General features: G+C 45.0%; 53 protein-coding genes and 1 riboswitch (2 of these 54 cut by a window edge). Of the genes, 7 read left to right on the top strand and 46 right to left on the bottom strand.

Translation table 11 applies throughout. The annotated features are described in order from the left end of the window. Window positions 1-409, bottom strand: partial view of a glycogen synthase GlgA gene (gene glgA, locus FE296_RS25160; protein WP_124115246.1) — the beginning only. It extends 1,034 nt beyond the left edge of the window; 409 of the gene's 1,443 nt are visible here — the first part of the coding sequence; its start codon is at window positions 407-409; the stop codon falls past the left edge of the window. Beyond that, on the bottom strand, window positions 406-2,412 hold the full coding sequence (gene glgB / locus FE296_RS25155) for a 1,4-alpha-glucan branching protein GlgB (RefSeq protein WP_150366719.1): 2,007 nt from the start codon (window positions 2,410-2,412) through the stop codon (window positions 406-408). Before glgB ends, glgA begins: the two co-directional genes overlap by 4 nt. 193 nt (window positions 2,413-2,605) lie before the next feature. On the opposite strand from glgB, the gene FE296_RS25150 reads away from it, so the two are divergent. After that, complete coding sequence (locus FE296_RS25150; RefSeq protein WP_124115248.1) at window positions 2,606-3,832, top strand: glucose-1-phosphate adenylyltransferase; 1,227 nt, start codon at window positions 2,606-2,608, stop codon at window positions 3,830-3,832. A gap of 113 nt (window positions 3,833-3,945) precedes the next feature. Here FE296_RS25150 and FE296_RS25145 read toward each other — a convergent pair whose 3' ends face one another. The 5 genes from FE296_RS25145 to FE296_RS25125 form a co-directional block, all read right to left on the bottom strand. Next, complete coding sequence (locus FE296_RS25145) at window positions 3,946-5,445, bottom strand: sensor histidine kinase (protein ID WP_150366718.1); 1,500 nt, start codon at window positions 5,443-5,445, stop codon at window positions 3,946-3,948. Continuing rightward, entirely contained in the window at window positions 5,442-6,140 is a 699-nt protein-coding gene (locus FE296_RS25140) for a response regulator transcription factor (RefSeq protein ID WP_017688086.1), read from the bottom strand. Before FE296_RS25140 ends, FE296_RS25145 begins: the two co-directional genes overlap by 4 nt. Further along, window positions 6,133-7,452: a hypothetical protein gene (locus FE296_RS25135; protein ID WP_143781232.1), complete on the bottom strand. Its 1,320-nt coding sequence runs from the start codon at window positions 7,450-7,452 to the stop codon at window positions 6,133-6,135. The genes FE296_RS25140 and FE296_RS25135 overlap by 8 nt, the downstream gene beginning before the upstream one ends. A 22-nt stretch (window positions 7,453-7,474) precedes the next feature. Next, complete coding sequence (locus FE296_RS25130) at window positions 7,475-8,200, bottom strand: phosphonate ABC transporter ATP-binding protein (protein ID WP_091020744.1); 726 nt, start codon at window positions 8,198-8,200, stop codon at window positions 7,475-7,477. A gap of 83 nt (window positions 8,201-8,283) precedes the next feature. After that, window positions 8,284-9,474 carry an MFS transporter gene (locus tag FE296_RS25125; RefSeq protein WP_150366717.1) on the bottom strand — a complete coding sequence of 397 codons (1,191 nt, stop codon included), beginning with the start codon at window positions 9,472-9,474 and terminating at the stop codon, window positions 8,284-8,286. Between the two features lie 208 nt (window positions 9,475-9,682). On the opposite strand from FE296_RS25125, the gene FE296_RS25120 reads away from it, so the two are divergent. Then, window positions 9,683-10,603, top strand: coding sequence for an ArsR/SmtB family transcription factor (locus FE296_RS25120; protein ID WP_124115252.1), 921 nt, complete (start codon window positions 9,683-9,685; stop codon window positions 10,601-10,603). A gap of 49 nt (window positions 10,604-10,652) precedes the next feature. Then, entirely contained in the window at window positions 10,653-11,417 is a 765-nt protein-coding gene (locus FE296_RS25115; RefSeq protein WP_091029388.1) for an HAD family hydrolase, read from the top strand. Window positions 11,418-11,445: 28 nt separating this feature from the next. Here the strand turns inward: FE296_RS25115 and FE296_RS25110 are convergent, their stop codons facing one another. The 9 genes from FE296_RS25110 to pdhA form a co-directional block, all read right to left on the bottom strand. Beyond that, entirely contained in the window at window positions 11,446-13,785 is a 2,340-nt protein-coding gene (locus FE296_RS25110; RefSeq protein ID WP_124115253.1) for a type IA DNA topoisomerase, read from the bottom strand. A gap of 125 nt (window positions 13,786-13,910) precedes the next feature. Further along, window positions 13,911-14,402: a ferric iron uptake transcriptional regulator gene (gene fur, locus FE296_RS25105; protein ID WP_036613667.1), complete on the bottom strand. Its 492-nt coding sequence runs from the start codon at window positions 14,400-14,402 to the stop codon at window positions 13,911-13,913. A gap of 232 nt (window positions 14,403-14,634) precedes the next feature. Further along, window positions 14,635-16,122 (bottom strand): glutamate synthase subunit beta, encoded by a 1,488-nt coding sequence (locus FE296_RS25100; protein WP_150366716.1) that lies wholly within the window; start codon window positions 16,120-16,122, stop codon window positions 14,635-14,637. 614 nt (window positions 16,123-16,736) lie between these two features. Further along, window positions 16,737-17,225, bottom strand: a complete 489-nt coding sequence (locus FE296_RS25095) for a dihydrofolate reductase (protein WP_124115255.1) — start codon at window positions 17,223-17,225, stop codon at window positions 16,737-16,739. 50 nt (window positions 17,226-17,275) lie between these two features. Then, a complete protein-coding gene (gene thyA / locus FE296_RS25090; RefSeq protein ID WP_150366715.1) occupies window positions 17,276-18,070 on the bottom strand; it encodes a thymidylate synthase in 795 nt (264 codons plus the stop codon). A gap of 485 nt (window positions 18,071-18,555) precedes the next feature. Next, window positions 18,556-19,971 (bottom strand): dihydrolipoyl dehydrogenase, encoded by a 1,416-nt coding sequence (gene lpdA / locus FE296_RS25085; RefSeq protein ID WP_036613658.1) that lies wholly within the window; start codon window positions 19,969-19,971, stop codon window positions 18,556-18,558. A 3-nt stretch (window positions 19,972-19,974) separates the two neighbouring features. Next, complete coding sequence (locus tag FE296_RS25080; protein WP_150366714.1) at window positions 19,975-21,297, bottom strand: dihydrolipoamide acetyltransferase family protein; 1,323 nt, start codon at window positions 21,295-21,297, stop codon at window positions 19,975-19,977. A gap of 176 nt (window positions 21,298-21,473) precedes the next feature. After that, window positions 21,474-22,451 (bottom strand): alpha-ketoacid dehydrogenase subunit beta, encoded by a 978-nt coding sequence (locus FE296_RS25075; protein WP_076210115.1) that lies wholly within the window; start codon window positions 22,449-22,451, stop codon window positions 21,474-21,476. A 101-nt stretch (window positions 22,452-22,552) separates the two neighbouring features. Continuing rightward, window positions 22,553-23,620: a pyruvate dehydrogenase (acetyl-transferring) E1 component subunit alpha gene (gene pdhA, locus FE296_RS25070; protein ID WP_017688072.1), complete on the bottom strand. Its 1,068-nt coding sequence runs from the start codon at window positions 23,618-23,620 to the stop codon at window positions 22,553-22,555. A 256-nt stretch (window positions 23,621-23,876) separates the two neighbouring features. On the opposite strand from pdhA, the gene FE296_RS25065 reads away from it, so the two are divergent. Continuing rightward, window positions 23,877-24,611, top strand: a complete 735-nt coding sequence (locus FE296_RS25065) for an alpha/beta hydrolase (RefSeq protein ID WP_091020737.1) — start codon at window positions 23,877-23,879, stop codon at window positions 24,609-24,611. Between the two features lie 167 nt (window positions 24,612-24,778). Here FE296_RS25065 and FE296_RS25060 read toward each other — a convergent pair whose 3' ends face one another. Together FE296_RS25060 and FE296_RS25055 are read right to left on the bottom strand one after the other, a co-directional pair. Next, window positions 24,779-25,249: a low molecular weight protein-tyrosine-phosphatase gene (locus FE296_RS25060; protein WP_150366713.1), complete on the bottom strand. Its 471-nt coding sequence runs from the start codon at window positions 25,247-25,249 to the stop codon at window positions 24,779-24,781. Between the two features lies 1 nt (window position 25,250). Beyond that, window positions 25,251-25,952 (bottom strand): trimeric intracellular cation channel family protein, encoded by a 702-nt coding sequence (locus FE296_RS25055; RefSeq protein WP_124115261.1) that lies wholly within the window; start codon window positions 25,950-25,952, stop codon window positions 25,251-25,253. 182 nt (window positions 25,953-26,134) lie between these two features. Between FE296_RS25055 and FE296_RS25050 the strand changes: the two genes are divergently transcribed. Both FE296_RS25050 and FE296_RS25045 read left to right on the top strand, forming a co-directional pair. Next, a complete protein-coding gene (locus FE296_RS25050; RefSeq protein WP_091020734.1) occupies window positions 26,135-26,776 on the top strand; it encodes a thiamine diphosphokinase in 642 nt (213 codons plus the stop codon). A gap of 296 nt (window positions 26,777-27,072) precedes the next feature. Next, on the top strand, window positions 27,073-27,573 hold the full coding sequence (locus FE296_RS25045; RefSeq protein WP_124115263.1) for a C40 family peptidase: 501 nt from the start codon (window positions 27,073-27,075) through the stop codon (window positions 27,571-27,573). A 109-nt stretch (window positions 27,574-27,682) separates the two neighbouring features. Here the strand turns inward: FE296_RS25045 and FE296_RS25040 are convergent, their stop codons facing one another. From FE296_RS25040 to metH, 26 genes are all read right to left on the bottom strand, one after another. Further along, window positions 27,683-28,387, bottom strand: a complete 705-nt coding sequence (locus FE296_RS25040; RefSeq protein WP_150366712.1) for a response regulator transcription factor — start codon at window positions 28,385-28,387, stop codon at window positions 27,683-27,685. Window positions 28,388-28,506: 119 nt separating this feature from the next. Continuing rightward, complete coding sequence (locus FE296_RS25035; protein WP_150366711.1) at window positions 28,507-29,556, bottom strand: ThiF family adenylyltransferase; 1,050 nt, start codon at window positions 29,554-29,556, stop codon at window positions 28,507-28,509. Then, window positions 29,553-30,320 carry a thiazole synthase gene (locus tag FE296_RS25030; protein WP_124115586.1) on the bottom strand — a complete coding sequence of 256 codons (768 nt, stop codon included), beginning with the start codon at window positions 30,318-30,320 and terminating at the stop codon, window positions 29,553-29,555. Before FE296_RS25030 ends, FE296_RS25035 begins: the two co-directional genes overlap by 4 nt. Before the next feature lie 2 nt (window positions 30,321-30,322). Beyond that, complete coding sequence (gene thiS / locus FE296_RS25025; RefSeq protein WP_091020730.1) at window positions 30,323-30,526, bottom strand: sulfur carrier protein ThiS; 204 nt, start codon at window positions 30,524-30,526, stop codon at window positions 30,323-30,325. Continuing rightward, on the bottom strand, window positions 30,523-31,695 hold the full coding sequence (gene thiO, locus FE296_RS25020; RefSeq protein WP_124115266.1) for a glycine oxidase ThiO: 1,173 nt from the start codon (window positions 31,693-31,695) through the stop codon (window positions 30,523-30,525). Before thiO ends, thiS begins: the two co-directional genes overlap by 4 nt. Window positions 31,696-31,712: 17 nt before the next feature. Then, window positions 31,713-32,375 (bottom strand): thiamine phosphate synthase, encoded by a 663-nt coding sequence (locus tag FE296_RS25015; RefSeq protein ID WP_150366710.1) that lies wholly within the window; start codon window positions 32,373-32,375, stop codon window positions 31,713-31,715. A gap of 223 nt (window positions 32,376-32,598) precedes the next feature. Then, window positions 32,599-32,708: riboswitch (TPP riboswitch) on the bottom strand. Between the two features lie 74 nt (window positions 32,709-32,782). Continuing rightward, complete coding sequence (locus FE296_RS25010) at window positions 32,783-34,333, bottom strand: ABC-F family ATP-binding cassette domain-containing protein (protein ID WP_036613631.1); 1,551 nt, start codon at window positions 34,331-34,333, stop codon at window positions 32,783-32,785. A gap of 138 nt (window positions 34,334-34,471) precedes the next feature. After that, window positions 34,472-35,455 carry a hypothetical protein gene (locus tag FE296_RS25005; RefSeq protein ID WP_150366709.1) on the bottom strand — a complete coding sequence of 328 codons (984 nt, stop codon included), beginning with the start codon at window positions 35,453-35,455 and terminating at the stop codon, window positions 34,472-34,474. Then, a complete protein-coding gene (locus FE296_RS25000) occupies window positions 35,442-35,993 on the bottom strand; it encodes a hypothetical protein (RefSeq protein ID WP_150366708.1) in 552 nt (183 codons plus the stop codon). Before FE296_RS25000 ends, FE296_RS25005 begins: the two co-directional genes overlap by 14 nt. Next, window positions 35,990-36,388, bottom strand: a complete 399-nt coding sequence (locus FE296_RS24995; RefSeq protein WP_124115269.1) for a hypothetical protein — start codon at window positions 36,386-36,388, stop codon at window positions 35,990-35,992. Before FE296_RS24995 ends, FE296_RS25000 begins: the two co-directional genes overlap by 4 nt. Before the next feature lie 16 nt (window positions 36,389-36,404). After that, on the bottom strand, window positions 36,405-36,890 hold the full coding sequence (locus tag FE296_RS24990) for a hypothetical protein (RefSeq protein ID WP_062834890.1): 486 nt from the start codon (window positions 36,888-36,890) through the stop codon (window positions 36,405-36,407). A 62-nt stretch (window positions 36,891-36,952) separates the two neighbouring features. Then, window positions 36,953-39,019 carry a hypothetical protein gene (locus FE296_RS24985; RefSeq protein WP_150366707.1) on the bottom strand — a complete coding sequence of 689 codons (2,067 nt, stop codon included), beginning with the start codon at window positions 39,017-39,019 and terminating at the stop codon, window positions 36,953-36,955. Then, window positions 39,009-40,835, bottom strand: coding sequence for an ATPase, T2SS/T4P/T4SS family (locus FE296_RS24980; RefSeq protein ID WP_150366706.1), 1,827 nt, complete (start codon window positions 40,833-40,835; stop codon window positions 39,009-39,011). Before FE296_RS24980 ends, FE296_RS24985 begins: the two co-directional genes overlap by 11 nt. Before the next feature lie 7 nt (window positions 40,836-40,842). Next, a complete protein-coding gene (locus FE296_RS24975; RefSeq protein ID WP_150366705.1) occupies window positions 40,843-41,673 on the bottom strand; it encodes a CpaE/TadZ family protein in 831 nt (276 codons plus the stop codon). Beyond that, window positions 41,670-42,383: a hypothetical protein gene (locus FE296_RS24970; RefSeq protein WP_150366704.1), complete on the bottom strand. Its 714-nt coding sequence runs from the start codon at window positions 42,381-42,383 to the stop codon at window positions 41,670-41,672. The genes FE296_RS24975 and FE296_RS24970 overlap by 4 nt, the downstream gene beginning before the upstream one ends. A 75-nt stretch (window positions 42,384-42,458) precedes the next feature. Next, a complete protein-coding gene (locus FE296_RS24965; RefSeq protein WP_150366703.1) occupies window positions 42,459-43,478 on the bottom strand; it encodes an SAF domain-containing protein in 1,020 nt (339 codons plus the stop codon). A gap of 26 nt (window positions 43,479-43,504) precedes the next feature. After that, the gene (locus FE296_RS24960) at window positions 43,505-44,983 is read right to left on the bottom strand and encodes a serine/threonine protein kinase (RefSeq protein ID WP_150366702.1); all 1,479 of its coding nucleotides are present in this window, start codon (window positions 44,981-44,983) and stop codon (window positions 43,505-43,507) included. A gap of 181 nt (window positions 44,984-45,164) precedes the next feature. Further along, complete coding sequence (locus FE296_RS24955; protein WP_124115276.1) at window positions 45,165-46,214, bottom strand: SAM-dependent methyltransferase; 1,050 nt, start codon at window positions 46,212-46,214, stop codon at window positions 45,165-45,167. Window positions 46,215-46,220: 6 nt separating this feature from the next. Further along, window positions 46,221-47,000, bottom strand: a complete 780-nt coding sequence (locus FE296_RS24950; RefSeq protein ID WP_411860602.1) for an ABC transporter ATP-binding protein — start codon at window positions 46,998-47,000, stop codon at window positions 46,221-46,223. Continuing rightward, on the bottom strand, window positions 46,997-47,314 hold the full coding sequence (locus FE296_RS24945; RefSeq protein WP_062834898.1) for a thioredoxin family protein: 318 nt from the start codon (window positions 47,312-47,314) through the stop codon (window positions 46,997-46,999). The genes FE296_RS24950 and FE296_RS24945 overlap by 4 nt, the downstream gene beginning before the upstream one ends. Continuing rightward, window positions 47,311-47,652, bottom strand: coding sequence for a cyclic-phosphate processing receiver domain-containing protein (locus tag FE296_RS24940; RefSeq protein WP_150366701.1), 342 nt, complete (start codon window positions 47,650-47,652; stop codon window positions 47,311-47,313). The genes FE296_RS24945 and FE296_RS24940 overlap by 4 nt, the downstream gene beginning before the upstream one ends. 19 nt (window positions 47,653-47,671) lie before the next feature. Further along, entirely contained in the window at window positions 47,672-48,520 is an 849-nt protein-coding gene (locus FE296_RS24935; protein WP_150366700.1) for a deoxyribonuclease IV, read from the bottom strand. Next, window positions 48,510-49,331, bottom strand: coding sequence for an Fpg/Nei family DNA glycosylase (locus FE296_RS24930; protein WP_124115279.1), 822 nt, complete (start codon window positions 49,329-49,331; stop codon window positions 48,510-48,512). Before FE296_RS24930 ends, FE296_RS24935 begins: the two co-directional genes overlap by 11 nt. A gap of 6 nt (window positions 49,332-49,337) precedes the next feature. After that, window positions 49,338-50,147: a TIGR01457 family HAD-type hydrolase gene (locus FE296_RS24925; RefSeq protein WP_047843396.1), complete on the bottom strand. Its 810-nt coding sequence runs from the start codon at window positions 50,145-50,147 to the stop codon at window positions 49,338-49,340. Window positions 50,148-50,502: 355 nt separating this feature from the next. Next, a complete protein-coding gene (gene rnz / locus FE296_RS24920; RefSeq protein WP_124115280.1) occupies window positions 50,503-51,441 on the bottom strand; it encodes a ribonuclease Z in 939 nt (312 codons plus the stop codon). A 77-nt stretch (window positions 51,442-51,518) separates the two neighbouring features. Next, window positions 51,519-54,959, bottom strand: coding sequence for a methionine synthase (metH, locus tag FE296_RS24915; RefSeq protein ID WP_150366699.1), 3,441 nt, complete (start codon window positions 54,957-54,959; stop codon window positions 51,519-51,521). 179 nt (window positions 54,960-55,138) lie between these two features. Between metH and FE296_RS24910 the strand changes: the two genes are divergently transcribed. Beyond that, window positions 55,139-55,684: a cupin domain-containing protein gene (locus FE296_RS24910; protein ID WP_047843398.1), complete on the top strand. Its 546-nt coding sequence runs from the start codon at window positions 55,139-55,141 to the stop codon at window positions 55,682-55,684. Between the two features lie 96 nt (window positions 55,685-55,780). Here FE296_RS24910 and FE296_RS24905 read toward each other — a convergent pair whose 3' ends face one another. Together FE296_RS24905 and FE296_RS24900 are read right to left on the bottom strand one after the other, a co-directional pair. Further along, complete coding sequence (locus tag FE296_RS24905) at window positions 55,781-56,455, bottom strand: GntR family transcriptional regulator (protein WP_124115282.1); 675 nt, start codon at window positions 56,453-56,455, stop codon at window positions 55,781-55,783. A 102-nt stretch (window positions 56,456-56,557) separates the two neighbouring features. Then, window positions 56,558-57,671 carry the 3' portion of an ABC transporter substrate-binding protein gene (locus FE296_RS24900; RefSeq protein ID WP_150366698.1) on the bottom strand. 521 nt of this gene lie beyond the right edge of the window, so the window shows 1,114 of its 1,635 coding nt (coding positions 522-1,635); its start codon lies beyond the right edge, outside the window; its stop codon occupies window positions 56,558-56,560.

Below are 57,671 nucleotides of genomic sequence, written 5' to 3'. Positions count from 1 at the left end.
CTGCATGCCAGTCATGACTGTGCAGCACGTCAGGCTTGAACTCAATCTGTGGCAACACTTCCAGAACTGCACGGTTGAAGAAGGCGAAACGCTCGCCATCATCCATATAACCGTACACTCCATCACGCCCAAAATAATACTCATTATCCACAAAATATACTGGAATCCCATCATGAACCAGCATTTCTATACCACAATAGGGTCTGCGCCAGCCAAGAGGCACATCCGTTGTAATTACAGGCTGTAGTGCGTCTTTATATTCATCGGGAATTCCCTTGTACTTAGGCATAATCACCCGCACATCTGCCCCGTTCTTTTTCAATGCAAACGGGAGAGCACCAATTACGTCAGCAAGGCCTCCTGTTTTGATAAATGGATGTACTTCAGCAGCAGCAAATAGAATATTCATGCCTTTGTCCTCCTCTTCGGTTTGAGCGTGTTGCTTTCATTTTTATTCTTCGTTTTTGAACTGACGGAAGTTATGCTCGCAGGTGATTCATCCGTTTTCCGACGCGTGTTCTTTTTTAGAATCACGATGCTCAGCGGAGGCAATACCAATTCGAGACTATGCGGATGCCCATGAAAAGGAATCTTTTCGGTAGGCAGTTGCATATCATTAGTAATGCCTGAACCGCCGTAAACGGAATGGTCACTGTTCAGTACTTCGGTATACATACCGGGACGCATGACACCAATCCGGTAACGCTCCCGCTTGACCGGCTGAAAGTTAATGAGCACAAGGAGTGTATCCGCAGGTTTTTTTCCTTTGCGTACGTATGAAATGACACTTTGGTCCTGATCATCCGGAGTGATCCATTCATAACCGTCCAAGGAATGATCAAGCTCCCACAAAGCTTTTTCACTCAAGTACAGGTTAGACAGCTCACGCTCAAACTTATGCAAATTGCGGTGACTGTCATAATCCAGCAAGAACCAGTCCAGTTGATCCTCATCTTTCCATTCGATGAACTGGCCAAAGTCTCCACCCATAAACAACAGCTTTTTCCCTGGGAAAGTCATAAAATAGCCCAGAAAAGCACGCATGCCGGCAAATTTCTGCTCATAGGTTCCTGGCATCTTGTCGAGGAGCGACTTTTTGCCATGAACAACCTCGTCATGTGACAGAGGTAGCACATAATTTTCAGCAAAGGAGTATACGACCGGGAAAGTCAGCAAATGATGTTTGGAAGGACGCTCATGAAAATCAGATTCCATGTAATCAAGCGTATCGTTCATCCAGCCCATGTTCCATTTGTAGTTGAAACCCAGACCACCTTCATCTACAGGTAAAGTCACCATTGGCCATGCACTAGATTCTTCAGCCATCATCAAAGCATAAGGGAAATACTTGAACACCGTCTTATTCAGCTGCTGCAAAAAGGCTACAGCTTCCTTGTTCTCAAGAGCACCTTCATCATTGGTACGATATTGTCCTGGCTGCTTCTCAAAATCAAGCCGAAGCATACTCGTAACCGCATCAACACGGAGTCCGTCAAAATGATACATCTCCATCCAATATAATGCATTGGAGATCAGAAATGAACGAATCTCAGGTTTCGAGTAGTCAAAGCCAAGTGTACCCCAGCCCGGCTTCTCTGCTAACATCGGATCCGCATACTCATACAAAGGCGTACCATCAAACATACGCAACCCATGAGCGTCTTTGGCAAAATGTGCAGGTACCCAATCCAGCAATACGCCAATCCCAGCCTGATGTAGTGTATCCACCAGATACATCAGATCTTTTGGATGCCCATAACGACTGGTTGGTGCATAAAACCCTGTGTTTTGGTAGCCCCACGAAAGGTCATATGGGTGCTCACTGAGGGGCATCATTTCAACATGTGTATATTTCATTTCTAATAAGTAAGGAACAAGCAAATCAGCCATCTCACGATAACTATAGAGGCTTCCGTCTTCTTTGCGCTTCCAGGTTCCCATGTGCATTTCGTAAATATGTAGAGGTTTGTTATACATGGCACGTTGTTTGCGTCTCCAGGCTCCATCATTCCATTTGTACCCTTCGATTGAACTGGTGACAGAGGCTGTCTGAGGTCGAACCTCTGCTTGAAACGCATATGGGTCCGCTTTGAGCAATTCTGTTCCATCTTCCGTTAATATACGGAACTTGTATAAAGTTCCTTCGTTGATTTCCGGAAAAAAACGACTCCAAAATCCTGATTCGGGTATCTTATATAAAGGTTCCTTTTCGCCTTTCCATTCATTGCGGTCCAGAGCCAGTCCTACTTCTACGGCATTTGGTGCCCACACGGTAAAGCGATACCCCTGAAGGCCATCGCAAGTCTCAGGCTGCGCGCCCAACATTCGATAACTGTGATGAAGGTTACCTTCATGAAATAAATAAATATGCTCCGGCAATATGTCCGGGTGTGCTAACGGTTGAATGGCCAAGAGATCACCTTCTTCTCAAGAAAATAGATATAACAGTAACCATTACCCCATTCTAGCCAAGTTGAAAAGAAAAATGCGGTGAATTAGAAAATGTTGTACATTTTCAGAATTTTTACAGTAACAATCGTTTCATTTGCTCTACTTTGCGTTAATGATGTACTACAATGCACAATATTTTGGGAGGGAAACGATTATGTTTAATAAAGATTGCATCGCTATGCTGTTGGCGGGAGGAGAAGGGAAGAGATTAGCCCCTTTAACCTCAAGTATCGCAAAACCCGCTGTACCGTTTGGCGGGCACTACCGGATCATCGATTTTCCTCTCAGTAACTGCGTAAACTCAGGGATCGATACTGTAGGAGTATTGACGCAGTACGAAGCGGAATCTTTACACGATCATATCGGTGGAGGAGAACCATGGGGACATGGCAACTCTAGTGAAGCAGGAATCTCCTTGCTTCCATCTTATCATACAGGAAATGACGAATACTTGGGAACGGCGGATGCTATTTATAAAAATATCGACTATATTGATCAACAAAACCCCGAAAATGTTCTAATTTTGTCGGGTGACCATATTTATCATATGAATTATCGTGATATGTTGGAGGCTCATCAAGCCAATAATGCCGCAGCAACGATTTCAGTTATGGAAGTTCCATGGGATGAAGCACATCGCTTTGGGATTATGGCTGCCGATGCTGATTTGCGTGTAACCGAGTTTGCCGAGAAACCGGCTGAACCAAAAAGTAATCTGGCTTCAATGGGCATTTACATGTTCAAATGGGATTATCTGAAACGCCATCTCTTGGAAGATGCCGCTAACCCTGAATCCAGTCATGACTTCGGTAAAGATGTTATTCCACAAATGTTGAACGAAAATAATCCCCTGTTTGTCTATAACTTTAATGGTTATTGGAAAGATGTAGGTACAGTTAAAAGTCTGTGGGATGCACATATGGATTTGTTGCACAACGAGGAAGACTGGAGTCTTCAAAAAGAAAACTGGCCGATGTTTACTCGCGACTGGCGCTCCAAACCAAGTGCTTACAAAGCAAGACATACAAAGATCGAACATGTTACTTCCATGATTCATGACTCTTGTGCAATCGAAGGTCGTTCGGAACGTTCCGTTATCTTCTGCGGTGCAGAAGTAGGTAAAGGCTCTGAGGTTAAAGACAGTGTCGTTATGCCTAACGCACGCATTGGCCGCGGGGTTCACATCGAACGCGCCATCATTGGTGAAGGGGCCATAATCAAGGACGGTGCAATCGTTAAAGGTACGGCGGATGAAATTGTGGTTGTTGGACCTAACGAGATCGTCTCTGCCAAACCTGCAGTCCGTACACAACCTGTTCGTATGTTGAAAGAAGTATATGAAAAAAGTGGGCGCCTGCGCACTGGTGAACTTTCTTCATAATAATATGCAAAAAAGGTGAGCCTTGGATGGCTCACCTTTTTTTCTGTTGATATGGATGTTATAAAGCGTACATGCTCGATCGTCAGGTAGAAAAGTCTCTTATCTTTTAAATCTTAAGACTTTTCTATATCTGATTTTGTATCGCTTGCTATTCGCTCATCTGTGAATTCAGCATCACCAGACGCAGTTACAGATTCTTCTGTACCCATCTCCTCAGACACAGCCGGTAATGTAACAGTAACGGTTGTACCAGATCCAAGTTCACTCTGCATCGTGATCGTCCCCTCATGCAGTTCTACCAGTTCTTGCGTAATCGCAAGACCCAGTCCCGTTCCTCCATTTTGATGATTTACCTGGAAGAAGCGGTCCCGTACTTTGATTAGGTGTTCTTCACTAATTCCGATACCGGTGTCCTGAACAGCTGCAATGATCTGACCATTCTCCTCTTTGACGGACAAGAAGATCCAGGAATTCTCATGTGAAAATTTGATCGCATTATCAACAATGTTTAAGAACACTTGTTTCAGTCTGTTGCCGTCTCCATGGACATTATAAGCGCGAGTCTCGTCCGTTTCCAACTTGAGATGGACTTGTTTTTGTTCCGCTTTGGCCCAAACATTCAACATCGTTTCCTGTACAATTTCACGAATGTTGACCGTTCCTTTGACCAGCTTCATCTGATTCTGTTGTAATTTGGAGAAATCCAGCATCTCTTCAACAAGTCCGATCAGGCGTTCGGTTTCCTTGGAAATGATGCCCATACCGATACGTGTCTCTTCCGGATCATAACCGCCTGAGTCCAGTGTCTCGCTCCAGCCCTTAATACTGGTCAGAGGTGTTCTTAATTCATGTGAGATCGAAGAGATAAAATCATCTTTGATCTGATTACTGCGCACAATCTCATGTGCCATGAAATTAAGTGTTGAAGCCAATTCGCCCAGTTCGTGCTTATAATTCCCCTTAACCCTGACATCCAGCCGTCCTCTGGCCATTTGGGCAGATACTGCGGTGATGTTGTTAATTGGACGTACAATGGAATTTGCCATCCCAATACTGATGATCAACACTATGGCAAGCACGCCAACACCGACCGCAGCGGCGAGTAGTCCCATATTCAACAGCTTTGAATTCACATCTTCGAGTGAAGTCAGATATCGAATAACATAAGTATTTTCGCCGCCCAGATCAAACTTGTGTGAAACGGCCATGACGGATTCTCCAGTACCTGGTTGTCTTCCAATCCAGCGTCCCATATCCCCATTCAGAGCCTGCATAATATCACTGGTTTGCAGCACAGCACGGTCAGATTCAAAAGCAGTCGAACTCGCCAATACGCGCCCGTTCAGATCCAAAATTTCCAGTTCAGTATTGGACAATGCCAAATTCACAATCAATCTGGACAGATTATTGCCGTCTTCCGTGTTATTCTCACGAGCGATCGGCTCGAAAAAGTCCTTTGAATTGGAAATGTGGGTACTAATCGTATTGTAGATACTTTCATAATAGTACCTTTGCACTGCCAACATAAATACGAATTCGACCAACAGCAGAGCAAGAAAAACTACAAAGAAATAATGTAGTACGATCTGCCGTGTAATGCCTTTTTTAATCATTGCTCCCGGCCCTTCCATTTGTACCCGTGACCCCATACTGTCTGCAGGTATTCGGGCTCGGAAGGATTGTTCTCAATTTTCTGACGTAGACGACGAATGTTGACATCCACAATTTTTGGATCACCCATGTACTCTTTTCCCCATACATGATCTAACAATACATCGCGGCTGAGCGGTGTATTTTCTTTTTCCAGGAAAAATTGAATCAAGGAAAACTCCGTTGGAGTTAACTCAATAGCTTCATTTTGTTTCTTGAATTGCTTCGAGATCAGGTCCAGTGAAAATGGCCCAGACTGGAACGTAACCTTCGCCGCAGTTTCCCGATGCACGTTCACACGACGCAACAATGACTGAATACGTGCAATCAACTCTGTTGGGCTGAAAGGCTTGCTAACGTGATCATCTGCACCAACGGAAAGTGCGTACACTTTATCCTGTTCCTGAACTTTCGCGGTCAAAAAGATGATGCCTAGACGTTCATTGGTTTCACGGATCCGTCGACACACCTCGAATCCATCAATACCTGGTACCATGACATCCAGCAGAGCCAGATCAATATCCGGTACCGTCTGCAGTATGCGAAGCGCTTCATGCCCGTCACCCGCTTCAAGCACTTCGAATCCGTTTCTCTTTAAATTAATCACTATAAAACTGCGGATGGATTCTTCATCCTCAAGAATAAGTACTTTACTCATTAAGTTCTCCCTTTCTATTCAGCTGAGAAGTATTGCTCAGTGCATCTTTACCAGCCTCTGATTGTGCTACCCGTGATGCAATAACCCGATCTTTGGTGCGGGTAATTTCCTTCCAGCTTTTACCCTTCTCCTGTTCCCACTTGGAAAGGGTGAAATATTTGATCTCTGCCACGGTTTCATCCGTATCAATCATTTTAAATCGAATATATTTTTCCTTCTCCGATTTGGTGTCAATAGTGATCTTACCGTACCACTCTGGTTTGAGATTTAGATGGAATAAATCAGCATCATCCCGGAATTGGAATGAGACAAATTTCTTGCTGTCTTTGCCATCCCACTGATAATAGGTGTAAAACCACAACCGAGAGTCAAATACGTAATGCTCCCAACCTTTTGGAGTCTCTTTAAGTCCAAACTCAATAATACCATCATTATCGACATCACCGCTTAAAATTTTGTCATCTCTATACGTTTGATCCGGTGATTTGAAAGCATTGACTAACTTGTTATCTTTAACATACATAATTTGCGAGAAGGAACTCCGATCATCCAGCTCGGCATCCAGTACAATGCCCATCTGTCCTTTGGCGATCTCACCGCCCAGAGCATTATAAACTTCTTTAACGGTATAATCGGTCTGCACCCGATCAACTTCCTTGAAGCTGCCATCTTCGTACTGATATAACGCAATCGTTGCAAAACCGCTGTTGTTCAGCGAAATGATAACAAAATCACTCTTACCATCTCCGCTCAAATCCAGCGTGTTCCCCTGCGCATCATCAATGATATATTGATTATACGGAACTCCACCCAAGACCTGCTCCAGTGCCCCGCCCTTGTACGAATATGCAGTCAGGGCCTTCTGCTCCTGCAGACTTACACCAAGAATAATATCCGGATTTCCGTCATTCGTAATATCCAATACTTTAAAGGATTGCAGCTCATTTCCCGGCACATCAAATGTAAGTTTTTTAACCCAAGTGCCTCCCTGCTCTTCCAAAATCATGCCATGGATTCGTACATTCTCATTTGGTGTCTCATAAAAAACAATCGCTTCCCGAGTTCCATCCCCGTTCAGGTCTTCCACCCGAATCATGCTGGTATTATTCATATCCTTGGGACGAATCAATGTACTCTCTGGCGGCAATTTAACCTGAACCACGTTGTACAGTTTCTCCTTATCGGTGGACATCATTGGTTTTCTCATCAAACCCTTGGGGTCACTTATGACTGTGCATCCGCTTAGAACAGAACCAAGCATAATCGCCATAGTTCCTGCTGCTACAAAGCGTCCCCACCGTGAATTAAACAATCTCATCACTCTTTTCAATAGTTTAAATCTGGTTTTTTTCTTGCTGTGTCAGTCTTCGTCCACGAATATCAAAAGCAATCTTGCCGTCTGCCAATCCCCAGATCCGTGTGGCATGTTTCTCAGCAAGTTCAATTGGCAATACTGCAATGACTGTTGCACGTTCTTCTTCACATAATTTGCGAAGCGTTTCCAGCACCGAATCTGCTGTGTGCGGGTCAAGACCAATCACTGGTTCATCGGCCAAAACGACTTTGGCACCATGAGCAAGTGCTCTTGCAATAGCAACACGCTGCTTCTCGCCACCACTGAGCTTCTCTGCTATTTGATGTGCTTTATCAAGTAATCCCAATCCTTCGAGATAATCCATAGCACCCATATAATCATCGGAACGTACCATACCGGTTACCATTCTCCATACAGGAGTCTGACCTGATCGTCCGATTAACACATTTTTAAGAGCCGTACGTCTGGGAAATAGTTCTGGATTTTGTTCCAAGTATGCCCATTCCCGTTTGATTTTCCGTTTTCCGGACCAGCCTTCTTTCAAAATCTCGGCGCCATCCACCGTAAATCGGCCTGAATCCCATTTCTCCATCATAGCCAGACATTTGAGCAGCATGCTTTTTCCGCTACCGCTTGAACCAACTACAGCTATCATCTCACCTTGTTGCATATCAAATCGAATATCCCGTAGTACGGGAACGCGGTCCACGCCAACGGATTTACTCAAGTTCTCTACTCTGATCATCGCGATGTCTCCTCTTGTCCATGTTTTTCCCTACCACTAGTGTACTCGGAAATGGACATCAATTTCCATGCGAACACCAGCTTCTATTTTAACACAGATTCGAACTCTGGTTTACGACGAAATAATATACCTGCCAAGCCGAAAAGAAGATACATGATTCCGAGCAAGGTGAACATGCTTCCGGGTGAAATCCAGTTGATCATCTGACCACCCAGATTCGGTCCAATAATACTTCCAATCGTGAAATGAAAGGAAGCCACAACGTTGGCTGCAGGCAGCAACACTTTAGGCAAAATGTCTGCGGCATAGGCCAGGCCCAGTGAGAAAAAGGAACCGACCAGGCCACCTGCGATTGTTAACAATACAAGCGTCCACCAGAAATGCGTACCTGCGACTGGAACCAGCATAAAGATGATTCCCCCACTGATGCCCGCAAACATCAATATCTTTTTACGCCCGTATCGGTCACTCAACATCCCCAGAGGCAATTGAAGGAACAAACCTCCAATCCCGATAAAGGGAAGCAACGACGAAATCTGATCGGTGTCGAACCCAATACGCAGGCCATACACGGGGAAGTTACTATTCATGCCAGCCTCCATATATCCGTATAAAAGAGCAGGTAACAGTGCGTACCAAGCCCATGCCAGACTACGACGGAAGCGCCGTTCAGGTAGCTGGCCATGCTCTGCTTTTTCCGGCTTCGTATTCGGAAGCTTCATTAATACCAGTATAAGCACTGCTGCCATACATACGAACAATACCCAGAAAGGGACAGCATCACCGAAGCCAAGCAGCTTGATTCCCAGCGGACCAATGCTGAATCCCAGACCGTAGGACATGCCATATAGCGATATGTAGCGACCACGCTTTTCAGGTGCCGTAACAAGCAGCACCCAGAGCTGAGCCGCATAATGCAGTGCGCTGTCTCCTATTCCAACGATCAGGCGCAATATGAACCATATTTTAATATCTGGTAAATACGGAAATAGTATTAAAGGGACCATGACCAATATCAGGCCACCCACAATCAGTTTTTTGAACCCGAGTGCTCCTAATAGTCGTTCCGCAACTAGAGTCATGGCAAAAGAGCCAATGTACAATGCAGCAGCGTTTAATCCGTTTAAACCTGGTGAAACCCCTTTTTGCTCCAAAAAAATCGAAAGCACAGGCAGCAAAAGCCCCTGACTAATTCCAGCTACCACAATAACCGTAATCAAAATCAGATAGTTGGCTGTCGAGTGTGATATTTTGGGGCGAGTAATCGATGACACGAATTCATTCCCCCTGCGAGCACACAAAGAAAAATCGCCATCACTGACGACTTTTGTATGGTATACATATGGTTTTAAACTGCTATTCTTGAATCAGGGCTTTGCCCCGGACTTGAACATTATAGTGGACAACGCCCTGCAAAACAAGCCATAATAGTACTTAAGTCGCTGCGTACACTTAGATGTGACGGGAGGATTCTGCAACAATATGGCTTATCATGTTAAAATTGATGTTTCACCGATATATGAAATGCTCAACAGCTTTCTGGTTTATGTCACGAAAAAATGGATTCAGCATCTGGATATAGGTCCTGAATGGATTCTGGAAGTGGAAGGCAAACTAAGTTCCAATGTACGAGCTGCGCTCGCACCTGCTGCCACTTGGCCTTTTGATGATTTTGATGTCCTGTTTGCATGGGCTGCTTATCAAAATGATACGAAGGAAAATCGTGAATTTCTGGACATGCTTGCCGGAATGACAGCGGAAGACCTGTTTGCACGTGTGTCTCCTCTTCTGCCCGCTCTTACATTAGAAGAATCTACGCGCATTCGGAACAGTTATGTCCCATTATTGCGACTATGGGATGAACACTACTGTCAGAATATGAGCGAAGATCAGCGTGTGTGGCTGGAAGAAGATGCCGAAGAAAAACGCATTTTGCTTGACAAAATGGGCCCTGAACTGCTAATTGAATATGCTACAGCAGGAGTTCTTGTTGAACCAATGCCTGGATTGAACGAAGTTATCCTGTTTCCAACGGTGCACAATCGCCCTATTAATATGTACTGCTTCTATGAGGGGATGATGATTATGCAGTATCCCGTAGATGCACCTGAAGAGAACGAAGACCAGCCGCCAACATGCCTTTTACGTTTTACCCATGCACTGGCTGATCCCGAAAGACTTCGCCTGCTTCGTTACGTATCGGATGAACCCAAATCCCTCGCTGAGATGTGTGAAGAATTGGATAAAGACGAAGACACGGTCAAAGACCAGGTAATGGCGCTACGCATCGCAGGTCTGCTACGGACCCATCTGCTCGGAAGTAACCGCAAAGAGAAATACAGTATTCGGCCGGATGGCGTATCTGAATTGAATATGTTCCTGGAATCCTACATTCGCATTTAATTTAGTTGAACCATTGTGGAGTTACTGGCTACAAGGAGTGAGTTAGATCATGAAAATAATGAAACAACATATTTTGTTTGACCTTGATGATACACTCGTATATTGCAACAAGTACTTCAACCTGATTTTGGGAGAATTCTTTGAGAATATGCAAGAGTGGTTTGATGGACATTCTCTGACAACACAAGAGATTCGGGAAAAACAGCTGGAGATCGATGTAACTGGAGTGAACAAGCTTGGTTTTGCAAGTCATCATTTCCCGCAATCCCTGATTGATACCTATCGTTACTTCTCCGGAAAGTTCAACAGATTAACTTCTCCCAGAGAAGAGTCCTATCTGAGCAAGTTGGGTATGAGTGTGTACGACCAGGAGGTTGAACCCTACCCTCATATGGTTGAAACGCTTGAGAACCTCAAAGGTGCTGGACATTCCCTCTACTTATATACCGGCGGCGAAACTGTGATTCAGCAGCGCAAGATTGATCAGATGAAACTCTCGGCTTATTTTGATGATCGGATCTATATCCGACAACACAAAAACGTCGAGGCACTGGAAGGCATTCTGTCTAACGGTCCGTTTGATCGTCGTGCAACTTGGATGATCGGTAACTCACTGCGGACAGACATTATGCCCGCGGTAAAAGCCGGAATTCACAGCATATATATCAAACAACCAAATGAATGGCAATACAACATCGTAGAACTTCAACCTAATCCGGAAACATCGATGTATACCATCACTGCACTGGAAGAGGTACCAAAAGTCATACACGAAAATATACAACAGCAGCAACAAAAAAGGACCCTTGGATAAGGGTCCTTTTACTTTATCTTGACTAACATCAAGCATCCTGTTTCTCACCAGATAACTTGCCTGTTACCACGTCTTGCAAAATAATACGTGCCTTCACGGTACTCCCGTCTTTTCGTTTGAACGATAGGACCTGGGTACTCCCCTTCTCAATCAGCGATTTTAACATCGTACTGGTGATTTTCTTGCCCGCATACTCTTTCCAGACCACAAACGAACAGCCTTCCTTGAAACGTGAGCATCCATAACCTTTCTTGCCCTCTATAATCTGACCTGTACAGCCGGGAGAAGGACAAGGTGCCAGTAACTCTCTCACTCCGGTTGGGCTCGCAGTTGAAGATGGCGCCTTGTTGGTCGTGCTTTTCGCACTGCCGGCTCTCGATGAAGATGCCGAAGTCTGACGGGACGTTTTTACAGTTGAACCGCCACTAGCTGTCTTGGCTGATGTCCTTGTATTACCCGCCTGGGTTCTGGCTCCCTTGCCTTTCCCCCTGCCTGCACGCGAATCTTCTCCAAAAGCATCTGCCGGCGCCGGGGCTTGTACACGCACTTTCTCAATGATGGACAAAGTGAATTTCTTAACGTTCTCCATGAACTTGTCCTGACCCGCCTCACCTTTGGAAATCTGATATAACCTTCTTTCCCATTGCCCGGTCATCTCAGGTGAAGTTAACAGATCTACACCCGCACGGCGAATCAACTCAATAGCTGTTCTGCCTTTGAGCGTTAACTGCATTTTCTTCCCTTGCAGCGTAATGTAACCCACGTTTTTGAGGCGTTCAATTGTAGCCGCACGTGTAGCCGGAGTACCCAGACCACTATCTTTCATCGCATCTCGCAGCTCTTCATTCTCGATCTGCTTGCCTGCGCTCTCCATCGCTTTCAGCAATGTTCCCTCGGTATAACTTTTGGGAGGCTGGGTCGCCTTCTCCTTGAACTCACTCTTCGTACATTCAACAGGCAATTCAGGTTGTACAGCAAAAGCCTTGTCCGTCCACTCTTCAGCTTCATCTTCCTCATTGCCGCTTTTCTTACTCTTCTTCTTGCCTGCACCACCCTGTTCCTGATCTCCAGAACCGAGAACCACTTTCCATCCGAGGGACAGCAGCTCTTTGACAGATGTCTTAAACTGATGTTTCTCCACTTCGGTGAGCACGGTATGTTGCTTATACTCCGCCGGAGGATAAAAGTGAGACAAGAATCGTCTGACAATCAAATCATAGATGTTCTGCTCATCCTTGGATAAGGCACCTGGTCGCTTCAAAGTAGGTAGGATCGCATGGTGATCCTCAACCCTGCTCGGATTACATACCCCTTTATTATTCTTATGAACAAGCTCTGGCTTGGCCCCTTGCGCAAGCTCACTATAGGTACCATTTTTAAGCAGGTTTAGCGTTTTGTGCATACCTTCGATATTCTGTTCAGTAACATAGTTAGAGTTTGTCCGCGGATACGAAATTACCTTGTGTTTTTCATACAAGGCCTGTGCGATATCCAGTGTTTTTTTGGCACCATATCCGAACTTGGCATTGGCTTCACGCTGTAAAAGGGTCAGGTCATACAAACGATACGGATACTCCTTCGTCTGCTTTGCTTCGTATTTGGTAATCTGTCCTGTCTTGCCCTTCACACTGGCTGCAATGGCCTCTGCTGCCTCCGCATCGGTCAACTTATCTCCCTGGCGCAGTCCCCGATACTCGACACCTTCCTGCCGAAACCAGGCGGCTACTTCATAAAAGGTCTGTGACTGGAACGCTTCAATCTCTATTTCACGATCGTAGATTAGCGCGAGTACCGGCGTTTGAACACGACCTACAGACAACAATGCATTATGGCGGGTTGTAAACGCCCGTGAGGCATTCATTCCGATCAGCCAATCGGCTTCACTTCTTGCGCGAGCAGCATGGGTCAAATTTTCAAATTCAGAGGCATCCTTCAGACCATCAAAACCACGTTTAATGCTCTCTGCCGTCAAATCCGATATCCATAAACGCTTTACAGGCTGACGCAGCTTCAATTGCTGTTGTATGAGGGCGAAGATGTACTGACCTTCTCTCCCTGCATCGCAAGCATTAACGATCGCTGAAGCCCGTTTTGCCAGTTCTCCAATCATTTTGAGCTGATCTTTTGTTCTCGGATTGGGTACAATCTTGAACTGATCGGGTATGATTGGCAGGTCCGCTATATTCCAGCGTTTGTACTTTGTATCATAGGCATCCGGTTCAGCCAGTCCAAGCAAATGCCCTATCGCCCAAGTGATGATGTAATGCTCACCCTCCAGATACGTGCGATTGTTCTTGGCCTTTGGTTCTATGACGGCGGCAATGGTTCGACCCATGTCGGGTTTTTCCGCTATAACCAGTGTCTTCATCCGTCCATCTCTCCTCCTTCACCGTCCGCATGACGCCAAAAAGGGGCATTCCGCCGACGGAAGCCCCTTGCTTCTGAAACTCATTATATCAGATTTTGGATTCGGGAGCACCTTCCCGAAATGAATTATCCTGCTGCTTGTTCTTTTAATACATGTTTTTGTCTGCACTCTTTGCATACACCCTGGAAATCCAGACGATGATCCGTAACAGCAAAGCCATACTGACGCTCGATTTGTTGTTCCAAACGAAGCAGACCATCTTCCATAATCTCTTCCACTTTACCACATTCTGTACAGATCAAATGATGGTGGTGATGGGAGCCGTCTGTACTTCGCAGGTCAAAACGCGCAGCCCCGTCACCAAAGTTAATTTTTTCAACGACCTGAAGGTCACTCAGCAATTCGAGAGTGCGGTATACTGTAGCCAATCCAATCTCAGGGAACTGCTCCTTAACCAGGAGAAATACTTCCTCTGCGCTAAAATGATCCTTTTCATGTTCAAGCAATACACGTACAGTAACTTCCCGTTGTTGTGTTAACTTATATCCTTTTTCAACCAATTGATTTTTAATGTGAAAGATCTGTTCTGAAATGGACTTGTCCCGGTTACTTGCCATAGCAGGTCGCACCTCCGGTTTTATATTCATTGAATCTTACATTTATCTTACTGATTCTCGGTTTCACTGAATCCTTATTTATAATAATTATAATATAATAATAAATCTTTCTCACTAAAAAAGCAATGATATTGCTCACACTTGCATGAAATATGTAGTCAAATTGGTTAAAATAACAGCAAACAACCCTCGCTGATCGCGAAGGTTGTCATTGATATCTTGTTCTATACTTTTACACCAGAACCGAAGCACCCATCAAGTATTTGTCCACTTCACGAGCAGCCTCACGGCCTTCATTAATCGCCCATACAACCAAGCTTTGACCACGACGCATGTCACCTGCTGCAAATACTTTATCCACATTGGTGTTGTATTTGCCGTAACGTGCCTTAACGTTTGTACGACGATCTGTTGCAAGTCCCAGTTGTTCTACCAAGGTTTGTTCGGGTCCATCAAAACCAATGGCAATCATGGCCATCTGAGCCGGGAATACACGCTCTGTACCTGGAATCGGCTGATAAATCTTGCGACCAGTCTCATCCACAATACGCTCGATCTGTACTGTATGCAATTCTTTGAGGTTCCCTTCATCGTCTCCGACAAATTTCGTTGTCATGATGGAGAACTCACGCGGATCTTGACCAAACAACGCTTTGGCTTCCTCTTGCGCATAATCAAGTGTGTATACGTTCGGGAATTGCGGCCAAGGGTTGTTAATGCGATCACGCTCCATAGGGGCTTGTGTATGCGTACCGAATTGAGTGATGGTACGACAACCATGACGCAGCGATGTAGCTACACAGTCAGATCCTGTATCACCGCCACCAATGACAATAATATCTTTATCTTTAGCCGACAGATATTGACCATCTTCCAGGTTGGAGTCCAGATAACTCTTAATGCTGCCATTCAGGAAATCCATTGCGTAATGAACGCCTTTCAAGTCACTGCCTTCAATATTGAATTCACGCGGCTTCGTTGCACCACCGCACAATACAACAGCGTCATATTCATCCACCAGTTGTTGTGCTGCAATATCTTTACCGATCTCGGTGTTCGTAATGAATTGAATGCCTTCTGCTTCGAGCAGATCAACACGACGTTGAACTACCTTTTTATCCAATTTCATCGTTGGGATACCGTACATCAGCAATCCGCCGACACGGTCCGAACGCTCATATACGGTTACCGAGTGTCCTGCTTTATTTAACTGAGCCGCAGTAGCTAATCCCGCTGGACCTGAGCCTACCACAGCTACACGTTTACCCGTACGTTTTTCAGGAGGCTCCGGAACGACCCATCCTTCTTCGAAACCTTTTTCAATAATTGCTTCTTCAATCGTTTTGATGGTTACAGGCTGACCAATTAAGCCAACTGTACATGATCCTTCGCAAGGAGCTGGACAGACGCGACCTGTAAACTCTGGGAAATTATTCGTTTTGTGAAGGCGCTCAAGTGCTTCTCTCCACAGTCCGCGATATACAAGATTATTCCATTCCGGAATCAGGTTATGCACGGGGCAACCTGACGTGCCACCAATCATATCTATACCTGTATGGCAATACGGGGTACCACAATCCATGCATCGTGCACCTTGTGTTCTGAGCTCTTCTTCAGCCATGTGTTTATGAAACTCTTCCCAATCCTTAATCCGCTCCGCTGGCTCACGATCTGCTGGCAGTTGACGTTTGTATTCCATAAATCCAGTAGGTGTAGACATCTTACGTTTTCCCCCATCCGTTCTTGTCTTAATCCTTTCATGTGCATGGTTCTATATGAAATGGATTACTCATTACTTGAGTTTTTGTCTATTGTATCACAAAATCTTCTCGAAGATATTTCAATTATAGTAGCATTTACTGTGCTGAATATTAAATGGATTATCCGCATAATTATTTGTATTTTATACATCATATCTTTCAAGTCTACCCATGGTCAATACCCTTATTTTGGTGTTAAATGTGGTTTTGAACTGCGAAATCTGGTGTGTGTTAAAGAAATAAAAGGTCGAAACATCAAGTGAATGTCAGATAATTTGTCATCAAATCCAACATATTTTGCTATAAATCGTTCTCGATTCTGAATATCAGACTCATTTTAGGGCTTCACAACGTTAAAACCTCAAAATTTTTACACTTTTTTACTGTTAATGCTTGGTCGTATGTATATTATACATAAATACCAATTAATCATGTTATATTAATGTTATATGTATTCCAATTTAAACAAGTGACTCTTTTTTTTATAAAAAAAAGACGCTGTTCACGAATATTTCGCAACCAGCGCCTCTCATCATACAAATACGACCGAAGCCAGGAATTTCTTATGCCAGATTTACCGTTTACGTTCATAAAATTCAAATGTGTACGCATGAACATTTTTTTCATCCTGTTCGCCTTCAATCTGTTCAATCAGTTCCCATTCGGACCAATCCACTTCAGGGAAAAACGTATCTCCCTCAAAATTCTCATGAATTTTGGTCACCACAAGACGATCTGCAAGTGGCAGGAACTCACGATACACTTGGGAACCCCCAATTACGCACAGTTCCTCACCTTTGGTTACACTCAGACCCTCTTCAATCGAATGTACGATTTCAGCCTGTTCCACCTTGTAGTTCAGATCTCTTGTCACTACGATATTACGACGCTGAGGAAGCGGCTTACCGCCAAAAGATTCCCATGTGTTACGTCCCATGATAATCGTTTTGTTTAATGTACGTTGTTTGAAAAAGGCCATATCCTTGGGTAAACGCCATGGAATCGAATTATTTAATCCGATCACACCGTTCTCCCCCATTGCCCATACCAATTCAATACTCAAGGGTGATACACTCCTTCAATCCAAGTCTCTTGTCGAGATTGAACACATAATTAGACTGCAATTGGAGCTTTAATGCCCGGATGATGCTGGTAGTTCTCAAACTCGAAATCTTCAAACTTATAATCAAAAATAGAATCCGGCTTACGTTTGATTACCAGTTTAGGTAAAGCATAAGGTTCACGCTCCAGCTGAGTTTTAACCTGATCTACGTGATTGGAGTAGATGTGGACATCCCCTCCAGACCAAACGAAATCACCCACCTCAAGATCACATTGCTGGGCAATCATATGAGTCAAAAGCGCATAACTCGCGATGTTAAACGGCAATCCGAGGAACGTATCCACGGAACGCATCGTAAGCATACATGATAATTTACCATCTGCAACGTAAAACTGAAACGCAAAATGACAAGGTGGAAGCTTCATATTATTGATTTCAGCCACATTCCATGCGCTGACAAGGTGACGACGTGAATCCGGATTATTTTTGATCGAATCAATGACTGCAGAGATCTGATCAATTTTTTCTCCGTTGGGTGCTTCCCATGTACGCCACTGCGAGCCGTATACCGGACCGAGATCCCCATTTTCGTCCGCCCAATCGTCCCAGATCTTCACACCGTTTTCTTTCAGATAAGATATATTGGTATCGCCACTCAAAAACCACAACAGTTCATGAATAACCGATTTGAGATGAATTCGTTTGGTTGTTACCAGCGGAAATCCTTCGGAGAGATCATAACGGAGCTGTCTGCCAAATACAGATTGTGTTCCTGTTCCTGTACGGTCTCCTTTATGCACGCCGTTGTTCAGAATATCCTGCAATAAATCGAGATAGTTTTTCAAATTATATTCCCCTCACTAAAGAATATTTACACTTACCACTCCGATGACAGAACAACCTTCCGATCACTGTTATCCCCAGATTTTTTTGATTTCCTTTTCCAAAGGTAAAATCCGGGGATAAAGGCGAAGCGTATGCTTCCGACGCAGCTTTCTTTCAGAAAGCTTTTAGCTCCGCTTCTTCAGGTTCTTTCTGTCCTCTACGTTCTCGTGTAAAAGATTAATTTAACTTAAATACTAAATATATAGACCGTGATTAGCTTGGAGCCACATCATAACTGATCATTACTCCAGTGTACCACAATTGAGTTGTTGGATAAAATCAATTCACTAAAACTTGTGAGCGTGTAAATTTTCATCATATCACATACACGAGTATCTTATATTTCTCGGCTCTTGCTCAGAAAAAAGAGACGAATAACGTGTTAGCGTCATTCGTCTCTTCTGATATACGTATAATGCCGGACGGATCCGAAGCTTAGATGATCTTAACGGGAGATGATGTGGATCGGGTGACCCATAACCAATTCCGCAGCTTCCATCACGATTTCGCCCAAAGTTGGGTGAGCGTGAATTGTGAGAGCCAGATCTTCCAAAGTAGCGCCCATTTCAATTGCCAAACCAAGCTCAGCAATCAAGTTTGAAGCTTCCAGACCTACGATTTGGCAACCCAATACAAGGCCGCTTTCTTCGTCAGCTACGATTTTCACGAAGCCTTCAGCGTGGTTCAAAGATACAGCACGGCCGTTACCCGCATAAGGGAATTTACCTGCTTTTACTTTGTAACCTTTTTCTTTAGCTTCTTTCTCCGTGTAACCTACGCTGGAACACTCTGGATCTGTGAACACAACAGCCGGCATACATTTGTAGTCAACTACAGATGGTTGTCCTGCGATTGCTTCAGCAGCCACTTTACCTTCATAAGAAGCTTTGTGTGCCAGAGCCAGGCCAGATACGATGTCACCGATAGCAAAGATGTGAGGAATGCTAGTACGACCTTGGTGATCAACTTTGACAAATCCACGCTCGTCAACGTCAACACCAATCATGTCGAGACCAAGTTCTCCATCCGTATTTGGACGACGTCCAACAGTCACCAGCAGGTAATCTGCAGTTACTTCTTTGGACTCACCATTTACAGAGTACTTAACAGTTACATCTTTATCCGTTTGCTCAGCACTTTCAGCTTTTGCACCCGTTACGATTTCGATGCCTGTTTTCTTCATGTTTTTAGCCACGAGGCTAGTCATGTCTTTATCGAAACCTGGCAGTACTGTATCCAAACCTTCGATGATTGTTACTTTTGCACCGAATTTGGAGTACATTTGACCAAGCTCAGCACCGATATATCCGCCACCGATAACGATCATGCTTTTTGGTACTTCAGGCAAGTTCAGAGCTTCTGTTGAAGACAGAATGCGTCCGCCAAACGGGAAAGGTTTCAGTTCGATTGGACGGGAACCTGTTGCAATAATTGCATTTTTAAATTTGTAACGTGGTGACTCGTGGTCATTGAATACACGAGCTTCGTTTTCGTTGATGAACATGCACTCACCGTTGAAAACTTCAACTTTGTTGCCTTTGAGCAAACCAGCTACGCCGCCAGTCATTTTCTTAACAACGCCGTTTTTGAACTCTTGAGTTTTGCTGAAGTCCACTTTTACGTTCTCAGCAGAGATACCAAAAGCTTCACCGTGAAGTGCAGACTCATATTGGTGTGCAGCAGAGATCAGGGCTTTGGATGGAATACATCCACGGTTCAAACAAACACCGCCCAGTTCGGATTTGTCTACGATCAATACGCTTTGGCCCAGTTGAGCAGCGCGGATGGCAGCTACATAGCCGCCAGGACCCGCACCAATTACTAATGTGTCGATATTGAGAGAAGCGTCGCCTACTACCATATCTTACACCTCCATAACAAGCAGCTCAGGGTTAGCGAGCAGCTGTTTAATGTAATTCATAAAGTTTTGTGCTGTTGCGCCATCGATGATACGGTGGTCAAAGCTCAGGGAAAGAGCCATTACAGGTGCTGCAACTACTTCGCCGTTTTTGATCACTGCTTTTTCGCTGATGCGTCCTGTTCCGAGAATAGCAACTTCAGGGAAGTTGATGATTGGAGTGAAGAACATACCGCCAGCAGAACCGATGTTACTGATGGAGATTGTGCTTCCTCTCATTTCATTCGCGCTCAATTTGCCGTCACGACCACGAGCTGCCAGATCACGGATAGAATCAGCGATCATCCAGATGGATTTACGATCAGCATCTTTGATAACAGGAACGATCAAGCCGTTGTCTGTATCTGTTGCGATACCGATGTTGTAGTATTTTTTGTAAACAATTTCGTTAGCTTCTTCATCAATCATAGCGTTCAGAGCCGGGAATTGGCGGGAAGCCGCAACCAGTGCTTTAACGATGAATGGCAGATAAGTAACTTTTGTTCCTTTTTTCTCTGCAATTGGTTTCATGCGAGTACGGAAAGCAACCAATTCAGTTACGTCCACTTCGTCCATGATTGTAACGTGAGGAGCTGTGTAAGCCGATTTAACCATTGCGTTAGAGATCGCTTTACGGATACCTTTGAATGGTACGCGCTCTTCTTCAAGGTATTGATCAGCTGCAGCCGCTGCTGGTGCTGCGGATTTTTTCTCTTCTTGAGCCGGAGCTTCGGAAGATGCCGCTGCGGAAGAACCGCCACCGTTTTTGAAGGATTCAACATCTTCTTTGGTTACTTTACCGTTGTTGCCAGTGCCGTTAACCTGAGCGATGTCTACACCTTGTTCGCGAGCAAATTTACGCACGCTTGGTGTTGCCAGAACGTCTTTGGCAGGTACTGCCGGAACGCTGTTGTTGCCGCCTTCTTTAGCTGCATCCGAGCTGGAAGCTGCTGCAGAAGAACCGCTTGTGTCAGCTCCGCCTTGAGCTGCATCTTTCTCTTGCTCGCCTTGATCGCCAGCAGGAGCGTCGTCTTGCTCAGGAAGTTCGCCTTCTGCATCGATGATCGCTACAACTTCACCAACGTGGCAGACTTGACCGTCTTTAGCGAATACTTCTGTAACTGTTCCGTTAACCGGACAAGGTACTTCTACAACCGCTTTGTCGTTTTGTACTTCCATGATGATGTCGTCGTCAGTTACTTTGTCACCGACTTTGATGTGCATCTTGATGATTTCGCCTTCGTGCAGGCCTTCGCCCAATTCAGGGAATTTATATTCAAATTTAGCCAACTGAAAAACCTCCTTGATTATGTGCTCAATCCTGAAAACAACCCTTAACTCCAAGAAACAACTGTTACTGCTAATGCAAATAACTGTTACTCAAGGGGCTAATGGCTGTTTACAGTGCAGCTTGCGCTGCGGTGTGAATCACCATACTGCGCCTTGCGGCATGTCAGATGATTAAATTAGAAATTTACGACTTTGTTAACCGCAGCAACGATACGCGCCGGGTTAGGCAGCCATGTATCTTCGATTTGTGCAAATGGATATACAGTGTCCGGACCAGCTACACGCAGAACCGGTGCTTCCAAGTGCAGGATTGCTTTTTCATTGATTTGGGCAATGACTTCAGCTGCAACACCTGCGCTCTTTTGAGCTTCCTGTACAACAATTGCACGGTTTGTTTTCTTAACGGAAGCAACGATAGTATCGATGTCGATCGGGCTAACCGTACGAAGGTCGATAACTTCAACTTTGATTCCTTGTTTTTCGAGTTCATCCGCTGCTTTCACAGAAGTGTGAACCATCATACCGTAAGTAATGATTGTTACATCAGAACCTTCACGAACAACGTTCGCTTTACCCAATTCAACAACGTAATCTTCTTCAGGCACTTCTGCACGGAAAGCATGGTACAGGTTCAAGTGCTCCATGAAGAATACAGGGTCGTTATCGCGAATAGAAGCAATCATCAGACCTTTTGCATCGTATGGGTTAGAAGGAACAACTACTTTGATACCTGGTGTTTGCGTGAGCAGACCTTCCAGGGAATCTGTATGCAATTCTGCCGCTTTTACACCGCCACCGAATGGTGTACGGAATACGATTGGAGAATTGTATTTTCCACCGGAGCGGAAACGCATACGAGCAGCTTGCACTACCATTTGGTCAAGGGCTTCGAAGATAAAACCAACGAATTGGATCTCAGCAACCGGACGGAAGCCTTGAACACCCAGACCTACAGCCAAACCGCCAATAGCGGACTCAGCCAGTGGTGTATCAAATACACGCTCTTCGCCAAACTCTTTTTGCAGACCTTCCGTTACACGGAAAACGCCGCCTACATTACCTACGTCTTCACCGAAAAGCAGAACGTTAGGATCACGTTTCAACTCCACGCGAAGCGCATCACGGATTGCTTCTTTCATGTTCATTTGTGCCATTTGCTTCATTTCCTCCTTAAACATTGACAGTTCACATTTGAATTCGTACATGTATACCGGGACATTAAAGTCGCGGATGTTTATGCTTTATCGGAAAAAACTTATTGGAAATCAGCTTTTTGCTCTTCCAAGTGCTTAGGCGTTTGTTCGAACATGCTGTCGATCAAGCCTGAAATCGTCATTTTCTCGGTTTTTTCCGCTTTTTTGATTTCTTCATTTACTTTAGCTTTTGCTTCTTCTTTCACACGTGCTGTATCTTCTTCAGTCCAAAGACCTTTTTTCTCCAGATATTTAGCAAAACGTGCGATAGGATCTTTAGCAGACCATTCTGCCTCTTCTTCTTTTGTACGATACTTGGAAGCATCATCCGAAAGGGAGTGAGGACGGAAACGATATGTTACTGCTTCGATCAATGTTGCGCCTTCTCCGTTACGTCCACGCTCAGCAGCTTCCTGAACAGCTTTGATAACAGCGAAGATGTCCATACCGTCAACTTTAACACCTTTGATACCTGCTGCTACCGCTTTGTGAGCGATGGACAGAGCTGCTGTTTGTTTAGCAAAAGGAGTTGTGATGGCATAACCATTGTTTTGTACGAAGAAGATAACAGGCAGTTTGTATACACCAGCGTAGTTCAGACCTTCATAGAAGTCACCTTCAGAAGAACCGCCATCACCAGTGTACGTGATAACAACTTGCTTTTGTTTCTTCAATTTGTAACCCATAGCGATACCCATTGCATGCAGAATTTGTGCACCAATGATGATTTGTGGCATCAATACATTAACGCCATCTGGAATTTGTCCACCATGTTGGTGTCCACGGGAGTACAAGAATGCTTGATAAAGAGGAAGTCCATGCCATACGAGTTGCGGAATGTCACGATAGCCAGGACATACAAAGTCTTCTTTTTCAATTGCAAATTCACTACCAACCATTGTAGCTTCTTGACCAGATACTGGAGCATAGAAACCAAGACGACCTTGACGGCCCAGGTTTACTGCACGGTCATCCCAAGTACGGGTAAATACCATGCGGTACATAATTTCTTTTAATTGATCATCGGAAAGTGTAGGCATCATGTCTTTGTTAACAATTTCGCCGTCAGGAGACAGCACGGACAGAGCTTCTACATCCTCTGTATACACTTCATAAGGAACCTTGCTCATTTTTTTCTTCACCTCAACAAAAAATTTGAATATCAAGTTCCGCTGTTATAATATTATTATACACCTGTTTCACTCCATACGTCAAAGAAATCCGTAATTTTTTTATGTTTCCTGCCGGATTGTATGTATAACAGGGGCTTAATATTGGTATAACAGCATAATACATGATTGCGTGTTTGACCTAACCCCGCACAAGGGTAATCTTACCGTATTGCGCGGTCGAATGCAAAAAATTAACCGAGAAAGGTGACGTTTTATGACGGATTCCCGCTATTTGAAACGCACGATTGTGAAGGAAGAGATTGAAAGTCGCTATCTCGGAGAGAAGCGAACGCTCCGTATTTACCTCCCTCCGGGCTATAACGAATTGCTTAGCTACCCTGTCGTATATTGTCAGGATGGCGAAGAATTTTTTAATTTCGGACGAATTGCTACAACAGCTAACCAAATTATTCTGGACGAAGGAGCCGAACCTTTCATTATTGTAGGGGTTCAGGTCGATGTGTCTGTGAGAACGCAGGAATATGCTCCATTTGGAGATCGGTTCAAGGCATATACCGCTTGCTTCGCTGAAGAGATTATTCCCTATATAGAAGAGAAATATCCTGTGCGCCGTTCTCCGCAGGAACGCATTCTTGCCGGAGACTCGCTCGGTGGCAGTGTTTCGCTTCATCTTGCTCTGTTATATCCGGATCTGTTCACACGTGTGATCAGCATGTCTGGCGCCTTCTACTCTGCTTCTCAGGAAATCTATGCCGCAGCTGAAGATCTGTCCTGGCTCTCGATCTGGATGATTGTTGGTTTGCAGGAGACTGATTTTGAGGCAGACACGGGTACGTATGATTTTGTTCAATTAAATCGGGATACTCGAGAATTGCTGGAAAAACGTGGTGCCCTCGTCTCCTATCAAGAGAAAGACGGAAAACACCAATGGGGTTTTTGGCAGAAGGAATTGCCCGAAGCATTACTTTATTTTCTCCAGGAAAGATAAAAGGCTCACTTTAACAGGCGGCTGAAATGCCGCTATTGTTTCCCCATCTCAATGATACCGCTTACAATTGTAATCTGAAAAAGAAGCAGGATATCCTGCTTGCTTTAAGTGCTCTAATCCTGCTTCTTTGTCCGATTACAAGTTACATATCAGATCATGTTTATTTATTAGGCTAAGGAATGTTCCTCTTCAATCTTTCTCAACAGAACATCGCAGCCTTCGTTAACCAGCTCGTACACCTCTTCAAAATTGCCTGTGTAATACGGGTCAGGTACTTCTCTGAGTTTTTCCTCGGGAAGCATGTCCATGAACTTGATGATGTCCGCCTCAGCTCCGCCTGGAACGTTGCGCACGTTATCTGCATTGGAATTGTCCATACACACAATGTAATCAAATTGAGTAAAGTCTTCGCTGGCGAACTGTCTTGCTGCCATGTTGGCATAAGAAATCTGGTACGAATCCAGCAATTTTCGAGTCCCTTCATGCGGAGGTTTACCAACATGCCAGTCTCCTGTACCTGCTGAGTCCACACGAATCTGATGTTCAAGCCCTCTCTCCAGGACTTTGTTACGCAAAACGGCTTCAGCCATTGGTGATCTACATATATTGCCCAGACATACAAACAAAACATTAATCATATTAATCCCCCTTGCTTAACGTACCTTGAAGTACCGACGATGTTGGCTGTGTCACAATGCTCTCCGGCTGAGGACTGACGTTCCCGGTCTCAGATGGTACGAGCGAACGACGTGGCAGTTTCCATTTATAATGTACAGAACACATCCGGAAGAACACAACTGCCGCAAAACAAAATAATAATCCAGCATTCGTTGTTAACCAGCCCATACCTATGACAAAACCTGCTGTCATTGCCCATACAGCATAAATTTCGTCACGCAATACAAGCGGTTTACGTCCAGCAAGCACATCACGAATAACGCCCCCACCAATACCGGTCATTACTGCTGCAACGATAACTGCGCTAATGGGATGTCCCATGTTCGCAGCGTACAGCGCCCCTTGAATTGCAAATGCTGCGAGTCCGATTGCATCAAACAACGCCTCTGTTCGCTTCCAGTGACTAATCCACTTGAGAGGTAATATAAACGCAATCGCTACAGATACTAAGGCTAACATAATAAGTGATCCCTGACTCCACAGTGTCGTTACAGGTATACCTATAAGTACATTCCGGATAATCCCGCCTCCGAATGCCGTGACAAGTCCAAGCACTAGTACACCCAGAATGTCATACTCCTCTTCCATTGCTACAAAGGCACCGGACATTGCAAATGCGATAGTGCCTATAATGCTGAATACTTCAAAAATGTGTAAGTCCAACCTGTTCAAACCTCACTTTTCAAGTCATCTCCATGTCGCTCTACCCATTGTATCCGCGAGCACTGAAATTGTGCAACCACATTTTGTGGATTATACTGGTTTGGTGAATATATTTGTACAGGTTCCAACATTATATTTGAACAATGAACTATTTTTCTCTGAATTAGAAAGGATGAAATAAAATGACGGTGAAACGGATAGTTATTTTTACAGGCGGAAACTTATCTGTAGAATTACTTCAGGAAATAAGAGAAGATGATATGATCATCGCGGCCGATCGCGGTGCATTATTTTTAATTGAACACGGCATTCAGCCTCACATTGCAGTTGGAGACTTCGACTCCATTACTGAAGAGGAACGTATCATTGTAAGCAACAATAGCATTCGGTTCATTACATGTGACCCTGTTCATAAGGATCTTACTGATACAGAAATGGCTTTTGAGACAGCGCTAGATTATGAACCTTCTCACATCTTAATGTTAGGTGCTACAGGTACACGTATGGATCACACTCTCGCTAATGTACATATCATGGTTCGCGCGATGCAACATCATATCTCCTGTGCCATTCAAGACAAGCACAACTACATGACACTGACCACATCCAACGCTGTGGTTGAGCACCGAGACTATAAATATGTTTCTCTGCTGCCCTTGACTCATGAAGTTACAGGAATAACTCTAGATGGTTTTATGTATCCGCTAGATCAAGCCACCATTCGTATGGGACAATCCCTGGGTGTAAGCAACAAGCTCTTAGGTTCCTCAGGTACAGTCACTATTGATAGTGGCTTATTACTGATTATTCAGAGCAAAGATTGAATCTATTCGTATGCTTCATAGTTATTTATTACGTTTTTGTAACCAGTGATTCAATGAAGAAAATAGGTTCACAAATAACAAAGACCCTTGATATTCAAGGGTCTTCGTTGTTTCATCTTTATTCTTCATCCGTCAATGATTAATTTTTTGACATTTTTAATCATATTTTAATAAACATACCCAAACCATTGTGGCGCAAGGGATCACACTTCCCTATCCAATTTCTAGGCTGTTACAAAGCTGTTATACTCGCTCTAGCAACTTAACGAAAACGAATTTTGGAGGTACTAACTAACATGAAAACAAACATCTTTGTCCAAAAGGCCGTAACCGTCGGGTTGTGCGCTACACTAGGTTTTGGAGCTGTATTAATGACTAACGCACCTGTTGCACAGGCAGCAACTGCTTCTGTATCCAAAGGTCAACAGATTGTTAACTATGGTAAACAATTTACTGGGACTCCATATAAATTTGGTGCTTCAACATCAACAACCAAAGTTTTTGACTGCTCTTCTTTTATGAAATATATTTTCAAAAAGTATGGTGTAGATTTGCCGCGCACTTCCGTGAAACAATCCAAAGAAGGTAAAGCTGTGTCTAAAGCTAATCTGCGTGTCGGAGATCTGGTATTCTTCTCCAGTGGCAGCCGTTCTACCGGTTCCAATGTCACTCACGTGGGCGTTTATGCCGGAAATGGTAAGATTCTGCATACGTATGGATCTCCAGGCGTAACCCTCTCTGATCTGGACTCTGGTACTTGGAAGAGAACGTATGTTAAAGCTCGCCGTGTACTCTAGAACTTATCATAGCTAATCAGTAAGGACCGGAGGTTACTATCCGGTCTTTTATTTTTACCCTCTTTTTGCCACACTCTAAACTGGTGATTCATGGAACTAACTTCGTAATCTATTTTTTATCATGCAGCATATAACCGATCCCACGCACAGTATGAATCAGTTTCACACTTCTTCCCTTATCCACCTTAACCCTTAGATGTTTGATATACACATCCACAACGTTGGTATCCATCGCATACTCATATCCCCATACTTCCCGCAAAATATCACTCCGGGTACATGCTTCATTCACATGCAGGGCCAGATATTCCAGCAATTCGTATTCTTTTGGCGTTAATGTCAGGTATTCACCCGCACGATTTACCCGCCTCGAACGCAAATTCACTTTAAGATCATGGACTACAATTACTTCTTCACCCTCTGGTGTTGCATTCGCAAAAACACGCAATAAGTTTCTTATTCTGGCAAGCATCACGTTCAAGTGAATGGGTTCCTCCATCACGTCATTAGCTCCGTAATCCAGCCACTCCACGATGAATTGAGGAGATGCGTTAGACGTGATAACCAGTAGAGGTATAACCTGACCTTTATCTATCCATCGTTTTAACTCTAATTTCTGAGCCTGGCCACAATGTTCCTTCCCCTCTTCCCGGTCTACCAGGATGATCAGGTTAATATGCAGCAACGAAGGCTCGACGGATTGGTTTAGTTCAGACCACTCCATTCGTTGCACCTCATACCCTTCGCTACATAAAGTATCCTGAATTAGGCTGACCTGTTCTCCTGCTCCAATCAGCAAAATGGCTGTTTTCACTCTTTTTCACCCGGCCTGTCTCTATCCCCACTGCTCGCAGCAATGGTTGGTACAGATAGCATGCCGTAAAATGAAAAAGTCCATTCCCTCAAGGGAACAGACTTTGCTTCTTTCTTGCTTTAACCAAAGTAGCGATGGACGAGCGTACGTGCTTCAGCTGTGTCTTTTGTTCCGTGTACGAGTACACGTCCATCTTGGAAAATGACCATTCTATGGACTCCTGTTGTAAAAGAAACCAGAAACGGATTGGATTCCACTTTTCCTTCTTGAAGCCTGTTCAGACGATCCGCTGTATGTTGAAGATCCAGATTCATACGCCGTGCAGGTCGGATCTGAACGGTGTCCCTGCCACATAACACATCGGTTTTCTCCAGATTGGACGCAGAAAGATATGGATACGTTGCCGAAGTACCGCAGGAAGGACAGTCTTGCTTTTTCGCACCATCCACATTGATGGATATGTATTCGTTCCTCCACACGTCAAATGACAATAACTTACGTCTCAATGCATTTGCATTGCCGCTAAGTAACTTCATCGCTTCAGCAGTCTGATTCGCCGTTACCATCTGTACGGCTTGAGGTATGATGCCAGACGTATCACAGGTATCTCCACCCAGAGGGACTTCACCCAGCAAACAATTTAAACATGGCGTATCTCCGGGCATAAAGGTATAGGTGATGCCGTAACTACCTACGCATCCACCATAAATCCAGGGAATACGGTGCTTCTGTGCCATATCATTAATGAGTAGTCGGGTATCAAAGTTATCCGTTGCATCCATGATCAAGTCTGTGTGCTGAACGAGTTCTTCCAACTCATCTACTCTGACGTCCAACACTTTCCCTTCCACATGAACCGTGGAATTAATGGCAGATAACCGCTTTTCCGCTGCCATCGCCTTCGGCATCCGCTCCATCGCGTCCTGTTCTACATATAATTGCTGTCGCTGCAGGTTACTCCACTCCACATAATCACGATCCACAATTGTTAAGTGTCCAACTCCTGAACGAACTAACGTTTCTGCAATACCTGTTCCGAGTGCGCCAGCGCCTACAATTAAAACTCTACTGCCCTTTAATCTGGCCTGGCCTTCCTTGCCAAGTGGCGCGTACCGTTCCTGTCTGGAATAACGATCGGCCTGCTCGGAAGATGTTATTTGATCTGTCATGTATGAACCATTCCTTCCACCGGACTACTGGCTGCTGCATAACGCTTTACGGGAATCATGCCTGCCTCATATGCCAATCTACCCGCTTCTACCCCCAATCGCATCGCTTTAGCCATGCTCACTGGATCCCCTGATCCGGATACGGCTGTATTTAACAATACGCCATCTGCACCAAGTTCCATCGCATGAGCAGCATCTTTTGGGGAGCGTAATCCTGCATCCACAATTACAGGTACAACAGCCTGCTCAATGATGATCTCAAGGTTATAGGGATTGATGATGCCTCTGCCAGCTCCGATGGGAGAAGCGCCAGGCATTACAGCATGTACGCCAAGCAATTGTAGCCTTTTGGCCAGAATGACATCATCTGAAATATAAGGCAATACTGTGAAGCCCTTTTCAAGCAAAATTTCGCAAGCCTTGTACGTTTCAATCGGATCTGGGAGTAACGTCATTCCATCTCCGATGACTTCGACTTTTATCATATCACAAAGTCCTGAAGCCCGCGCAAGCTCGGCAATCCGCACCGCCTCTTCCGCATTTGAAGCTCCAGCCGTATTCGGAAGAAGAGTGTATTTGTCCAGATCCAACGTATCCAGGAAATGTTTCTGGTTACGTTCCTCCAGATTCAGACGACGAACAGCAAAGGTTAAAACTTCCGTTTCAGATGCTTCCACAGCCTGACTTTGCACTTCCAGATCCGAAAACTTGCCTGTTCCGAGCAACAATCTGGACTCAAACGTATATTTACCAATGTTCAACATCATCAACCGCCTCCTACAAAATGTACAATCTCAATTCGATCGCCTTCTCTTAATGCAGTCGTTTCATGATACTCACGGGTTAAAATATGCTTGTTCAGCTCTACAACTACAGTCTTGACTTGCAGATCAAAAGATTTAAGCAGTTTATCCACACGATTCAATCTGTCTTCAATCTCCATCCGTTGTCCATTAACGATGATATTCACTGCACCACTCCCTTTCTGTTCAATCGCTCCGGACTCAGCGCCTCAATTCCGAGTTCTTCTGAGCTTTTGCCAGCGAGCAACTCCGCGATAAGCCTGCCTGTTATCGCACTAAGCAAGATACCGTTGCGGTAATGCCCAAAGGCGGCGAACAGCCCGGGTATATTCTTGCAAGCACCTATATAAGGCAATCCATCTGGAGTTGCTGGTCTTACGCCTGCCCACGCTCGTATAAATTGTGCTTCTTTCATCCCGGGCACCCAGTGGGTAGCCGCTGTTAGCAGCTTTTGAACACCCTGTACAGAAACGTTCAAATCCGTTCTGCCTGGCAGACTGGTTGCCCCAAGCCAAACTTCACCATTGGCTTTGGGAACAATATAGATATCCTCTGCATACACCGTTCTGTCAGGTCTGTACCCTGCATGTTCATCTGAGAACTGAACGGCGGCTATTTCACCTTTCACCGACCACACAGGCAAGCTCAGATTTACATGTCTCATCAACTCTTCACTCTGTAATCCAGCCGCTATAATGACATGTTTGCATTTCATCTCACCGATCGATGTGGAGATCCCCTGCACGCCGTGTTCGTTTGCTTGCACACGTATATCCTGTATGCCCTCCATAACCCGTGCTCCCAATGCTTGAGCGGATTCGGCGTATGCCTTCGTTAGATGGACTGGAAGTATTTCACTCTCGTAAGGTCTGTAATAGGCTCCATACGTATCTCTGTTGAGCCATGATGCCTCATGTTGTACAACGGAACGATCCCACCACACCTCATCAGCAGAAGTAGACAACGCAAACTTCCGATTGTCCTTATAACTACTTAATTCACTGTATGAACGAAAAGGAGTTAGGAATCCCTGGCATTGCAGACCAGTCTCTACCTCACTGAGTGTAGCCATTAGCAATTGTTGCTCGATAAGTAATTGTCTACTCTGCCTGGCAAGCTTAGCCATCAAAGGATGAGCAAAATCCTCACTATCTGCCGCTAGCATTCCAGCCGCCGCGCATGAAGTGCCTCCTGCAATCGCCGAACGCTCCAGCAACAGCACATCCTGTCCACGGGAAGCAAGCTCATATGCGATTGCACAACCAACAACGCCTCCACCTACAATAATCGTTTCTGCATGAAACTTATCCGATTTATCAGTAATGATCTTCTTCATCCTCTCATCTCCTTGATTCAGCGCCTCAGACTTTCTTTAGCAACGATAGCCTGCCTTAATAATGCAGCCGACCGATCCGGGGAATCGCTCGCCCATACATTCGAGATCACAGCGGCTCCCTGTGCGCCTGCAGAGCGAATCGCCTGAATGTTTCCCGGCTCAATGCCCCCGATCGCAATGACAGGAATGGAGACACCCCTGCACACTTCAGCCAGAGCATATAATCCTCTTGGTTCAAGACCAGGCTTACTGTTGGTTGTGTAGACATGCCCGAAGAAAAGGTAATCGGCTCCCCGTTCTTCAGCGATTTTTGCCTCAACGATTGAATGAACAGATACACCCAGACGAAGGCGCTGCACATTGCCTATAACAGCAGGATTATAATTTCGTATCGCATCTTGCCCCCAATGTACACCGCCATAGATGTCATTCTGTGAAGGCAGCTCTGAACCATTGATAACGATGCGACAAGATGGAACGCCAACGCTACGCAGACTTTCAGCCCAACCAATCTTGTCTTGCCATGTGAGTTGTTTTTCTCGTATGTGAATATAGTCCACCCAAGACCAAACGTCCTTTGCAGCTTTTACAAAAGATGCTTGATCCCCTGCACCCCTAGATACAACATGCAATTCAAATGATTCTTGAACATGTTCATGAGAAATTACCGTACTGTTCATCTCCTTCCAGGCGGAATACTATGAAAACACAAAAAAGCCACTCCCGTAGGGGGTGGCTGCGTGTTAATTATAGGACCAGATGACTGACTGAAGCATACAGTTCATTTCGTGCAATAAAGCTATAGACCTTATAGCCTTAACGTTATACACGCAACTGCATGTTTCAATTCGTTAAGCAGACGGTTGAAATCCTTTCGAATTGCCGTTGCTCACGTCATTCACTGAAACGCGCTCGCCACTTCCCTACGCTGGTATGATCCAGATCAGGTGCAAAGGGTCCGGAATCGCATTCTTCCATCTCAGCCGCATCGTGCGGCCCCCCTAGTGTTCATATGAAGTTGTAGCCTATGTTACCATAGACGGATTTTTTTGTCACCGTCATTTCTGTTAAACATTGTCTTGAATCTCTAGTTTTTCTCAGACCATTCTTCGACATTCCATGTTTTGGTAACCCAACCCTCGTAGAAATCAGGTTCATGAGATACAAGTAACACCGTTCCCTTGAATTCTTGCAAAGCACGCTGCAACTCCGCTTTGGCTGTGACATCGAGATGGTTTGTCGGCTCATCGAATAAAATCCAGTTGCTTTCACGCATCAAGAGTTTGCATAAACGAACCTTGGCTTGCTCTCCACCACTCAGCATGTTAAGCGGACGGGTAATGTGCTCATTTTTCAATCCACAGCGAGCGAGATGACCCCGGACCTCATTCTGGGTCAAATGTGAAAACTCATTCCAGACATCCTCGATGGGCGTGATATTCCCAGCACGAACTTCCTGCTCAAAATAGGCCGTTTCGAGATAATCTCCCAAAAAGGTCTTTCCACTGAGTGGAGATATTTTTCCCAGGATGGTTTTCAACAGCGTTGATTTACCGACACCATTACAACCTACGATGGCAATTTTCTCACCACGTTCAATCGTCATCGTCATTTTGGGCAGCAAAGGATACGTATATCCAATTTCGAAATCAATACCCTCAAAGACCGTTTTGCTACTCGCGCGGGCATCCTTGAATTTGAACGTTGGTTTAGCCGCCTCATCTGGACGATCAATACGTTCAATTCTGTCCAGCTGTTTCTCCCGGCTCTTCGCTCGACCTGAAGTTGAAGCACGTGCCTTGTTACGCTGAATGAAATCTTCCTGCTTCTTGATGTACTCTTGCTGCTTCTCGTACGCATCAATATGCTGGGCTTTATTCATATCAGCCATCTCAAGGAACTTGTTATAGTTCGCTGCATATCTCGTTAATTTGGCAAATTCCAAATGATAAATGACATTTACGACTTCATTCATGAATTCCGTGTCATGGGAGATTAAGAGAAACGCATGCGGGTAGTCCTTCAGGTACCGTGACAGCCATTCAATGTGCTCTACATCCAGATAGTTGGTCGGCTCATCCAGCAAAAGAGCTGTAGGTTTCTCAAGCAGAAGCTTGGCAAGAAGCACCTTGGTACGTTGTCCACCACTTAGAGCTGCGACATCTCGATCAAGACCAATTGCGGACAAACCAAGACCATTGGCCATTTCTTCCACTTTTACGTCAATCAGATAAAAGTCGCCCTGTTCCAGTTGTTCCTGAATATCGCCCATCTCTTCCAGCAACTGCTCCAGCTTATCTGGATCTGCATCTGCCATCTGGTCCGTTATATTCATCATTTCTTTTTCTAATTCAAGCAACGGAAGGAATGCATCCTTAAGCACGTCACGAATCGTTTTGCCTGGCGTAAGCTTCGTGTGCTGATCCAGATATCCATAACGGACCTTAGGTGTCCATTCCACTTTTCCACTATCTTTAAGCAATTTACCGGTAAGGATGTTCATTAATGTGGATTTACCCACACCATTGGCACCAACAAGTCCTACGCGCTCTCCGGCAAGTAAACGAAACGATACATTTTTAAATAACGTGCGATCTCCAAAATTGTGACTTACGTTCTCTACTGACAATAAACTCATAAGATGAGGTTGCTCCTATCTATTAGACATTACTTTTGTTATTGTTCCGAAACCCTATTCTAGCACAGGTCCCGTCTTTTCTGAAAGTAATGTAAACAGTTCAAGAACCTCTTACATAATTTTGTCATACAGGCTACCCTAACGATTAGAGCATTTATATTCGAAATAGCCTTGTGCAGCTGCTTGTCTTGCGTCTGTAAACACCTCTTCAGCACGGTAACCATTACCACATGTGGAGGGATAATAGTACCTGATACCCGTTAAAGGATCTCCCCCACCTACTATGGCCGTTTTCTTCACAAGTCTGCCTCCACCGATCGCATAATTGTTGATCTTTTGGTCACCCACACCTATACCTTGGATAAAGGCCATAATCCCTGTATCGTTAATGGAGTTGTACCAATCTTCCTGCGCAATCAGGGGCATCGTAAACGTATAGGAAATACCGTTCTTTCTGGCAAACTCATTATGGCGGTTAATCACATCAGCCAGATCATCCTGCACAGTAGTCACAATCCGGCTTTGTCTAACTTGCTCAAATACGCTGGTATTCTGAAGTAAAGGAATCTGTGTGCTTGAGGCCAGTTCTTTTTGAAACCCTTCAATCCATTTCCCTGCGTTTGCGTCATAGGCATATACGTAGTCGTCCAGTGTGAAGTTAATACTGTTACCATTAGAATCTGAATATGTATAAGGTTTCTTGGGGCTCCACACTTGCCTGAAAGAATCTTCACGGTTACCCGTCATCTCTGTTTCTGTGGACAACATATAATAGCCATCATAATCCAGAATAACCACGGCAGGAATGTAATTAAACATGTTTCGAATAGCTGCGGGATCATCCTGAATCCCCATATTCAAAGCCATCGTCTGCGTAAATGTCAAAAAGGCAAGCTCCTTGTCCGCTTTAACAAATTTGGTTGAATCATAACCTGCTTCATCATTTTGTTTCTCATTCTGATGCATGACTGCACCTGCATCCATGACTGCAGTTTGAAGTGCAGATCTGTATCGTTGACCAAGATATTGTGCCTCTTCGGCATCTTGGGTATGGAGTGATATGATCCAGAAGAGCGGGAAGAAGATCAGCACAAATACAATGGATAGCTCAGTAATCTTCATTGAGGACCATACCTCCGTATGTTACAAATACTGCTGAAGCCTGAGCCGTGCCACTCAACCATTCACGAATGAGCATGGAAGGTGTACGATTTGTATTTTGGAGCGTCACGGTGAAAAAATCCCCTGTCGTCATCGTATATCTTCGGCCAGGATCATCAACCGGTATCACCCCTGAGGATGGGAATAGTCTTTCTCGAATCTGAGCTGCATAATATCCATCCTGCACTACCTCATAGGTCCCGTTAAAACTGTAATTGTCCATCGGGTCTGTATAATGAGGTACATATTTTTTATGTAAATGTTCCATCGACACCTCATATAGATTGCCCGTCTGGGCCAGTTGCTCCTCAAACTCAGCCAACATTCGAGGTGAAATATATCCTTTCGTTCGGACAGCATCAACAAAACGTGTTACATTCTGAACAGCCGTCATACGTGTTATATCATCCTGCCGATCAGCTGTTTCAGCAGCTGGATACACATAGAGCAGAAGGACTGCGAGCAATACGGCAAGCAGCTTGGATGCGGCATTAATCAATTCATACTGGCCTCCTTCCAAAAAACAATCTTGAGCAGTTCTCCAGTTTCATTTCGTATAAACTCTGGTCTGTAGGTAGCATCGAGTTGGACAGGAATAGTCGCTGTTTTGCCGACAAGTGGATCGATCACATACGATGTCCCATCTACCTCCACAGGAATGCTAGTGCCTGTCATCTGTCTCACGGTATGCAACACTTCCACACCACTATACTGATACGGACGGGTGGTATGCAGTGTTGTTGCCAGCCGACCTTCCATGCCTGCAGTTGTCTGTACTCTGTCGTTCAAGGCCGCTGATAAAATCTTAACATTCTGTTGCCCGTACAGGCAGGCTGTCACAAACAGGACAACCGCCGTACAAAACAACATGAGATGCTGGGTATTCCGGGACATGTTAAACCAACTCCTGTCAGGATTGCTGGAAGATCAGCCCTCTTACCACGTTGGATCGGTCTTTTACGATAATGGCTTTGAATTTACCACTTGGATTGACATATTGATTGTCTTTTTCACTCATGGTCTGGTTAATAATCCCCACTTTATCGTCAGGTGCAATAACCGAGCCGTAGTCGGCATTATTGAGATCCTGTGAAATGTTTAATTGATTGCCGTACCATTGACCCGCTTTATTTTTACCTGTAATAACTTGAATACCGAACTGATCCTTGTCCGCATATTTACGCAGCGCATTCGTTACCTGTGATCCACTGATGGTTGTTCCGTCATATACCGTAAATGCAGCCTGGGACAACTCGGTTTGGATATCAGCAAAATTGTTCTGGGCCGTCTTGGTTGCCTCCTGAGCCGAAATAAACAACAGAACTACAATTGTGATCAAAGCGATTGTTAAGAATATCCCTGCTGCCACCTTTAAAGCGCTTGATGCATTATTCATGATAAATCCTCCCATGTTATAAGTTATTAAACTATTTCAGACTGTCACACAGATGAATTGTGCTACAGTTTCTGAATTTGTTCATAATAAATGTTCATCTGCAAGAAGCTCATACCGACCAATGGTATGACCAGGTACAAAAAAATTAGGGCATACATAGGAGTAAATCCGATGGTTCTCCCCCATGATGCTTTGACATCAATCATTTTGCTGTACTCCTGCTTACGTTGTTCAAAATAAAATGCCATCATGCTCTCAAGATCATCGAAGGCTTCACGTATTGATATTTTGCCAAGGGCAAGCTGTAATTTATCAACCAGGCGCTGGAACTCGGGCAAGCCCGCCTCTTCCTTTAATTGTTCAAGTGCAAGCTCTGGCCCATGTTCAAAATGCAACAAACATTTTTGTAGCGGACGCTTGAAAATGACGGCAAATCGATTAAGCCATTCCAATATCTCCTCGACTGACATTCGGTCCATCTCACGTAGAATGGAAATCACTGTCTGGAATTGATAGATTTCATGTCGCATATCCAACCTTCGCATTTTCCGTTGAAATAACATGAGCCATACCGGCATGTAATACCCTGCTACACCCATAAGAATGGCTATAATCATTTCCCACCAGCGTACATATTGCTTGTTGTACACCTCAAGTTTCTGCATAATGCGCGTGATGGTCTCATTCTGGGTATCATGGTCTAACTGAACTGGAGATAACTGCTGTAACGCTTTGGAGACTTCTTCGTATGTAGCTCCTCGGTTCATTTCTACACTTGCTAACACAGATTGATCCAACGCTGTTTTTTCCTCAGCTTTCCTGAGATCCGCTTCAGCCATTGCACCAAACATTCGATCATCGCGGATTGGATCATACAAGATGTGGTTACGTTCAACCTGGTGCAACAGCAAGATGCAACCCATTGTAAGGACCAAACAACCTGCGAATAACATCACTCGTCGAATGGCAAGCCATTCGTATTTCAACTCTGAGCTGCTCTCCCTCATGAGCCGTATCGTTTGACTGTACTGTGCACTGCCAGGTTTTGCTGCAAACAACATCGCCAATTTCCGTATGAAGATTTGCTTGTACAGTAACTGATCCAACCATGAATGCTTATGCCCTGAGCGGTAACGGGTCTCATCGTATTGCTGGAGCCTTTGCAGAAGCAAATAAGCAAGGATAATGATGACATAGATCGATATTTTGGTAACAAAACCGGTTTTGCTGCGATAAAATTCATCCATCGTTGGGAAACTGACTCTGGCCCAGCGTTCGATTGGAGCGGTGAATAATACCGGAGCTAGCGAGATGATATTAAGGCCTTTGAGCAGGTAATCCAATTTATCACGCCGCAAAATCTCCAGATGAATCTCCTGAGTCAGGTTACCAAGTCCTTTAAGATAAATAGAGCCTTGTGCTCTGTCCTTATCCCCAAACTCCATAACCATGTAGGAAACGCCGGCAAATCCTTTGAGAAAACGGTTGGGAGCCACTTCATAATAACGCTCAAGTGCTTCATTCGGATCTGGAGAAGTCAGAGCTTCGTAGATCAGTCTTACTTGTTCTGCTGCTTCTCCTGTACCTGCTTCAGCGGCTTCATAGAGCGCTTCCTCAACCATGCCATGCTGGTGATACCGATGCCTTACATCTGCAAAGAGATCCAACATCTGCACCAGCAACCTTTTTTCCATACGACTGAGGCACATATCCAATACCAGGCTGTTTAGTACCACAGCACAGAGTACGGAAAGTATTACAAAAGCGATACCCGGCTGCAGAAGAAACAGAATGACACTTATGCCTCCATAACCTCCAAGAATAATCAGAACCACTGTCATCGTCAGCCTGCGAAGTGAAGGCTCATCCCCAACATGGCGGAATGAAATACGTTTCTGCACCTGTAGAATATAAGCTGATAGCAGTGGCACTTTCATTCCAAGACGGTAGGACTGCAACAAGATTGATCCCAGTCCCTTGAATCCCTTCCCGCTAGAAGCAAAAATCACGCCGGATTGACTTGTTGAACCACCTCCTCTGTGACGTAACATACTTAAAACCAGAAGTGTGATCAGCAAACCTCCTGCACAAATACTTAATACGAGGAGCAAGATCCATTTAATTGTCATGCTGATCACCCCAGTGTTGCTTCATAAACTGTTCAAATTTCTCAGCATCCTGTAATGTCATCTGTTCTCGCATATCCACCATGCTTCCAGAGGAAATTGGAGCTGTTGCAACATACGCTCCATTTCTGTACTCCACAACATTACGAAATGCAAAACCTGCCCTCTCTTCCACACTGTCACCTTGATTCGCACGAGGAAGACACTCCGTAATTCGTTCGATATATCTGCGTCCCTCAGCATCTTTCTTCATATGAACATCGAAGTTAATTACACTCACAACCTGCTCCTCAGCAATATGCTCATGCTGGAACATACCTGTCTTGAGCAAGGAATTACGGAGGGAGAAGACCAGATCACGAAACGTTTTGGCATGGTGGGTAAACAGGGTGAACAGACTGGCAACCTGAGACATTTGAATCATCCATGCGGCCACCTCATCACTCGCAACCTCACCGAGAATATTGACGGTACCATCCGTTTTTTTCTGCAAATCAAGCCCTTGTTGACCTGAAATGTGTTCGGTCTCTCGGAAACTCAAAATATTACGTCGGCTATAGATCCGTCTTAATTGAAGTTCAAACGCCATCTCCTGCACCCGAAGGGTGTACGATGCATAGATGTGTTTGACCATAGCCATAAGCAACGTTGTTTTACCAGAACCCTGTGCCCCGGTTACAGCTGTGATCCGGCTTCCTTTCATCAGGAATTGAAGTAATGTGATTGGCATATCTGCGTTGTTACCCGTAATCAATTGTTCAAGTGAAGCATTCGGAATATCGAACTTCCGGACGAAGAACGCCCACGATTCTGCAAAAGGAGGTCTAACAACTACGACACGGGAGCCGTCTTTCATCTCGTTCACCTTGTAGCCACTTGCTTCCGACAACTGTCCGGGATAATTGTATTTGTATATATTCTGGCATACCCTTTTCAGTTCACGAATACTGCCGAAGGACAGAAAGGATAGATGAATGGACTTACCTTTATAGAAAATCCAGACACTTTCCATGCCGCTAAGCGGTTCTTCATGTGCATCATCCCCCAGTCCTTGCTCCAGCAAATCATTCCATGATGCCGGTTTTCGAAGTCCCATATTATGAACAGCATCAAGCATACCGCTGACACCACCACTAACACCGTCAATACGCTGGTCCCTTATCTCATCAACAACCGAGAAACCTTTATAATGCTGGTAGATACGTTGCACGATAATATCCGTCTTTTCTCTGAATCCAAGCTCTCGATATTCGCACTCGAAAACATACTGAATATCCTCCTCAGAGATATAATAACTTCCTCCATCGTCCGTACCTTTCTCCATTCTCAGTCTGCCAAGATCGTAGGTATCAATCATGCGGGAGAGTGCATCCATACCGAATTGCTGTCGGTACAGATAAAACACAATTTCGAATCGGTCCTGGATCGTCAACAAATCTTGTTCTGCAAACAAAATAACTTCATCTACATTTGATTTGTTCAGCCCTACGCTTCGGGTCAGAAGATCCCCTATCAGATTTTTGACATACGTTTTGTCGCTGATACTGCCTGAGACACAGCCCTTCAGTGCTTTTCTCATCTCGGCACGTTGATTAATTCTTCGACGATATTCTTCTTCATGCAGACCCGCATCCGCGAGCTGACTATGACTAAGCTCATGAAGTGAGTTCTTCACCTTCTCAATCAACATGTCAATCGTGAATGATTCCTGTTCAGGAACACGAGCATTCTTTTCACGAAGAAACGTTTTATGCTTGAACCAGATATAAGTCAGGCACAGAATCAAAATCAAACTTATCCATATGGTATTCCAGAGCATCGGAGGTTCAGGCTCCCCTTTCCAGCCTCTTCAGAACTGTGCGCATACCTGCACCGTCCATAATCAGGCGAGCGAGTTCGCTCATACTTGCAGCAAAGCTCCCTTTACGAATATCCTTATCCTCAGTCAAACTTTCCAACTGCAAGTATCTAGCGACATCTCGCCGATTCATTGCATCCAGGTATCCGGTTGTGTACGGTATCGCAGATATCGTACCTTTGTATTTGAACTGGCGCCGAATATTGGAAAGCGTTGCACGGGAATGCAAATCGTATTTGTTAATTACAACATGTATATTCTTATTGTTCATTCGTTCTGGCAGGATCTCTTCAAAGAACAACTCCAGATTTCGCATATTTTGATCGAGATTAATTACAACATAGTCCGCCTGTTGCAGCTTGAGCTGTGAATCGACACCAGCATGATGCGCATCCAGAAGAACCAGATCATAATACTCGTTAGCTACTTTCAGCAGCTTTTTCACAGTCTCATCATGTTCCTGCGGGGAACGTTCCATCTCATCAGTTCTTCCGGTTAGGAAATCAAGTCTTTCCTTCAGAAGTGGCTTGGTATAATCCCTGAGATTGTGCTTATTCAGGCTTCCGCTCGAATGCAGCCGTTCAATCGCATCCCAGCCACCCTCTTCGAAGGAGAACATAAAATCCGCAGAATCCGTATCTTTGGACGGTAGAGCAGCTTCTGTGCCAGTTCCGGCAATGCCTGCATTAACAAGTAACACTCTTGTCCTGTAGTGAAGCGACATCGCATAAGCACTAATTAACGTGCTCGAAGTGCAACCTGTTCCTGCAAAAGGGCTCCAAAAGGTAATGGTGCTCATGCTCTCATCCTCTCTGCTTCCTTCATCGCACGACGACTACGAACACTTTCCCAACCTGTTAACTGCTCGACCACGCGACACAACGATTTTTTGTAATTTCGTGACAAAGGTCCAATATGAACTCGGCGATGATGCTCATTCTCAAGCTTAACCGCAGCTGTTAACTCATCCCACGGAAGCACTAAGGATTCTCCTGTCCATGCAAACGGACTGCCCTCCAGATACGCCCACAGATAACGAGCTTCAAGCTTGCAGTCAACCCCGTTAATTAAGATCCGCTGAAATGACAGCTCACCAGGTAATGATTGTTCTTCAAGCAACCGCTTCAACCAGCCCTTGCCACGTTCCAGATTGTAACGCTCATAATCACTCACCCAGACTCTTACATCGGCATTCAGCCATAGATTACGGGAAGCAAAGTGTGAGGTCTCCATGTCATATAACACATAGTCATAACTGTCCAATCGCTCTCCATTTACTTCAAGATGATTCTCTACAGCTGCTGAAGTGACAAAATGACAAGCGATATCAAATCCTTCAAATTCCGTAATTCGCAAAGACTGCTGAATATCACCTACGCCGTACCCATACTTCTGTTGTATGGTTCCATCTACGAGCAAGACCTTGTTGCCTGTCGAAGCCAGTATCTTGCAAAGATACAACATCAGATCATTCTTCTCACATAAACCCGCAAAGATCCACGTATGCATAGATGTTACAACTCCTTTCTTTTTCTCAAACTCTCTGTTATCTGAATTATTCTAAAATAAACCTCGGATTTCGCTCTATTCTCCACCCGTTAGCAAGCTCTGTTGTTCTGTTTGTGAAGCTTCAGCAGGATCATTCACGCTTCCAGAATTAGCTCCTGCTCCGTTTCCTGAACCATCATTCCACATCACTCCATCCGACGTGGCCGGATTATTGGCTGATGGACGACTGTTATAGGTAACTGAGGATTGTGCCACATCCTGTTCAACCCCTTTTGACGGTGCTGTCATGGAGGCGGCCAGTGAACTTTCAAGCGAACTTCGCACCTGTCTGGATAACTCCTGTTCGGCTCGTCGAACAATATTAGGATCACTCTCCAGCAGTTTTAACACTTCTGAATTGGCGGGATACGTCGCGATTGCAGGTGTCTGAAACTGTGGTTCTACATAGGTTAAGGCATAGATTGAAGCTTTATGTAAATAGGCATCTACAATTGCACTTGAGAGTGACAGAATCTCTTCCTCCGTCATCGTAATCCATAAGGTAGCTGCATTGAGTCGTTCCACTTTTTTCTTCGATAAGAGAACATAGTCTTGTCCGGTAGGGAATTGGATACGAACATCAATAATATCTCCCTTAACAAGTGAGGACGGCAGTAATACAACTTGCAGCTCTCGATTTCTTAAATCGGGCGGAGCCGGTGCATCCTCATACACCATCTCGGTGGTAATGGCTGTTCCTTTTTTCAACTCTATTTTGGCCACTTGGCCGTCGATCTGCTTGGAACTAGACCAGAGATTTCGCGGTGCTTGCGCATCCGGAACAGCAATGAGCTTCAGATCCTCCGGTAATATCGGTTCACCTGCTTCAATATCCCGAATCGTAACCCATCCTTGTGCTCCCGAATCCCATTGTTGCTTTAACTCAGCTTCCTTTTCCTCATATGCCGATAAATAACGGGCTTCTACAGCTGACCTGACATCCCCCATCGTTTTGACATTGTAAATAACATATCCTCCGAACACCAATCCTACAGCTCCTGCTCCGATAAGTCCGGCATAGATCAGTTGACGGCTTTGTTTTCTTAATTTAGACAAAAGAGGCTCTCCTTTCGTAATCTCTTCTAATCATGTACTTTCCTTCGTGTAAAGAACGACCGTTTCTTGGGTTGTTGTGACATCATATGCATTAAAATATGTGAAAACACTTTATCCATCTGTGCGTCCTTGTCAAAAGGGTCGATATGTAACGGCAGACTATATACACTCGATGTATCCAGAATTTTACGAATGCGCTGAACTGCTTCACTTGCTGCCAGGGGCAGACAATATATCCATTTCTCTCGTGGATACCGATGATGTGATCGAACAAAAGCACCAATCTCCGCCTGTCTCCATTCGGCACCTGAGCCTATCACAATAGGCAGATCTGCACGCAGGAATTCTTCCAGCCGGTTCTGGTCCTGACCACTACCAAGATCCATCACGATGAACTGATAACTCCCCCCAAGCAAAGACAAAATATCCGCTCGCCCGGATTGTTTCCAATAATGCACACCATCCACTGCAAACTGTCTGCCTGCTGGCACCGGTTTACCCGCTTGAGCGATTTGTTGAATTCTTGCAAAGGATTGAGAGCGAGGTGACATTTCAATCACAGCTACTTTGAAGTTTTGCCTTTCGAGATAATGACTGATAGCTATAGCCGTGTGGGTAACCCCTACACCAGATGAAGCCCCAGTCAAGGCAATAACTCTTGTTCCGCCATTCAAGGTCATGGTTGCATCTCTACCAGGCGTTATTCCACCGGGTATTCGGAGCAGTTCCTTCCGCACCTCATCGGCAGATTGGAATCGCTCCTCGGGATTATACCTTAACAGTCTTCTCGCCACAGGGATGTATGTCCGCGGAACATTACTCCGGATAGAGCTTTCTACACCCTGAGTCCATTCGCTATATGCTCCACTTGTCATAAGATACAGCAGCAATGCTCCGAGTCCATATAGATCTGAACGCGCATCGGTCTGACCCGAGCCATATTGTTCTGGAGCGGCGAAACCAGCGGTTCCCAACTTAACGGTATCTTCAGCACTTTGCGGTTTGTAACTTCTGGCGATGCCAAAATCAATTAATCTTACTTCATGTTCCGGAGTGATCATAATGTTTGATGGTTTCAGATCCCTATAGATCACAGGTGGATTCAAATTATGCAAATAACTCAACACATCCAGCAATTGAAGTACAAGCTCCGTCAACTGCTCCATCGGGATCTTCCCACGACACTGCTTGAAATACTCACTGAGCGTTAACCCGTCGATGTATTCCATCACCAAGTACGTGTACCCATCTTCATCCGGGACAAAAAAATCAACAATTTGCGGCAATCTTGGATGGCGAAGTGATGTCAGAAGAGCGGCCTCCGTCTCCATACTGCCTTCATATGGCATAATCGTTACGCTTTCTTTAATTGCCCATATCTTGCCCGGCAACTTCAGATCCTCCGCCTCGTATACATGGCTCATTCCGCCTGTTCCCAGAATGGATACGATACGATATCTACCTCCCAGCAGGCTTCCGCGTTCCAGCCTGGCCGGATGTCTCATACCAATTCCTCCTTCAATACACAACAAAAAAGGGAAAGCTTCACCGAAGTAGAACAGACCGGATATCCGGTTTTGTTCACTTCAGGATGCTTTCCCTCAGGTTTGTTATGGTTAATATTGGTATCATTATAGTACAGGCAGGAATAGATTGTAAAGCAAAAAATTTAATGTGCTTAATCCCTTAATATTTGACCATATAAAGTGTAATCTCTTCCCGGTTATGGAACAACTGCTTGGAACGTTGAATCTGCATCCGCGAACGCTCAAACGTATCAATCACATCTTTAATGAGTGCGAGCGGTTTTTTATGCAATAACTTCACGGTAACAATCGCTGTTCCCCCAGGTTGCAGACTGTATAAAAGGTCTGATACAAGTCGGCTCATCAGCTTCGGACTCCAACTCATATCACATACGAGCAGGTCGAATTCTCCTTCGCGGAAACGAACATCCCCTGCATTTTTTTTCAAGAAAGTCAGTTTGGGTGATGCCAGCAGCGTTGCGTCCATCTTCGCCGGATCTACCGCCGTTACTTCAAGCCCACGTTCAAGCAGGAAGGAGGTCCATCCACCTGGTGCTGCACCGATATCAAGTGCTTTATGAAATGAAGTAAAGTCAATGCCAAACGTTTGCTCGGCTTCAAGCAATTTGAACTTAGCACGCGAGATCTGCCCATCTTCTTTTTGAAAACGTACGGCTCCCCCGCTCCAGTCTGACAGGTTCTGTTCAGGTCTGGATACGCCAGCATACAACATATCATTCGCAGCAAATACAGAAATGACATATTCAGCATCACGTACAACCCATTCACAGCCTAGCTCATCCAGCTTTTCAGTTAGCAGTTGCTTCAATGAGGCTGCATTTTCTTGCCAAAAGGCCCCTTCTGTCTTCCGCACCTGCAGCACGACAGGGGTACCGGTCAGTTCCTTATGATTCAACACAAATGCAATCAATTTCTCAATAGACTGCTCCGAATCTTCTGTATTCTCCTGAAACTGAACAGGTTGAATATGACGTAAAAACGTTGGATACTCTGCCCACAGCTTATCTGCAACTTCTTTCTCCGCTACAGGCAGACCCGCAAGCAATATTTCTCCTGGTACGAGTACCGTGCTCTTCACCGCTCCAAACGTACGGCGCAACTCTTCCTGAGCATAAGGGGCAAAACCATGATTGGCCGTGCAGATAAAACGGGAGAAGTTGCCTTCTTCCCAAGACGATTGTGTACTCAAATTGTGTTACCCTCCAGAACGTACGCGTATCCACGGACGACCATTATCCCACTGGATATCGACCGGAACATCGTACGTATGCTTAATTGTATCTTGTGTCAAAACTTCATGCTTGGGGCCAGCTGCCGCGATACGTCCATCGCGGATCAAGGCCACATGCGTAAATAAAGGTACGATCTCTTCAACATGATGTGTTACATACACAACTGTAATGTTACGCTTGCGCAGACGATCAATCTCAGCCAGCATTTTCTCACGTTCATATAAGTCTAGTCCGGCACAAGGCTCGTCCATAATCAGCAATTTGGGCTCAGCCATTAATGAACGAGCAAGCATGACTTTTTTGCGCTCCCCTTGGGATAACGTTCCGAGCGGGTTGTTGGCCAAGTTGGCAAAGCCCATGTCATCTAACAAACTCATTGCCTTTGCTTTTACTTCATCAGGAATTGTCTGATAAAAACGCAAAAAAGCATAAGCTCCTGTAGCGACGACCTCCCATACCGGATCTCTGGGTGTGAGTTTCTCAATCAACGTTTGGCTGATATAACCGATTTCCTTACGTACTTCCCTGACGTCACATTGTCCATACAGATTACCGAGTACTTCAATACGTCCCTGGCTTGGAAACATATATCCGTTCATCATTTCCAACAACGTTGTTTTGCCAGAACCATTCCGGCCCAGAATAACCCAATGTTCGCCTTGTTCAATGTGCAAATGTACGTTATCCAAAATCTGATTCTCTTCTCGTCTAAGTGAGACATGTTCCATCGAGATTATACTCATTTCAGCACCGCCTTCCGGATCTCCGAGAGCAAATGCTCCACAGAGCTCATCCGATAAACCATTTTTGGAACATCTTGCTGCCCGTCAAATAGCATCACTGCTGGTACGCTTGAAATTTGAAATTGTTGTACAAGTTCAGGAATGTCATGAATGTTCATTTCAGATAAAATACCTTCTGGCAGCATATGCTCAACGACTTCCAACATACGCCGGGCTGCCGCACATGTCCCACATAAAGGGGTATATATAAATACAGCCTGTGGCATACCTTCCCATACGCCGCGCATTAACATTTTCGATGTAATTGGCTTCATGAACGTTCTTCTCCCGCAGCAACACGCAGCATGACCTCACCCGTCATTGGACCATTATGAATGGTTACCGAATCCGGTTTATTGCTGTATAACATCTCGTACATTTGGCGTTTTCCAAACATACTGGACGTATGCAAATAGATCTCACGTGGAAATAAACCTTCTCGTACAATGGATGCCGCAACCTCACCGCCACTCGGCGAATCCGGACCAAGCTCATAATCCAGAGACAAAATGTCCACGTCACCTTCTCTTAGCAGCATCAGGCACTCTTCTGCATTCGTTGCCAGAACAAATCCTTTCGGACATGCCCGATAGTCATCCAAAAAAACATGCATACAATCGCTCCTCTCCCCATTATAACCAGGAACGCATGAGCGCTATATCATCATGGTGCGTTCCATCTTCGCCCGTTTCTGTCTCGAGCACAACAACCGCTTTTTGGAACTCAGGCGCAGTTAACAATGCTTTCATTGATTCATCTCCGATATATCCCTGTCCGATCCTCGCATGTCTATCCTTACACGAACCAGACGCATATTTGGAATCATTAAAATGTATAGCAGCAACATTATCCCAATATCCAAGTATCCTGCCCTTATCAAGCATCGCTGCTTCGTTGCCTGACGACCACAAACCTGAAGCAAAAGCATGGCATGTGTCAAAACAAAAAGCAATATGCTCCGGATATCGGCTCAATTTGCGAATCTGTATCATTTCTTCCATTGTCGTGCCCATCGGGCCATGATCACCTGCCTGATTTTCAATCAGCACCTTCGAATGTCCATTCCAATTCTCCAAGGCGGTATCCAAACAATGAATGAGGTTCTGATAACCCTCCAGCGGATCGTTTGTTTTGATATGTCCAAAATGGACCACCGTCCCAACAGAACCGCAAGCATTTGAAATTTCAAGATCATTGCGAATAGAAGCTATTGTAGCATGAAACCCCGCCTCTCCACGGGTCATGCCCAACGCCGGATTCGTAGGATAGGGTGAATGCGCAATCGAAGCAAGCCCATGCTGTTCACACCAATCCCTGCACTGCTCAGCATCCTTGAGGTCCAGACTTTTCAGGCTGAGACTACGCGGGTTCTTCGGAAAATACTGAAACGCCGTTGCCCCCATCTCATACGCTCTCTTGGCAGCCTGAAGAAATCCACCTCTGGTGCTGACATGTGCCCCGATACCAGTTTTAGGCCTCATGCTGGCATTTCGGACAGAAGAACGCCTTCTTGCCCGTAATTTCCACTCGTTCAATTGTTCCCCCGCAGCGCGGACAAGTCTCGCCTTCCCGATCGTACACTCGACATTGCTCGTCAAAACTTCCTGTCTTCGTATCCCCTTGCATCAGTGGCATTTCCATATAGCCACCCTCAGAAGCTGCTTCACGCAACACGGACTGCATCGAATGGAACAAGCGCTCCGTCAGCTCAGGTGAAGTCGCGATGTTCTGCGTTTTGGAGCTTGGTCTCAGACCAGCAGCAAAAGCAATCTCATCCGAATAACAGTTTCCAATCCCTGCAATGATATGCTGGTTTACCAATGTCGTCTTAAGTGTACCCCGACGACCTTTCAACAGAGAAGCAAAACGTTCCACGTTCATCCGTCGATCCAATGGTTCAGGTCCAAGATCAGACATCGCCTCTTCGGTTTCTTTCGAAGTAAGCAGATGTAAATAACCCAAGCGCAGTCCGATAAAGAATAAAATGTGATCGCCAAACTGGATTTCCACTTGCGTGGAACGATCAGGGCGTTCCTCTTCCGTGCCCCAGAAAATCATACCGCCCAACATGAGGTGCAGCACCAAACGTTTACCATTAGCCAAGTGGAAAATCAAATGCTTTGCTCGGCGCTCAACAAATATGATGCGATTACCTGTAAGTTCATTGATGAACAGATCAGGCTCCGTATTTATCGTTTTATCGCGATTAATTACAACACCTGTAATCGGTAGATCAAGTATTTTCTCGGACAGCAAAGTCCGGTAATTTTCCATTTCCGGTAGTTCCGGCATCGTACATTACCCCTTTTTGGAAGCTTGGTCTGCCTCTTGCGACAGCCACTCCATCAATTTATGCAAATCTTCAAACACATGATCAGGTCGAGCCTTGGCTGCTTGTATGTGTCCATCCATATTATCCCGTGTTGTCACACCGGTAAGTACCAACAGCGTCTCACACCCTGCTGCTACTCCAGCTGCAATATCGGTTCGCATATTATCTCCGATCACTGCCACTTCATGAGACGCCAGGTTTAGCCGGCTAATGGCCGACTTCATTATAACACTCGATGGCTTGCCTATAACTGTAGGATGAACTCCGGTCGCGGCTTCAATTGCTGCTCCAATAGTCCCCGCCCCAGGTGTCAGTCCATCATCGGAAGGAAGCTGCAGATCCGGGTTGGTCATGATGAATTTTGAACCCGCATTAATCCACCTTAGCGCCTTGGTCAGTTTATGATAGGAAAATTCACGATCAATCCCCTGTATCACGTAATCTGGTGCATCTTCCGTCAGCTGAAGTCCTGCTTTTTCTATGGCTTCCAGCAGTCCTGCTTCTCCAATACATGCCACTTTTGCACCCGGGGACTCTTCAGCAACATATTCAGCAGCCGCCACAGCAGAAGTACATACTTGAGACGCGTCGGCAGGTATGCCCATCCCGTTCAGATGATCTGCCACACCTTGTGGTGTACGGGAAGAATTATTTGTTACGAATAAATACGGCTTTCCTAGCTCTTGCAGTGTTCGAATAAGCTGATCGGCTCCTTCGATACGATGTCTGCCATGATAGAGCGTACCATCCAAGTCAATCAGATAGGCCTTAATCACACACAGCACTTCCTTTCTTCATTCCATTAACGTTTCATGTCCTTAATCATTTACCTCGAACTTGAACGCGAACCTATGTATTCAGGAAAAAATAATGGCCTGCTGACATATGCACGCAACAAGTCGAACCGGATCGAACACCGACGGTTTAACTCGCGCGTCTTCTGTACAAGCTTGTCATTTCCTGCGCTTTCCCGGAAAATAATTTGAATCATTTCCCTCTTCATATTGCCCATCCTACACGCTTTCTGACCAGATTGCAAAAGGGACCGCGGGAGTTCCTCTCCCTCAGTCCCGTGCAATTACCCGGATCTTTATATGACGTGTTTAACCGTGCACTAGTTCGCAATCAGGTTTAAGATTCTTGCTTGCGATGCACGACAGGAATAAGCTGGTGTTCGTTTGCAAGTCTGGTATTCGGGAATACGGATTGCGCCTCTTCCAAAAGTGGCTGAAGTTGATCCTCGTCCTTATAGCGTGAACTGAAGTGAGTCATAATTAGTTGCCCTACATTGGCTGCTCTAGCCGCTTCTGCCGCTTGTTTAGAAGTACTATGATAGTACTCATGCGCTGTATCGGCCAAATCATGCATGAATGTAGCTTCATGCACAAGTACATCTGCATTAATGGAAAGTGGCTGTACGTTGTCACATGGACGTGTATCACCTAATATAGTGATCACCATACCTCGTTTTGGCGCTCCCAATACATTTTCTGGACGAAGCGAATCACCGTTATCCAGCGTAATGGTTTCTCCACGTTTCAACCGGCCGAACAATGGGCCTGGTTTCAAACCGTATTCCGCCAGTTTGGCTGGGTCCAGGCTTCCTGGACGATCTTTTTCCGTAATACGGTATCCATAGCTGTCAATCCGATGCTCAAGCAAAGCAGCTTCCACGATAAAACTGTCATCCTCAAATAGGACGCCGCCCGTATGTTCGACGATATTCAAATCATAGTTAACTCGGGATTGGCTAAGCTCCATTGTTGTACTGATCATTCGTTCCGTACCTGGCGGACCATATACGGTTAATGGTGTGGTGCCACCTTGATAGGCTCTGCTCGAAAGCAGTCCTGGAAGTCCAAATACATGATCACCATGCAGGTGAGTAATGAATATTTTCTCCAATTTGCTCAGTTTAAGCGGAGAACTTAAAATCTGGTGCTGCGTTCCTTCCCCGCAGTCAAACAACCACAAAGCTCTGCGCTCATCCAACATGCGTAGCCCAATGGAAGTTACATTCCGTTGAAGCGTAGGTACACCAGCATTAGTTCCCAGGAAATATAGTTCCATTCTGGATCGCACCTCTTTCTGTTGCCAGCAAAAAACCTCCGACAATGCGGAGGGCTTTGCCTGACACTCTACTGAATTTATGCCTTCTCTACATTAAAATACTTAGCTTGCGGATGGCTAAATACCATCGCTGATACGGAAGCTTCAGGTTCCATCATGAAACCTTCCGTCAATTCCACACCGATATCCTCAGGCTGTAGTAACTTGAACAGCGGCCCTTGGTCTTCCAGATCCGGACAAGCCGGATATCCAAAAGATACCCTGATCCCTTGATAACGTGCACCGTGACGTTGCTTCATGGTCATCTGGGCAGAATCCGGGAATCCCCATATATCTCTCATCATATGATGCACACGCTCAGCTAATCCCTCTGCTACTTCGAGCGCTACGGATTGCAGAGCATGCGAGCGAAGATAATCCCCTTGATCTTTCCACGCCGTCGATAGTTCACGCACACCGTGTCCGGCAGTAACTACCATGAAACCAACGTAATCCATTTGACCGGATTCAACAGGTTTCAGGAAGTCGGACAGGCACAGGAACGGCTCGACTTTTTGACGTGGGAACGTAAATGTATGCAAAATATTGCTCGTGTCCTTTGGATCATAGATGATAATGCTGTTACCACTGGACTGAGCAGGGAAGAAACGATACATGGCATGTGCCTGAATAATCCCGTCACGAACAGCCTCTTGCATAATATCATCCACGACTGCTTTCAGGTCGGTAGCCTTCTTATCTCCTGAAGCAAGCAGTTGTTCAACTGAACCGCGCAACCCCAGATGGTGTCCAAGCAACATCTGCATGTTCACGTAGGGCAGGATGTGTGATAACGGATAGTTACGCATCGTATGCCGCTCCAGATCAGGAGGGACAAGAACAGGATTATCTACAGCAATATCCGAACGCTCCACTCGTGTAAGCTCTGGAAGAGCCTGAACAGCTACAGCACTTGAAGCATCAGCTTCTTTTTCTGCTTCCATCTCCAGTTGCATCGCTTCACGTGAAACGGGGTTCATCAATTTGTTCGCCAGATCCAGACCGTCCATCGCGTCTTTAGCGTATACAACCATTCCGTTATATTCAGGACGAATACGATTTTTGGTGAATTTACGTGTTAGCGCCGCTCCACCAACCATAATAGGCACATCAATACCTGCTGTTCGCAAATCCTGAGCGGTAAGAATCATCTGTTGCGCTGATTTTACCAATAGCCCCGAGAGGCCGATAGCATCGACTTTTTCTTCTCGGTACGCCTCAATGATACGTTCTGGTGGTACTTTTATACCCAAATTAATGATCTGGTAACCGTTATTGGACAGGATGATCTCAACCAGGTTTTTACCGATGTCATGCACATCGCCCTTGACAGTGGCCAGAATGATCTTGCCTTTAACCGAAGTCTCGTTTTTCTCCATGAATTGCTCCAGATATGCTACAGAAGCCTTCATAACCTCCGCACTCTGCAACACCTCAGCTACAATTAACTCATTGTTGTTAAAGAGACGACCTACTTCCTCCATCCCCCGCATCAGTGGACCGTTAATCACTTGAAGTGCTGTGTATTTGGCAAGTGCCTGTTCGAGATCTGGCAGCAATCCTTCTTTACTTCCTTCTACTACATATGAAGCGAGACGCTCTTCTAATGAAAGGTTCGAGATTTTTTCCTTCTTCTCAACCTTCTTGTTACGGAACGCCGCTACGAACGCTGCCAAAGTTTCATCATTTGTGTTATATAAAAGCTCTTCCGAGAGCCTGCGTTCTTCTTCTGGAATGGACGCATAACGCTCCAGTTTCTCTGTGTTCACGATGGCATAGTCGAGACCTGCTTTGGTACATTCATACAAGAATACAGAGTTCAGCACTTCACGACCTGCTTCAGGCAGTCCGAATGAAATGTTACTGATCCCGAGTATCGTATGACATTCAGGCATCGCTTCCTTAATCACTCTTATACCTTCAATAGTTTCTTTGGCTGAACCGATGTACTGTTCATCTCCCGTACCAACCGGGAACACCAACGTATCGAAAATGAGGTCTTCTGGTTTGAGACCATATTTGTTCACCAGCAAATCGTAAGAGCGCTTCGCTACGTCAAGCTTGTCTTCCCGACTAATCGCCTGACCCCGTTCGTCAATCGTTCCGACAACAACCGCACCACCATATTTATGAAGCAACGGCGTAATCAGCTCAAATTTCTCTTCGCCATCCTCAAGGTTAATGGAGTTAATTATCGCTTTACCTTGTGAGTACTGAAGGGCCAGATCAATTACTGAAGCATCTGTCGTATCAATCATGAGAGGAACCTTAACTTTTTTCACAACAAGTTCAAGGAACTTCACCATGTCTTCAGACTCTTCGCGGTCTGGGTCTTGTACACAAACGTCAACAATGTGCGCTCCATTTTTCACTTGAGCACGAGCAATTTCCGAAGCTTCTTCATATTTACCTTCTACAATGAGTCGTTTGAATTTCCGTGATCCCAGCACGTTCGTACGCTCACCAACCATGTATGGACGATTGTCCTGTTCAATGTAGATTGGTTCTATACCAGACAATGCCGGTGGATGTGTTCCGTTCATTTCTCTTGGGGGGTACTGGGCAAGTGTATCGCGCATCGCCCGAATATGTGCAGGGGTTGTCCCGCAACATCCGCCAGCAATATTCAACCAGCCCTGTTCGGCAAAAGCACCAATCTTCTGTGCAAGCGAGTCTGGTGACTCATGGTAATTACCGTTCTCATCCGGAAGACCCGCGTTCGGGTAACAACTAACGGCAACCGATGCCATTCCGGAAAGCGAGCGAATGTGATCACGCATGAACTCAGGACCTGTAGCACAGTTTAGTCCTACCGAAATTGGGTTAAGGTGTTCTAAGGATATATAAAAGGATTCGATGTTCTGACCCGCAAGAGTCGTTCCCATCGGTTCTATCGTTCCTGATATCATCAGGGGCAGTGTAACACCACTCTGTTCGAAGGCCTGCTGAATTCCAATGCTGCCTGCTTTTACATTGAGGGTATCCTGTGAGGTTTCGAGTAGTAGCGCATCAACGCCTCCCTCTATTAAAGCAAGCGCTTGCTCCAAATAACTGTCGATAAGTTCCTGGAAGGTTACTCCCCCAGTTACAGACAGTGTTTTGGTTGTTGGTCCCATCGCACCTACCACATAACGTGGAGATTCCGGTGTAGAGAAACGATCAACCGCAGCTTTCGCAATTCTGGCTGCTTCCAGGTTGATCTCACGTGCCCGATCCTGAATATCGTATTCAGCAAGCACAACGGATGTGGCACCAAATGTATTGGTTTCAATTAAGTCGGCGCCAGCCTCCAGATATTCTTCATGAATGCGCTGGATGAGCTCTGGACGAGTAAGCACCAACATTTCATTACATCCATCCAAATCATCGCCGCCAAAATCTTCGCCAGTCAGATCAACTTGTTGAATCATGGTCCCCATTGCACCGTCGAGGATTAATATTCGTTGTTTTAATGCATCGTGTAGACTAATCTTATCCAATATCTTCACCCCCGCAAAACGTTAAATCTTAGTTTAACAGAAACTAACTTAATGTGAAAGATCGGGTTTGGTCCCGAAAGATGGCGGGTTTGCACGAATATGAACGGAATTTGAGAATCGACAAAAACAAAGCAATCCGATATAATTCAATTAAACCAAGTGGAAAAGAGGGAAAGAACATGGCTGAAATTGTTATCCGAAATACGAACGAACGCATCACTGGTGACGAAAATGTTCGAAATTTCTTGAACAAATACGAAGTATTATATGAGAAGTGGGACGCATCCAAACTGAACACTGATCTGCAAAATAACTTTGGATTAACTGATGAACAGAAAACCGAGGTTTTGGAAACTTACGATTATGAAATCAGAGATTTGGCTGCACGTCGCGGATACCAGATCTGGGATGTCATCACGCTGTCCGAACAAACACCAGATATCGAAGAAAAGCTGGCCAAGTTCGAAGAGATCCACACCCACGCTGAAGATGAGATCCGTGCAATTGTTGCTGGTAAAGGAATCTTTGTTATCAAAGCTACAGATGATGTGGGTTACTTTAATGTAGAACTGTCTCCTGGAGACGTCATCTCTGTACCTGAGAATACACCGCACTTCTTCACCTTAATGGAGAACAAACAAATTATCGCTGTACGTCTGTTCATCGAAAAAGATGGCTGGATTGCAGATCCATACCCTGATCCTACATTTATCAAACAAGCCTAACACTCTCGTGTTACGATTTGCTTAACCAAAACCCCTGTTCAATTGAACAGGGGTTTTCGCATATGCATATGGAGAGTATTATACAACATCAGTGCATTATATAAAATAATGCGGGTATTTCGCCTTAATCGATTCCTGTTCAATAACAACCAGTCTAAGATGAGCTTCCATCACGTGAACAGCTTGATCGGTTTGACGCTCTGTGATAAGCCGATATATCTCTTTGTGCTGGGAGATAATGACCTCCAGGTTGGAGTCCTCCGCTAGACGTAATAAACGCAACCGATTAAACGGAATATTCAGTTGTTGCAACATTTTCCACGTCCTCAGCTTACCCGTGCCCTGGAACAAAATCTGATGAAACTCTTCATCCAGTTCAAAAAGCCGATAGAAATTGTTTTTTCCTATACAGACTTCCTGCATTGCAATGTTGGTTTCAAGTCGAAATCTGAACTCTTCAGGAAAAGAAACACAAGCCAAAGTTACGATTTCCTTCTCCATCTTCTCCCGCATAAACCTGCCTTCTTCCACATGCTCCAGATTAATGTGAGAGACGATCGTTCCACTCTGGGGTATAATGTCCAGCAGTTCTTCTTCAGCAAGCTTCATGAATGCTTCTCTAACGGGTGTTCTGCTCACCTGCAGTTCATCTGCAATCTCTTTCTCTGAAATCTTGGTACCTGGCTTAAGTTCCAGGTGAAGAATTCGTTCTTTTAATAGGTTATATGAATATGCCCGGGTCGAGCCTCTAATTTTTTGATTAAGTGACATGCCTAGACCTCTTTCTATCAGCCGTTTTCATTCATCTTAGCACAAATTACCGTTCCACTTATATATCGGTGTGAAACGGTAATCTGGCCAACATCAACTATATTATTGCTTGTTTTCTTTGTAGGCTTTGTACGTATCATTTGCCAGCTTCAGATAATTAGATAATCCTTGACTCTCCAGCTCTTTGGCAAATGTATCGAATTCAGACAAGTCCCGCTCACCCAAGATAAATTTAAGTGTATTTTGATCCGAATAGTCTTTCAGTGGTGTACTCAGAAGTGTCACCCGTTCACGGTCCTCTGAAGAGTAAGGAATCGGTGGCTCTGCCGGGATCACTTCCTTGGTATCCTTCATGTCTTGCTGGAATTTCAACTCTTCTTCACTAAACATGGATTGCAGCAGATCTGTAGTCCCCCCGTAGGCAAATACCCCACCAGAGAAACCAAAGTCAATACGCAGATCTTTCGTTCCTTTTGGATTCAAGCCATTGTAGTTCACGTCTTCTACCAATTTACGTGTTCCGCCCTCTTTGGTAAATGTTTCGCCTTCAACGCCCCATTTGGCAAACTCTTGACCCTCATCGCTGTAGTATAACCAATCAATAAATTGCATAGTAGCTTTGAAGTTTTCGCTTTTTTGAATTTTCCCGGAGATCATAACACCGTTTTCAAGTCTGGAGCCGGACATTAATTGCCCTTTTGGTCCACCAGGTACTGTAATCTTTGCAACTGAGTATTTACCTTCTCCCAGCGTTTTGTTCATATCATTTCGGTGCAGCACCACCGTTTGGGAATTACCATTAATCATGAATGATTTGCCGGATACAAATTTCTGTACAGCCTGATCATCATCCTGTGTAAAACTTTCTTTGTCCAGCAATCCTTCGGATACCAACTTGTTAAAGTATGTTAGCAACTCTTTGTATTCTGGTGTTGTAGCCGTGTACACAAATTCATCCTGATCTTCCTTATACGTCAATCCGTTACCAAAACCCCATCCAGCCTTGGTACCAAAGCCAGTAGCAGCGATGTTCAACGTACTATTGAATTGGAATCGGTCCGAAAACGGAATGGAATCCGGATAAATCTCTTTCAGTTTCTTCGCAGCATCATACAATTCGTCCCATGTGGTCGGAATGGCGATGTTATTTTCTTCAAAGACATCCGTTCTTACGAGTATTGTGTAATCTGGCCATACTTCTTCATGCAGACCCGGG

Source organism: Paenibacillus sp. UASWS1643 (assembly GCF_008693195.1).
In the GTDB taxonomy this organism is placed as follows: domain Bacteria; phylum Bacillota; class Bacilli; order Paenibacillales; family Paenibacillaceae; genus Paenibacillus; species Paenibacillus amylolyticus_B.
This window is presented reverse-complemented; position numbering and strand designations above follow the sequence as displayed.

Excerpts from the sequence above, each read along its gene's own strand:
- FE296_RS25150 (WP_124115248.1), top strand. The coding sequence starts at position 2,606 with ATGTTTAATAAAGATTGCATCGCTATGCTGTTGGCGGGAGGAGAAGGG.
- FE296_RS25145 (WP_150366718.1), bottom strand. The coding sequence starts at position 5,445 with ATGATTAAAAAAGGCATTACACGGCAGATCGTACTACATTATTTCTTT.
- FE296_RS25140 (WP_017688086.1), bottom strand. The coding sequence starts at position 6,140 with ATGAGTAAAGTACTTATTCTTGAGGATGAAGAATCCATCCGCAGTTTT.
- FE296_RS25130 (WP_091020744.1), bottom strand. The coding sequence starts at position 8,200 with ATGATCAGAGTAGAGAACTTGAGTAAATCCGTTGGCGTGGACCGCGTT.
- FE296_RS25120 (WP_124115252.1), top strand. The coding sequence starts at position 9,683 with ATGGCTTATCATGTTAAAATTGATGTTTCACCGATATATGAAATGCTC.
- FE296_RS25115 (WP_091029388.1), top strand. The coding sequence starts at position 10,653 with ATGAAAATAATGAAACAACATATTTTGTTTGACCTTGATGATACACTC.
- FE296_RS25110 (WP_124115253.1), bottom strand. The coding sequence starts at position 13,785 with ATGAAGACACTGGTTATAGCGGAAAAACCCGACATGGGTCGAACCATT.
- fur (WP_036613667.1), bottom strand. The coding sequence starts at position 14,402 with ATGGCAAGTAACCGGGACAAGTCCATTTCAGAACAGATCTTTCACATT.
- FE296_RS25100 (WP_150366716.1), bottom strand. The coding sequence starts at position 16,122 with ATGTCTACACCTACTGGATTTATGGAATACAAACGTCAACTGCCAGCA.
- lpdA (WP_036613658.1), bottom strand. The coding sequence starts at position 19,971 with ATGGTAGTAGGCGACGCTTCTCTCAATATCGACACATTAGTAATTGGT.
- FE296_RS25075 (WP_076210115.1), bottom strand. The coding sequence starts at position 22,451 with ATGGCACAAATGAACATGAAAGAAGCAATCCGTGATGCGCTTCGCGTG.
- pdhA (WP_017688072.1), bottom strand. The coding sequence starts at position 23,620 with ATGAGCAAGGTTCCTTATGAAGTGTATACAGAGGATGTAGAAGCTCTG.
- FE296_RS25065 (WP_091020737.1), top strand. The coding sequence starts at position 23,877 with ATGACGGATTCCCGCTATTTGAAACGCACGATTGTGAAGGAAGAGATT.
- FE296_RS25060 (WP_150366713.1), bottom strand. The coding sequence starts at position 25,249 with ATGATTAATGTTTTGTTTGTATGTCTGGGCAATATATGTAGATCACCA.
- FE296_RS25050 (WP_091020734.1), top strand. The coding sequence starts at position 26,135 with ATGACGGTGAAACGGATAGTTATTTTTACAGGCGGAAACTTATCTGTA.
- FE296_RS25045 (WP_124115263.1), top strand. The coding sequence starts at position 27,073 with ATGAAAACAAACATCTTTGTCCAAAAGGCCGTAACCGTCGGGTTGTGC.
- FE296_RS25035 (WP_150366711.1), bottom strand. The coding sequence starts at position 29,556 with ATGACAGATCAAATAACATCTTCCGAGCAGGCCGATCGTTATTCCAGA.
- FE296_RS25030 (WP_124115586.1), bottom strand. The coding sequence starts at position 30,320 with ATGTTGAACATTGGTAAATATACGTTTGAGTCCAGATTGTTGCTCGGA.
- thiO (WP_124115266.1), bottom strand. The coding sequence starts at position 31,695 with ATGAAGAAGATCATTACTGATAAATCGGATAAGTTTCATGCAGAAACG.
- FE296_RS25015 (WP_150366710.1), bottom strand. The coding sequence starts at position 32,375 with ATGAACAGTACGGTAATTTCTCATGAACATGTTCAAGAATCATTTGAA.
- FE296_RS25010 (WP_036613631.1), bottom strand. The coding sequence starts at position 34,333 with ATGAGTTTATTGTCAGTAGAGAACGTAAGTCACAATTTTGGAGATCGC.
- FE296_RS25005 (WP_150366709.1), bottom strand. The coding sequence starts at position 35,455 with ATGAAGATTACTGAGCTATCCATTGTATTTGTGCTGATCTTCTTCCCG.
- FE296_RS24995 (WP_124115269.1), bottom strand. The coding sequence starts at position 36,388 with ATGTCCCGGAATACCCAGCATCTCATGTTGTTTTGTACGGCGGTTGTC.
- FE296_RS24990 (WP_062834890.1), bottom strand. The coding sequence starts at position 36,890 with ATGAATAATGCATCAAGCGCTTTAAAGGTGGCAGCAGGGATATTCTTA.
- FE296_RS24985 (WP_150366707.1), bottom strand. The coding sequence starts at position 39,019 with ATGACAATTAAATGGATCTTGCTCCTCGTATTAAGTATTTGTGCAGGA.
- FE296_RS24980 (WP_150366706.1), bottom strand. The coding sequence starts at position 40,835 with ATGCTCTGGAATACCATATGGATAAGTTTGATTTTGATTCTGTGCCTG.
- FE296_RS24975 (WP_150366705.1), bottom strand. The coding sequence starts at position 41,673 with ATGAGCACCATTACCTTTTGGAGCCCTTTTGCAGGAACAGGTTGCACT.
- FE296_RS24970 (WP_150366704.1), bottom strand. The coding sequence starts at position 42,383 with ATGCATACGTGGATCTTTGCGGGTTTATGTGAGAAGAATGATCTGATG.
- FE296_RS24960 (WP_150366702.1), bottom strand. The coding sequence starts at position 44,983 with ATGAGACATCCGGCCAGGCTGGAACGCGGAAGCCTGCTGGGAGGTAGA.
- FE296_RS24950 (WP_411860602.1), bottom strand. The coding sequence starts at position 47,000 with ATGAGTATAATCTCGATGGAACATGTCTCACTTAGACGAGAAGAGAAT.
- FE296_RS24945 (WP_062834898.1), bottom strand. The coding sequence starts at position 47,314 with ATGAAGCCAATTACATCGAAAATGTTAATGCGCGGCGTATGGGAAGGT.
- FE296_RS24940 (WP_150366701.1), bottom strand. The coding sequence starts at position 47,652 with ATGCATGTTTTTTTGGATGACTATCGGGCATGTCCGAAAGGATTTGTT.
- FE296_RS24935 (WP_150366700.1), bottom strand. The coding sequence starts at position 48,520 with ATGAGGCCTAAAACTGGTATCGGGGCACATGTCAGCACCAGAGGTGGA.
- FE296_RS24930 (WP_124115279.1), bottom strand. The coding sequence starts at position 49,331 with ATGCCGGAACTACCGGAAATGGAAAATTACCGGACTTTGCTGTCCGAG.
- rnz (WP_124115280.1), bottom strand. The coding sequence starts at position 51,441 with ATGGAACTATATTTCCTGGGAACTAATGCTGGTGTACCTACGCTTCAA.
- FE296_RS24910 (WP_047843398.1), top strand. The coding sequence starts at position 55,139 with ATGGCTGAAATTGTTATCCGAAATACGAACGAACGCATCACTGGTGAC.
- FE296_RS24905 (WP_124115282.1), bottom strand. The coding sequence starts at position 56,455 with ATGTCACTTAATCAAAAAATTAGAGGCTCGACCCGGGCATATTCATAT.